We start from the raw sequence: 57,671 nt of genomic DNA on the forward strand, positions 1-57,671 counted from the left end.
GCGTTACGACAAGCTGGCAAGTAGCTTTAAAGCGATGGTCACACTGGCTTGCATCGAAAGATGCTTGCGGGCTGACTTTTCAGACAAACCCTAAGTAATTGCCCACGATCTCTATCGAGCGCAACTCAGTGTCAGAGCCGAGTTTGTAGTAGGGTTAGGGCTAGAGAAATGGCGACAGCGGCGACAACGCACATAGAACGTGGCTAGGCGCACGGCGACAGAAGTGGCGACAGTCGCCACTTTTTGCGGATTTCGACCGTGATGCTTGACCGTCTTTTCGCGTGGGTATAAAAATTGGCGCACTGTTCGCTGTCGTTGGCAGCACCAGCCCAGGTAGCCCGGACCTTTAAGGCTACACCATTAGCTTGGTGGTTCTCCCAAAGTGCGATTAGCATCCGGCGGCTCGCACGGTCACTCCCCAGGAGTGATGGTTGCTTACTCGACTTATCTGCCCACTGCGGCCGACGATGGACCTTCCTCGCTGCACTGCAGCAACTTCACCTCTTGGCACACTTCATTGCGCCAGACTGCGCCCGTCTCTTTCTCCCGGAAAGAGACGGGCGCTCGTACCACTGCTGCAAGCCACGTCGTACAAGGCATTGCCGCAACTCTCCGCGTGACAATTGGCCTGACAAATCCGATTTATCGCTATCCGCAACGACACAGCCATAGCGATCGTGTAGTAGTCATCAACCTGCGCCCGCGTTTGGGCTTCGAACGCAACCATCGACCCGTTACGTGGTGTCGCGCGGTCGCCATTTAGAGGGCTATAGATGCAGAATGGACTTGCCCCTACAATACCGGACACCAACTCCCCGTTAAATTGATGCTGCTGCCAAGCGCCTAAACTCTCTCGGCGACCGATAATGGACTTGCCCCTACAATACCGGACACCAACTCCCCGTTAAATTGATGCTGCTGCCAAGCGCCTAAACTCTCTCGGCGACCGATATTTCAAAGCGCTGTGCGGATGCTGCTCGTTGTAATGCTCGAAGGCAATCGTCAGATTACGCAGCGCCGTTACTCGATCAGGTTTGGGCATGTGCGCCACGTAATCACGCTTGATCGTCTTCACGAAGCTCTCCGCCATGCCGTTGCTTTGCGGGCTGCGCACCGGTGTAGTCACCGGTTGCAAGCCGATCTGGCGGGCAAACTGACGCGTCTGCTCGGCGATATAGGCCGAGCCGTTATCACTCAGCCATTGCACCGGCGTGCTCGGTAGTTGATCGCCAAACCGCTTCTCCACGCTTTCCAGCATCAAGTCTCGGATATCATCACCGCTGTAGCCCGTCGGGCTGGCGACCCAGCCGATGGCTTCACGGTCACAGCAGTCCAGGGCAAAAGTTACGCTCAACTTCGCACCGTCATCACAGCGGAACTCGAAGCCGTCCACCCAGCCGATGGCTTCACGGTCACAGCAGTCCAGGGCAAAAGTTACGCTCAACTTCGCACCGTCATCACAGCGGAACTCGAAGCCGTCCGAACACCAGCGGGTATCGCTGGTAGTAACAGCGATGCGGCCTTCATGCCGGCGCTGGACGCCAGGCTGCTTGATGCGTCGCTCCAGTAACAGATCGTGATCGCGCATGACGCGGTAAACCCGCTTCACATTGACTGGGGCCAGCGAGTGGATTTCACGTTCGCGGCGCAGCAAACCCCAAACCCGACGGTAGCCATAACTCGGCAATTCGCTGACTTGCTGCTTGATCTCGTCAACCAACTCCGTATCGTTCACGAGCCGACGTCGCCGTACTTTGGGCGATACCGATTGCTTGATTCGTACCGTTAATTGCGAGCGCGACACACCGAGACATTCACTGACCAGTTTCACTGGTCGTCCCCCGGCAACAAGGGTGAGTGCGCAATCCATTTTCGCGAGCGAGCGATCTCCACGGCCTCTTTGAGAACTTCGGCCTCCATCGTCTTCTTGCCCAGCATCCGCTGCAATTCGCGGATCTGCTTGAGCGCATCGCTCAGCTCCGACGCTGGCACCACGGCCTCGCCAGCACTGACTGCCGACAAGCTGCCGTCCTGGTAGAGCTTGCGCCACAGGAACAGCTGGTTGGCATTGATGCCGTTGCGTCGGGCCACTACGGACACGCTTTGTCCAGGTTCAAGGCTCTCTCGAACCATGGCCAGCTTCTGGTCGGTGCTCCAGCGGCGTCGGCGTTCCTGGCCGAGCAGCTCACCACCCTTGTCGTTGCTGTTAGTCATAAACATACCCGTTTGCCTATCCCTTATCTTAAGGGGGTAACGGCGTCCTGTCTTTCATGGGGCTCTTTCAGCGATAGGATCAAACCAATGAGCCTCTCTGCGCCGCAAGCTTCGCTCACCTAGTAACATCGCTAACCCGCTCCGCAAAGGAAGAAACGGATGAAGACAGTTGCTCAATGGTGCGATTGGGACGGGAATGGCCTGGATCATTGCTCGTTTTTTGAGAGTGGTGATTATTCAATCCTTGAAGGCGTTGTCATTGGTACTCGCGAAGGAGATTACGGTGCGCACTACTTTGTCCGTACTGACGCTCTTTTCCGCACACGTGAGGTGCGGGTCGAGTATGTCGGCGGCCCACGTATGCACGTAAGCGCTGATGGCGAGGGGCGCTGGCACGATCTGCTTCGCGACGAGCCAATACCATCGTTAGCGGATTGTTTGGATGTCGATATCGGCGTGACACCTGCAACGAACACGCTGCCTATCAAGCGCCTCAAATTACGGGAGCAGGCTAGTGAAGATATCGTCGTAGCGTATGTTCCTCTACTTGCCCAAATTACAGGTGATTTCTTACCTAGGTTTTGTACGAAAAGTCGGCTGGGGTAGAATTGCCGCCATGATTGGCTNGCAATTACCTGACGCTGCAGATCGGCAAGAACCCGATCCTGGTGGTGCGTGGTGCGGACGGCGCAGTCAACGCGTTCCACAACGTATGCCGCCATCGCGGCTCGCGCCTGTGCACTGCCGAGAAAGGAAAAGTCGCCAAACTGGTTTGCCACTATCACCAGTGGACCTACGAGCTGGATGGCCGCCTGCTGTATGCGGGCACTGAAATGGGCGACGACTTCGACATGAAGCAGTTCGGCCTCAAGCCGGTGCACGTCAAGACCGCAGGCGGTTACATTTTCATCAGCCTGGCGGAGAACCCGCCTGCCATCGACGAGTTCCTGTCGACGCTGCGGCACTACATGGAACCCTATGATATGGAGAACACCAAGGTGGCGGTGCAAACCACCTTGATGGAAAAGGCCAACTGGAAGCTGGTGCTGGAGAACAACCGCGAGTGCTATCACTGCGGTGGCTCGCACCCTGAGCTGCTCAAAACCCTGCTGGAATGGGACGATGTCACAGACCCGCGCGCCGATCAGGCCTTCAAGGATCACGTGGCCGCATCTGCTGCTGCGTGGGACGCCGAGAAAATCCCCTACGCCCACGCCAGTTTCGGCCTGCGTAACCGTATCGTGCGCATGCCGCTGCTCAAAGGCACGGTGTCGATGACCCTGGACGGCAAGGTCGGCTGCAAAAAGCTGATGGGCCGCATCCAGAACCCGGACCTGGGCTCGATGCGTATTCTGCATTTGCCGCACTCCTGGAACCACTGCATGGGCGATCACATCATCGTATTCACGGTGTGGCCGATAAGTGCACAGGAAACCATGGTCACCACCAAGTGGATTGTCCACAAGGATGCAGTCGAAGGCGTTGACTATGACGTGGAACGCATGCGCCAGGTCTGGGATGCCACCAATGATCAGGACCGCCGTCTTGCCGAAGAAAACCAGCGCGGCATTAACTCTACCGCCTATCAACCCGGGCCTTATTCGAAAACTTATGAGTTCGGCGTGGTCAACTTCGTCGACTGGTACAGCTCGCGTATGCTGGAAAACCTCGGGGCAGAGCCAGCACCCTATCTGAAGGGCGTGGCGGTGAATCACGAGTAGAGGGCACACCTGCCCTTGGCAATACTGAGTACGGCTCACTCTTCAGCGAGGTGAGCCTGCTCAAACGATCGTCGACTGACGAATTTCCCGTTTCCCCCGCACAACAACTCCTCCGCCGATACCGTCATTTCTGACAGTTACCTGAAAACCCCTCTCGTGATCAACTCTCGTGGAAGTCAATCCAACGGAAGGAGACACGGACTATGCTCAACCCAAAAATCATTGATCAATATAAAAACAAAACAACCGATGCCGCCTCGACCATGCCGGATATAAGGGGCAAAAATATTCTCATGGGGTTCTGGCATAACTGGCCTTCCGAACCCGATCAAGGTTACCAGCAAGGCCTCTTCAAAGAGATGGCGCTGACCGACATACCCGAAGCGTATAACGTTGTGGCAGTGGCCTTTATGAAAGGTGCCGGCATTCCCACCTTCAAACCTTATAACCTGAGTGATGATGCGTTTCGCGCTCAGGTGGCAGCACTGAATGCACAAGGCCGTGCAGTGCTGATTTCTCTTGGCGGGGCTGACGCGCATATTGAGTTGCATGCCGGTCAGGAAGATGCACTGGCCTATGAAATTATTCGTCTGGTTGAAACCTATGGCTTTGACGGCCTGGATATCGACCTCGAACAAGCTGCTATTACCTTTGCCGATAACCAGACCGTATTACCCGCTGCGTTGAGGATGGTGCGCGAGTATTACGAGACAGAAGGGAAGCACTTCATCATCAGCATGGCCCCGGAATTTCCTTACCTTAGAGTCAGCAAAAAACTTCCTTTATTGAAAGAAATCACTACGTACTTTCCGTTTCTAAAAGACGTCGTGACGTTCCTGGAATCGTTGAGAAGCGGCGGCGCTTACCTGGCCTACATCAACGCTCTGGAAGACATCTATGACTTTATTGCGCCACAGTACTACAACCAGGGCGGCGATGGCTTATGGGTCGATGAAGCCAATAATGGCAGCGGCCTGTGGGTCACTCAAAACAACGATGCTCACAAGAAAGATTTTCTCTACTACCTGACTGATAGCCTGATCCACGGTACACGTGGCTTCACAACAATTCCCGCCGATAGACTGGCCATTGGCTTACCCACCAATAACGACGCAGCCGCTACCGGTTATGTGGTAAACCCGCAGGATGCTATAGATGCATTGGACGACTTGAGAAAAGCCGGCAATCCGATTCGCGGGCTGATGACCTGGTCAGTCAACTGGGATGCCGGCAAGAACAAAAGCGGCGAGGAGTACAACTGGGAGTTCGTGAACCGCTACGGTTATCTCACCGGAGGCGAAACACCTGTACCGGAAAAACCATCAGTACCTGCTGATCTCAGATCAACCGAAAAAACTGCAACGTCGGTGAAACTGAACTGGTCGCTCTCGGAAGGCCCGCAACCGGTCTTGCAATATGAATTGCGTCGTAACGGTGCGGACTCCTTTCTTGTAGACAACCCTGTTTATAACAATACCGGCCTTCAGCCCGGTACTGCTTACAGTTACCAGGTGCGTGCAATTGATGTCATAGGCAACACATCCGAATTCTCGGCCGCGCTCACCGTGCGTACACAGAGTGAAGGCGGAGGCGATGCAAAACCGACGACACCTGTATTGAGCCTCGCAGACGTCACCCAGAGCAGTGTGTCGCTAACGTGGACACCGTCTACCAGCGATAGCCAAATCGTCAGGTATCAAATTGGCCGCAATGGTTGGCCTTTTCAAACGATCGCAAGCGTAACGACCGCGTATACCGATAGCGACGTCACTGCCGATACTCAGTATGAATACTACGTCGTTGCACAAGATACCGAACTTCAGTGGTCAGAGGTCAGTAATGTATTAAAGGTCAAGACTGCTGGCGAAACACCTGCTCCCGGTAACCCGTCACTGCCTCTCGACTTCAAATCCACCGAACAGACCACAACGTCGGTAACGCTCGACTGGAGCAAGGCGAAAGTTGCTCACGTCCAATATGACCTCTTCAGGGATAATGAACCGCCCCGGGTTTCTCGGAGACTCCAACCTTTGAGAGGATGGAGCGANCAGAACGCCGTACCTAAGTCAGTCGTGCATTGGGTGAATAGAGCGCGTTCAGGATTGTGGTTGAGGGCAAGCAGCGTGATGCCTATCGCTGGATAGGTGACTTCGCTGGACGCTCATACTGCGGCCACTCAGCCTGCAAGAAGTCTAGAACCGTTGTATACCACCTCGAGCTGCCGGCCCTGTAGGGTCAGTGAGGTCGCCGCATAACACCGGGCCAAGCTTTCACTTCATAGGCGGTGATAGGTGCCGGGTGTCGCCTCCAAAGCTCGAACTGTGGTGAGCCATCCCAAGCCAAACCATGGCCTCTATGAATAGAAATATACCGCTTTGAAGCGAGTCTCTGGTTTGCGTAGCTGAGGGGCATAATGGGCTTGTGCTTATTTGCGATGCAGGGCAATAACGTATTCGCAAGTTACCGGCGTGGCGTTTTCGAACGTGCAAGCCTCTTCAGGTAGGCCCAGCTGTAGGCAGTCGCCCTGTTCCAATATGTAGAGGGTAGCGCCTTTGGTAAACGTTAATGTGCCTTGCGTGATCCATACCTGCTGATGAAGAAATACGTAGGCGGTGGCAGGGTAGCTGACACGAACTCCCGGCGGCAGTTTCACGCTGATCAGCTCCAGTGGCCACCCCTCCCGCGGAGATATTTGCTGGCGTGTGTAACCCGTTTCCGGGTCCACCCAGCGCGGTTGCTCCGCGGCTCTTGAGAGAAGTCCCGAGCGCCCCTCGGCGCGATGCAGAAGGGTGGAGAGGGGCAAGCCGAAGGCTCCCGACAGCCGACCTAGAATCGTCGAGGTAGGGCTGACCTGGGCATTTTCAATTTTGCTAATCATTGCCTTTGATACACCGGAGAGCTGGGCTAGCTCGCTGATGGACCATTCGCGCGCGGTGCGCTCGGCTTTGAGGGTCAACGCGATATCAATGGGTTGATTGTTCGCTATAAGAAAATTCCAGATGGAGAAGATTTGACTCTAAGCTTAGCGTTCGATGTGCGTTTGATTGGTGCGAAAAAATAAATAGTGCTTTTCTTTGGTGCGTAAAATTCATTTTCGGTAATAGATCATTGATATTGATCGTAAAATTATATTTGTCATTTTTTGTTTCAAAATAAATCTATTGCTCTTGGGGTCTTTGATTAGAAGTATTAATTTGCGCGCGCGTGTCGGTTGTTTGCTATATGAAACATGCGGTGGCATTCTGTCACTGTCTTCCAAGCTACCTTATCGTATTTGGGGGTATCTATGCCGGCTCAGCAAATGGAACAAGGCTATCTGACGGGTGAGCAAATCATCCATTCGATTAAGGAAATGATCACGGCTTCGGGGATCAATACCAACGCATTCTATAAAACGTTTCGCCAGGCCCCGCTGCCTAAGGCAACGTTGAAAAAAGTATTCCAGCAGTACTTTTATTATATCCGTACTTTCCCGCAGATCCTGGCAGGTACTTCACACCGCACCGACAGCGAAGTGATTCGAATGAAGTTGGCGCGCACGGTAGTGTCTGAGCTTGGTGATGGAGTGGGCGAAGCACACTTCATTATGTTTGAGCGTGTACTTGCCGGCGTCGGCATCACGTTGGATGACTGGAAGAAGGTTGAGTACATTCCCGAGGCCAGCGAGCTGGTCGATGGCCTGCGTCGAATTTTCCTCGAGGGTTCGACAGAGCATGCCATTGGTGCTCATTACGTTATCGAAGAGTTTGGCTTTCCGATGATCGCCAGCCTTTACGAAGGCTTCCGCCTCTACAGCGGGTGGAAACACGAAGACTTCACCTACTTCTATCTGCACATGCTGGTTGAAACCGATCATGTGCAATGGATCAGTGATGCGGTCATGGAGGCCGCCCGGGACACTGACAACGGCAACGATATCCTGGAGGGCGCTGCCGAATGCTGAACTTGTTGACCCGATTCTGGCAAGGACTCAACCGAGTAGCCACTCACGCTTGAACGATCAAGACAAGGGGGCGGGAAGCCATGGATGATTGGACATTGATTGGTCGAGTGGCGCCCTTCCGGGATGCCAGTGCATATGCAGCATCCTCAGGGGCCTTGAACCTGTCGCAAGGACTTCCCGAACCCCTGTTTGACAATGCCATGAATGCGGCGTTGGCCCGCCAGGTACGGGCGGGCTGGCAGTACGCCGACCCTCGCGGCGAAATGATCTTGCGCGAAAGCATTGCGGGCCACAATGCCGGCTATGCGCCCGACACCGAGGTTCTGGTGACCAGCGGCTGTACCGAGGCCTTGTACTTGGCCCTATGCGCAGCTTCCACGCAATACGGCAGCAAGGTCGCTTTTTTTGAACCCTTCTATCCCTATTACCCAGGAATGGCCACATTGTTGGGGTTGGAGTTTGTTGCAGTGCCGTTGTCGGTGGGGCATTCAATCGGTCCCGAATGGGCAATGCTCGAACAGCAATTGCGTGCCGGTGTTCGCATCTTGCTGCTCAACACCCCCCACAACCCGACCGGATGGTGCATGTCCGCCGATGATTGGCAGCATCTGGTGGCGTTGGCAAAAAACCATGACTTCATGGTGATTGTCGACGAAGCCTACCGTCACTATCAGTACGACGCCGACGCACCGACGCAGTACCCCCATCAACAGATTCCCATGATGGTGGCAGGCAGCGCTTCGAAGTTGTTGTCCATGACCGGAGTCCGGATCGGCTGGTTGTGCGCGCAGGCAACCTTCATGGCGCGAGCCTATGCCCATCACCTGTACCTGAGCTATTGCTAACCCACCCCCATACAGGCAGCCGTCGCGGTTTTGCTCGATGAGTTGACCATCGGGCGACTCGAAAGCCTGCGCGAGCACTACAAGCACAAACGCGATCGCCTGGCAGGTGCGCTGATGGCCGCCGGGCTGGATATCCAGTTACCGGCGGGCGGCCATTACCTCATGGCCGACTATTCACGGCGGGCGCCTTCATTGTCCCCGGTTGAATTCAGTCAACACCTGGCCGTTCGTTGCGGGGTCATGCCATTGCCCGCGACGCCCTTCTATCTGGGGCAGTGCCCCACCTATGTCAGATTTTCTTTCTCGGTAGCCAAACCCATTGTTGATCAAGCTTGTGCCCGCCTGGAGGATTTTTGAAATGGAGCAGCATGTGTTCGACGTCATTGTCGTAGGCGGCGGTCCCGCAGGGCTGAGCGAGTGTGTCCGGTTGATCGATCTGGGCCTGAAAGTCGCGGTCATCAGCGATGTATTCGGGGGATGCATGGGCATGATGGGGGACCATCCATTGCAGTCGTACTGCAATGAACTGGAGATCGAAGGGGCCCCCTATCCCTTGCATCGGTTCATGCGCAAGTTGTGCGTCAGCCCCACTGGCGAGGAATACGCCGCCTATATCCGGAGCAACTTCGAAGCCTTGCCATTGACCAGGATCCAGCAACGGGTGGTCACCGTAAGCAAGGCGCAGGGGCTGTTCGAGGTAAACCTGGCCGCGGGTTCCCAGGGGCATCCCTTGCGTGCGCGGCAGATTATCCTCGCGACTGGGATTCGCCCGAAGGCGCCGCCCTTCGAAATGCCCAATGCGCATTGGCTCAATTGCTTTGACGTCTACCAGATGGTTGCGCGGGGTCAGGTCCAGCGCTTCCTGCAGCAGGACGTCGTCATCTTCGGCAGCGGTAACAGTGCGTTCCAGATCGCACTTCTGCTTGCCCCGTTCGCCCGCAATGTGTCGATCCTGATCAAATCCTATCTGGGGCTGTATCCCCAGGAGACCGATGATCGGTTTGCCCTCAGGTCCCTGAGCCAGCGCACGCTGGAGATGATAGCCAAGACGTCGTCCAGTTCCTTTCTAGGGCCGCTCAACAGCGCCAACAGTACGGGCCGGGCCAATATCTGGCTGCATGCCTACAACAGCATTCGCCAGGAAGGCGACAAGGTCGTCCTGGATCTTCCGGCGTCACTCAACGGCAATTCGCTGCTCCAGGCTTCCTGCCGCAAGGCTCAAGAGGCCGGCCGGCTGGTCGAAGCCCAGGCATCCGAGGGGTATGAGCTGCACTTGGATATATCGGCGAAGGATCAATGCCTGGTTTCGGCCATCGGCGTCACCGCACAACTGCCCGCCACCGACTGGCCGCAACTGCTCAACCCACAGACCGGATTCACCTGCCACCAGGATGGGAAAAGCCCTGTCGCAGGCCTGTATTTCGAGGGGGCAGCCTCAGGTTATGCGTCGATCAACACGATGGTGCCCGCAGCAGCGGAAATGAGTGCCACGCCATCGCTGCAAGAAGGGCTGCGGTCGTGGGCGTGAGGATGTTCCAGCCGCTGCGCATGGACCTTGGCGATGTGCTCGAGCAATCGACAGCGGAGCTCAAGCAAGCCATCGCCCGGGCCAAGGTGCTGGTCATCGCCAACCAGGACGTTAGTGTTGCCCCTTATGTGCAGTTGATGCGCAGGCTGGGTTCGCCTGTGCACCATGTGTTGGCCAATTACTGCCTCGAGGATTATCGGGAAGTGCTGACCGTGACCAATCTCCATCGCAACGGCCAGGCCTTGGGCGTGCATGAAGGAGGCGGGTATTGGCACACCGACATGTCGTACAAATCGGCGAATACGGTGTTCACGTCACTGCTGTCCGTGCAGGTGCCGGACCAGCACGGCGAGACTCAATTCATCGATTGTGTCGCAGGCCTGCACCAGGTTCGCCAGTGGCTGGTAAGTCCGGGTTGCCCGCAGCACCTGAAGGGCCTCGACCTGGAAAACCTGCGGATTCACCACCGTTTCGGTAATCGCGACGCACTGCGCAATGCCGACGCCGCGGTGCAGCAGCTCAATTCCCAGGAGACTGGCGCTCTGGAAGACACCGTGGTCCACCCCCTGGTGCTCAAACACCCGCTCTCCTGTACGACATCGCTTTATGCGCCGGCCGCCACGGCCATGCAAATAGAAGGGGTAACGCCTGCACTGTCCCATCGCATTCTCGACAGTCTGGTCGATTTTCTCGTTCAGCAGGCGCCGCGCTATCGGCATGCCTACCGCCCAGGCGACATCGTGATCTGGGACAACCTCTCAACGCTGCATAAAGGTCCGCCAATCCCCAAAAGTGAAGGGGGGGCCGATGCGCGCCTTCTCTATCGCATGAACGTCGACTTCCAGTGAGGCATTACCATGATCAAGACTATCGTTTTCCTGACGCCCCATTACCTGAACTTCGCCTCCGAGAAGGCCTTGCAGACGCTGGGACGAGACTGTCGCACCGTACTGATCGCCTATCATGCTGATGTCCTGCCCCCCGTGCTCGAGCGCAACGTCTCGCAGGTAGTGCGCGTCGATGCCGACCTGCAGCGCAACATTCGCCCGTTGCTCGATCATGACCAATGTCGAGATGTCATCAGCGATGAGTTGCGCGCCGTGCAGGGCAACACGTCGTCATTGCGTATTTTCTGCCAGGAAGAATGCCACGTTGAGCTGGCGGCCCAGTTACGCGAGGAGTTCGGATTAGAGGGCGATACACAGGCGATCGTGGCGAATTTTCGCGACAAGGTGCTGATGAAGCACGCCGTCAGCCAGAAGGGGATACGCATTCCCGAATTCGTACCACTGGATCACGTACGCCTATCGGCCGAGCCACAGGCTTACTACGCCGAGCTGACGGCGCGATTGGGCCTGCCCCTGGTCCTGAAACCGGTGGACGCGGCAGGCAGTTTCGAGGTGTCGATCATTCGCAACGAGGCCGAATTCAACAAGGCCCGCGAGCAAGTATTGGCGTCACCGTATCATTTCGATTATGAGGTGGACGAGTTCATCGACGGCGACATGTTCCAGTGTGATTCGTTTGTGGTTGACGGCCAAATCCGCTACTGCGGCGTCCTGGAACTGGGTTGCACCAACTTCGACTTTGTCCAGGGCAAGCCCTTGAGCGTGATTCCCGTGGCCGACCCTGCGCTCAGGGCGACCCTGGAAGCCTTCAACCGGGACGTGATCGCAGCCCTGAACTTTCGCAACGGCTCGACGCACCACGAGGTTTTTGTAGACCGCAAACGCGGTTATCCGGTGTTCCTGGAAATTGCCGCACGCGTACCTGGTGGCATCGGCGTGCCGTATCACGAGAAAAACAGCGACATCAACCTGATCGACGCCAATCTCTACCTCGTGGCCGGTGCCGCGGCGCTCGATGACATCAAGCCCAACGAGAAGAACAACGTGGTGTCCGCCTTGTTGCCCTTGCGCAAAGGCCGGATCAGCCAACTCAACGAACCACCCATTTCCAGTGCCTACGACATCGATTGGCGGGTCGCCCCGGGCATGGTTGTGGACTCCCGATCCCTGGCCGATACCGCAGGCATCCTGACGTTGTACAACGCGGATCCACTGGTACTGCGCGCCGACTTCGAAGCCTTGCAGCAGTACGTGCCAACCCAGGTGGAAGTGCTGGAGCCGGGAACCGCATGATCAATCCAGTGGGCGGCAGGCAACAGGTTTTTCTCAAGGAGCAGGCATGAAGACAGGAATACTCGGTGCCGTCAGCATGGCGGTCTACTGCATCTCGACGGCGCTCTCGGCCGTCTGGGTCATGGTGGCGTTCACCCGTATCAGTGGGGCGGCGCTGACATTCATTACCTTCCTGATGGCCTGGGCGGTATTTTTCCTGGTGCATACCTTGCGTGGTCATGACCCGTTTCGCCTGCTGCGCGAGGAGTGGCGCGGCGTGCTGCTGCTCAATGTGCTGACGCTGTTCAGTTGGTGGCTGATGTTCATGGCCCTGCAGCGCATCGAGGCGTCGGTGGAATCGGCCATCTATCAGGGCTGGATGCCGCTGGTGGTGGTGGTCTGCGAAATGCTGGTGGCGCGGTCCTCGGTCAGTCGTTCCCGGTGGCTGGGCGCGCTGCTGATCCTGTTATCACTGATGGCCCTGGTTCTTATGCGTCTCGCGCTGGGGGTCACGGCCCAGGTCAGTCTTGTCAATTTGCATGAGGGCATTGCCCTGGCCTCTGTCGCCGGGATCACTGGCGGGATCTACGTGTTCTGCTCGGCTCGACTGAACCGCGACAGCAAGTACAGCGCCATGGATATTCTGTGCGTCAGGTTCTTCCTGCTCTTGATTGTCACGGGATGGGTCGGCCGGGAAAACCTGCACCAGTTGCTCACGCTTGATACCGCCATGCTCGGCCAATTGATCAAGCTGGCATTCGTCAGCGTGCTGATTCCGGTGTTCACCCTGCAGTTTGCCATTCAACATTTGGGGGGCGGGCGGGTGTCCATTCTCACACCGTGCGTGCCGGTCATTGCCTTGGCGGCCGAGTTCGTGCTCTCCACCTGGCACAGCCCCTGGGTGCCGGTCCTGGTTACGGTGGTGTGCGTGGCGGTGTTGTTGTCCAACGTCTGGTTTTCGCGAGACAGGCAGGTTGTTCGCTCGGGCCCCATGCCTGTCGCCCTTCAAAAATAGACTTCGGTTTACTGGAGCATCCCATGACTCTTTCCTTGGCCTTCGCACAGGGGGCGGCAGACGCTTGCTCGAATGACGGCCGCAGCGTGCTCGCACGCACGTTGGAAATCGCACGAACCCTGATTGGTTTCCCTTCGGTCAGCGATCGTTCCAATCTGGACCTTATCGAATGGGTGAGCGGGTACCTGCACGGCGTCGGGGTGCAGGCCCAGATTCTACCGGACGTCACCGGGCGCAAGGCGAACCTGTTTGCCAGTCTCGGACCGCGGCGCCCCGGGGGCATCATCCTGTCCGGACATACCGACGTGGTGCCCGTCGCGGGCCAGGCCTGGGCGCAGGACCCGTTCAGCGCCCACCTGGACCACGGACGGCTGTACGGTCGCGGCAGTTCGGATATGAAAGGGTTTATCGCTGTCGTACTGGCGATGGCTCCCGAGCTGATGGCGTCTGCACGGCAAAGCTTTCACCTGGCCTTGTCCTATGACGAGGAGGTGGGCGCGATGGGTGCGAAACATCTGGCGCCCTTCATCTCGCAGGCACAGCTGGAGCCCGCCGGTTGCATTGTCGGCGAGCCGACTTCAATGGAGCTGGTGATCGGCCACAAAGGGCGTCATGAACTCAATTGCTGTGTCCATGGCAAAGTTGCGCACTCATCGTTGCCGAGTGAGGGCGTCAACGCCATCGATTATGCCGCGAGGGTACAGATGCAGCTTCAGCAAGTGGCCAGACGGCTTGCACAGGGGCCGTTGGACAGCGGGTTTGATGTCCCGTACACCACCGTCCAGGTCTGCCGGGTCAACGGTGGTGTCGCTGGCAATGTCATTCCTGGTCAATGCAGCTTCGACTTCGAGATTCGCTACCTGCCCGGCTGCGATGCCGAGCAACTGCTGGTACAGATCCAGGACGACGCCAAGCAGGCCATGCACGGTGAGATGAATGATCGCGCTGCGACGGCGTCCATCGAGTTTTCCCACACGTTGCATAACCCGGGGTTGGATGAGAAGGGCAACCAAGCCTTCGCGCAATGGGTCCGTGAGGCCAGTGCAATGGCCCATGACCGACAACGAGTGGCATACAGCACTGAAGCCGGGTTGTTCCAGGCCGCAGGAATTCCAACGATCGTCTGCGGCCCAGGGAGTATCAAGCAAGCGCACAAGGCGAACGAGTATGTGGAGCTGGCTCAGCTTGAAGCCTGTGAACAGTTCCTGCGCCGCCTGGCGTGTTGCGAGCCATTGCCCCCGATGCCCGCCGGGGGAGAGCAATGAGCGCCACAGCCCTGGATAGCCAGGGGCGCGAACGCAGGAAACTGGTTCTGGCGGTGAGCGTGGGCGCCGCATTGGAATGGTTCTACTTTACCCTGTTTGCAATCTTTGCCTTGCAGATCGCCGTCGCGTTCTTTCCGGCGTCCGACCCATTGATGTCGTTGCTCGCTTCCTACCTGGCGCTCGCCGTTGGCTTCGTGGCCCGCCCGTTGGGCGCGCTGCTGATGGGGCGCTATGCCGATCGCCGGGGGCGCAAGGCCGCGCTGACCCTGTCCATCATGTTGATGGGCGCCGGGACCCTGATCATGGCCGTATGCCCGACCTATGAGGCCATCGGATGGTGGGCGCCGTTGAGCATTGTCGTCGCGCGCATATTGCAGGGGGTGGCAGCCGGGGGGGGGAGATCGGCGGCGCGCTGGCCTATCTTGTCGAAACGGCACCTGCGAACCGCCGCGGTCTATTTGCGTCCAGCCAACAAGTGGCGCAAGCCGTATCATTCCTGCTATGCGGTGTAAGTGCGAGTCTGTTGTCGAGCGTGCTGACGCCCGCTCAGTTGGATGAGTGGGGTTGGCGCGTGCCCTACGTCTTCGGACTGCTGGTCGTGGTGGCAGGTTTGAAAATTCGTCGCAGCCTTGAGGAAAGCGAGCCGCTGCGCCGCTTTCTCGATAATCAAGACAAGCATGCGATGGCACGGAAGGGGCCGAGCCTTCGCCCTTATCTGCCCAATCTCGTGATGGGGGTGTTGATCGTCGTTCTCTGGACGGTCGCGACACAATTGATCAATTTCATGCCGACCTATGCATCGATGGTGCTTGAACTTCCGCGCAACAAGGCCTACCTGGGGTTGGTTTTGGTCGGCCTCATCACGCTGCTGTGCCCCTTGACGGCACTACTGTCGGACCGCATCGGGCGCTACACCGTCATGCTCATTGGTGCTGTGGGGATCGCGCTCTGTGCCTACCCGGGGTTCGTATGGTTGAACAACAACCCCAGTCTCCAGGCGCTGATCAGCTTCCAATGTGGGCTGGCAGTGCTGATGGTGCTTTACACCGGGCCGGCTTCGGCGGCATTGGCAGAGCTGTTTCCGGTGCAAGTCAGGGCGTTGGGCGTCTCGCTGGCTTATGCCTTATCGGTGACTATTTTCGGCAGTTCCACTCCGACGCTGACTACCCTGATTTACCGCCACAGCGGGGATCCCTTAGCGGCCGCTCATTGGTTATTTACAGCGGCATGCCTGAGTGCGACACCGCTGGCCTGGATGTGCCTATCGAAAAGTCGGGCGAGTTCCAGCATGAGGATAGCCATCCAGAGAAAGTATGAGTGAACAAAAATTGTCTTGCCGGTCCCGATCCACGCCTACTCGGTGATAAAAATCAGAAAGCAGGATTCGTAGTGAATAGTTCTGCGTTGCTGCTTGTGTGAGCTTGGATCGGATCAGTGAGAGATCATTGTCCAATTACGCGTGGGATCCAGCGAGTCTCGGTGCTGGGCCTACCCCCTTGAAAGAAGGGGGGCTTGAGCTCACATCCAACTCACCGTTGGGGCAGTGACCTCTCAATCAACCAGCTTTGATGCCTGAATCTGTAATTGACGTTTGAGTTTTGCTTTTCCCGCCAACCCCTCCGATCCAGCGATCTTTGATCGCGTCGGCCGGAGGGCTCACTGTCCGCTGAAAGGCTTTATAGCTTCCAAAAGCTCCAGAGCTTGCTGGGTGAGCGGGATGACATGCGTGCGGCGCTTTTTCATTCGCTCTGGAGGGATTGTCCATATCTTCTTTTTGAGATCGATATCTGCCCAGCGAGCCGTGGCAGCCTCTGCTGGACGAGTCATAGTGTGGAGCTGCCACTCTATCAAGCATCGAGTGGTCTTTTTAATGCTGGCGTTGGCGACTGTCAGCATTAGTTCTTTCAGCTCACCCGGTGCAAGCGCCGCCATGTTTTGCTTCTTCGGTTTTTTGAAGACGGAGCGGATTCCACTGAGCGGATTTGAAAAAATCAGGCCAGCATTCACCCCATAAGTCATGATTTCGTTTAGACGCTGGCTAAGTCGCTTGACGGTCTCTAGGCTGCCCTTTGCCTCAAGGGGTCTAGCAATCCGATTACCATAGATGCAGTGATCGCCGAGATCGGTGTATTAGCCAGTTCGGGCAGAACGTGCAGCGCAAGAGATCGCCATATATCTTCGGCATAGGCAGTGGTGACTGAGTCTTTTTTAGATCGAACCATGCGGTGGCCACATTTTTGAATGTGTGCTCCGTAGTCGCCTTTACTGTCTGGACCGTAATGCCCTGATATTGCTGGATTTCAGGCACAAAAAAAGACCTCCGAGGACGTCTTTAGATGTAAATTTGGTGGAGCCGGGGGGATTTGACCCCCCGTCCGCCAGTACTCCGCTGTCGGTACTACATGCGTAGCCGTGTCTATTAAGTTAACCCTCAGCGACCCGACGGGCAGGGTGCTTTGGGCGAGCTGTGTAAGTTTTAGCCGATTCGTCCACAGCGTACTGCACGGCGATTCTGTTCTATATGACAATCATTTTGGGTTTACAGACATCCCCTGATGATTGCTGGAGCCGAAGCTACCAGAAGTGCGGCTAGGCTGCTTACGCAGCTAGTTGAGCACCGTAGTTTTCGTCATTGGCAACTATAGAAAGTTGCAACAGTGGATTTACGAGTTCTGTTACCAACTCGGCATGCACCTAAAGTTTCATCACCGGCGTCGAATCCAAATCGGCCCCGAGACTGCTTTCGCAGTCGCTGGGGCGCAGTGTACGCCGATTGGCGTGTCACGTCGACCCGTTTGCTGCAATCGATCAGGCTAACCGGGTGGCGGGCCTGATCGAAGGGGTTACTTGGTGCCTTCGCTGCCCGAGCCGGTATTTTTCAGCGAGGTGATCACCTTGGTGGTGATTTCGACGCATTTTTTCTCGTCGTTCTGAGCTTGAGCCGCTTTGGCGTTTTTCTCAGTGGTTTCTAGCATTGTCTTGTTTTCCGGGCTCAGGTTGGTGCCGGAAGAAACCTGAGCATTTTCGATCGTTTTGATGTTTGCAGCGCACAAATCATCGGCGGCAAAAACCGGCGAAGCCAACAGGGCGGCGCTGAGGAACAATCCAGTGAGGGCGGTACGCATCATGTGTCTCTCCTTATAACCTGTGGACTCGGTATGGCCGGTCGTTGAGGCCGTCGCCCGAGGGTTTGAAAGCCCGTTCATGTTCAGGGCCTAAAGGATTGACTGTGCTGTAACGCAGGCGTTCTATTTTATTTTCAGACAGATGCGAAAAAGCCACATTGGGCGGTTAAGGCACCAAAGTGGGGCGATCTTCGCGTTGGGGTTGTGATTGTGCGGGGTGGATGAGAGGCGGATGGATTGAAGGTGCGCGGCGCCAAATGCCCGTTCAAGGCATTCGGCACAGGCAAGGAGTTAGTCGTCCTTGCCCTTGGAACGCACGGCACGCTGCAGCTCACGGTCCGAGTCGCGTTCACGCTCGGTGTGGCGCTTGTCGTATTCCTTTTTACCTTTACCCAGCGCGATTTCGCACTTGATCAAGTGCTCCTTCCAGTAAACGGAAAGGGCCACGCAGGCATAGCCTTTCTGTTGAACCGAGCTGGTGAGCTTTTCGAGCTCGCGCTTGTTCAGCAGCAGTTTTCGGGTGCGTGTCGGGTCAGCGATGACGTGCGTGCTGGCAGTCTTGAGAGGCGTGATGTGGCAACCCATCAGCCAGGCCTCGCCATCCTTGAGCAGCACGTAACTGTCGACCAGCTGTACCTTGGTGGCACGCAGGCTTTTTACTTCCCAGCCAGCCAGGACCAGACCGGCCTCGAACTTGTGTTCGATGAAGTAATCGTGACGCGCCTTTTTATTTTGCGCGATGGTCCCTGTAGGGTTTTTCTTGAGCTTAGCCATAGGGGGCGCATTATAGGGAGTTGCATCAATGTCGGCTATGGGAAAGCGCGTGCTTGAGCACAAAGGTTGAATCCCGGACAATGCGCGATCTTTTTTGGCTGGGCGTTTCGATAATGTCGACGGACAAGGTTTCAGTCCACGGTAGCTGGGCAAGCCGCTGGGTGTTCATCCTGGCTGCCACAGGTTCTGCCGTGGGGCTGGGCAGCATATGGAAATTTCCGTACATGGTCGGTGCCCATGGCGGCGGTGCATTTGTACTGGTGTTTCTGGCGTGCATCGCGCTGATCGGCATTCCGGTGATGATCGCCGAGACGCTGATTGGCCGTCGTTCCCGACTCAGTCCTGCGAATGCGCTCAAGACGCTGGCGCTGGAAGCGGGGCATTCGGCGCGATGGTCATGGGGCGCTTTTGCCGGAATGATCACGGCTTTGCTGATTCTCTCCTTTTATAGTGTGGTGGGCGGCTGGTCGCTGGATTACATCATCGACATGGGGCGCGGCGATTTTCAGGGTGTTTCGCCGGATCAGGTCGGTGCCTATTTCGGCGCGGTGATTGCAGACCCTTGGCGTCTGATTTTGTGGCACACCATTTTCATGCTGCTGTCGGCGGTGGTGATCGGCAAGGGTGTCGAGGCCGGTCTGGAGAAGAGCCTGCGCATCATGATGCCGATGCTGTTCCTGCTGATGCTGGCACTGTTGGGCTATAGCCTGACCACAGGGCATTTCATGGAAGGCGTGCATTTCATGTTCGACTTCAATCCCGACAAGGTCTTGGACGGCTTGCTGCCCGCGATGGGGCATGCGTTCTTTTCCCTGAGCGTCGGTGTCGGCTCGATCATGGTCTACGGCGCTTACATGACCAAGGGCGCGTCTATCCGCACCACGGTCGTCGGCATCGCGTTGCTCGACACCTTTGTTTCGCTGCTGGCGGGCCTTGCGCTGTTTCCTATCGTTTTTGCTGCAGGCCTGAACCCGAGTGAGGGGCCGGGCCTGATGTTTGTAACGTTGCCATACGCGTTCGGCAACGTGGCATTCGGGCAGTTGATGGGCGTCGTGTTCTTCGTGCTGGTGGCTGTAGCGGCCTGGAGCTCGGCGATTTCGCTGCTTGAACCCATGGTTGCCTATCTGGTTGAGCGCACCCGTATTCGCTGCGCCTGGGTGACGTTCTGGCTGGCATTTACCTGCTGGTTTGTAGGGCTGGGAACGGTGTTCTCGTTCAATATCTGGCAAAAAGCCAAGTTTTTCGTGAACGATGGAGGTGTATTCCACCTCTACCAGTGGGGCGCATCGACTGGCCTGGACTTCTTTGGAGTCATTGATTTCTTCACTTCGCGGATCATGTTGCCGCTGGGTGGGTTGTGTTTTGTGGTATTCGCTGGTTGGGTGATGAGCCGTGAGACGGTGCGTGACGAGTTGTCGATTCGCAGTCCGTTGCTCTTCAGCCTGACGTTTTTTTTGATGCGCTACGTGGCGCCGCTCGGCATTCTTGTGGTGTTTGCCGCTCAGCTCTGGAAATGACGCTCACATGACTACGCATATACAACGCTCTGCTTTACTGCCGTACCCGGCCGGGTTCCTTTATGACCTGGTCAATGATGTGGCTCGTTATCCCGAGTTTCTGCCGTGGTGCTCTTCCGCTACCGTACTGGATTCCAGCGAAGCGCAGATGCGCGCCAGCCTGGAAATTGCCAAGGGCGGTCTGAGCCAGAAGTTCATGACGCGCAACACGCTTACCCCAGGCGAGTCGATCGTGATGGACCTGGTTGAGGGGCCATTCGAGCAGTTTCATGGCGTCTGGACATTCAAGCCGCTGGGCGAGAAGGCCTGCAAGATCAGCCTGGATCTGTCCTTCGATTATGCCGGCTCTATCGTTCGCGCCACCCTCGGGCCGCTGTTCAATCAGGCGGCCAATACGCTGGTGGATGCGTTCTGTCAGCGAGCGAAAGAGCTGCATGGCTGAAGCAGTGATTCAGATTGAGGTCGTGTACGCCTCTGTGCAGCGTCAGGTGTTAATGACGCTGGATGTTCCGGCAGGCTCTTCGGTGCGTCAGGCACTGGCTCTCAGTGGCATGGACAGGGAGTTTCCCGAGCTTGATCTGGCGCAGTGTGCCGTTGGCATCTTCGGCAAAGTGGTGGCTGATCCTTCCACGCGGGTGCTGGAGGCGGGTGAGCGAATCGAGATCTATCGTCCGCTGTTGGCCGATCCCATGGAGATCAGGCGTCTGCGTGCCGCCAGGGCACGGGAGAAACGGACGCTTCCCGGCTGAACGCTGACTGAACGAAAGGCACAAAAAAGCCCGGCATGCCGGGCTTTTTGTTGAGCGCTGAGGACTAACGAGAGTTGGTGTCCAGAGGCTCTTGGGTCGGGACAGGTACGGTCTCGACGCTGTCCACGTCTTTCTGGATCTTGTCCAGCAACGAACCTGGCTTGGCCGGCTCTTCAGGCTTCTGCACCGGCTGATTCTCTGCCGGGACAGTGGTATCGCTGCCTTTGCCGAGAATGGCTTCATCGCGGCTGACACCGGGCATGAAGTCGCCAGACAGGCTCACAAGCTGGTCATTGCCGTTGAATATAAGGCTGACACGCTCCTGCTGGCGTTCACCGCCACCTGGCTGCAGGCTGTACAGGTAATCCCACCGATCGGAGTGGAAAGTGTCGGTCAACAGGGGGTTGCCCATGATAAACCGTACTTGCCGTCGGGTCATTCCGGGGCGTAACTGGTCTATCATGTCCTGCGTGACGACATTACCCTGCTGGATGTCGATTTTGTAAACCCCGGGGAATGAACAACCGGCGAGTGCGAGCAGTCCCACGAAGGTGAAACTGGTTAGCAAGAGCTTGGTGTTTTGCATCGGTGGGCGACTTCCACTATCTTGGCTGGGACAACGTAAACCCCGATCATACCTGCATTAAGAGAAGCTGCGAAGCAGCGTCTGCGAGAAAGCTGACCATGGTTGAAAATAGCGAACTACGTAAAGCAGGACTAAAGGTAACCCTACCAAGGGTTAAAATACTCCAAATGCTCGATTCTGCCGAGCAGCGCCACATGAGTGCCGAGGATGTCTACAAGGCGCTTATGGAGGCAAGCGAGGACGTCGGCCTGGCCACGGTTTACCGTGTTCTGACCCAGTTTGAAGCCGCTGGACTAGTGGTGCGCCACAATTTCGACGGCGGTCATGCTGTGTTTGAGCTGGCTGATGGCGGCCATCACGACCACATGGTCAATGTGGAGTCAGGCGAGGTTATCGAGTTCTTCGACGAAGAAATCGAGAAGCTTCAAAAGGCTATTGTCGAAAGACACGGCTTTGACCTGGTGGACCACAATCTGGTGCTCTACGTCCGCAACAAGAAGGCGTAAGCCAGACGGCGTAAAAACCAGCACCAAAGGCGACCCCGGGTCGCCTTTGTGCTTTCTGCGGTTCAGCTTTTAGCGGTAACGACCATCTTTTTGGCGTGCGCCAGAGATTCCTTGGTCAGGTCAATGCCCCCCAGCATTCGGGCCACTTCTTCTATGCGCTCGGTCTTGCTGAGTTTGGAAACCGCCGTACGCGTGGCGTCGTTGTCGCGGACCTTGTGCACAAACAGATGCTGATGGCCCTGCGCGGCAACCTGCGGCAGGTGGGTGACGGTCATGACTTGCCCGCGCTCGCCCAGACGACGCAGCAGTTGCCCCACGATCTCGGCGGTCGGCCCGCCAATGCCCACATCGACTTCGTCGAATACCAGCGTCGGCACCCGCGAGGTTTGTGCAGTAATGACCTGAATCGCAAGGCTGATGCGCGACAGCTCGCCACCCGACGCGACTTTCGCCAGCGCTTTCAGTGGTTGGCCGGGGTTGGCGCTGACCAGTAGCTCTACCTGCTCAAGACCGTGAGGCGACGGTTCTACGCTGGCATTGGCTTTAAGGTCGATCTGGAAACGACCGCCGGGCATGCCCAGTCGATGAATTTCCTGCTCTACGGCGCTGGCCAGTGTCGTTGCCGAATTGCGGCGCAGGTCGCTCAGTTCGCGGGCCTTTTCCTGATAGTGCCGGGCAAATGCCTGCACTTCGTGCTCCAGGCGCTCGATGGATTCGTCGTTGGCATTCAGTGTTTCTATTTCATCCAGCAGCTTTTGTTGCAGCGTGGCCACTTCACCTGGCTGAATGCGGTGCTTGCGCGCCAGTGTATAGATGGCATCAAGACGCTCTTCAAGCTGTTGCAGTCTGGCCGGGTCGGCATCGAAGTGATCCAGAAAACGGTTCAGTTCGCCTACCGCTTCTTCTACCTGTATCTGCGCGCTGGACAGCAAGCCGGTGGCCTCGCTCAGGGCGGACGGCGAATGGTCGACGCTGCCGAGTCGATGCAGGCTGGCAGTCAGGGCATTGAGCACGTTGCCGGAATCGCTTTCGCTGCACTGCTCGACCACTTGTCGGCAAATGCTCAGCAGGCTTTCGGCGTTGGTCAGGTCTTTGTGTTCCTGCTCGAGCTGTTCAAGCTCGTTTTCGCCCTGGCTCAGGCTTTCCAGCTCTTCGAGCTGATAGCTGAGCAGTTGATGGCGTGCGCGCTGCTCGTCCCCTGAATTGGAAAGGCGCTCCAGCTCTTGTCGCGTCTGCCGCCAGCGCTGTGCGGCGAGATGGACCTGACGGGCCAGCTCGGTAGCGCCAGCGTATTCGTCCAGCAGGCGTCGGTGGGTGTCGGTCTTGAGCAGCGACTGGTGCTCATGCTGGCTGTGGATATCAATGAGCAGTTCACCCAGTGCCTTCAAATCTCCCTGAGGGCAGGGCGAGCCATTGATGTACGAGCGTGACCGACCTTCGGCGGTAATGACCCGGCGCAGGATGCAGGGGCCGTCGTTGTCCAGGTCGCGCTCTTTGAGCCAGGTCTGTGCCTCGGGAATGTCGCCCAGGTCGAATGTGGCCAGGATATCGGCCTTGTCGGCACCCGGCCGGACCACGCCGCTGTCGGCACGGTCGCCCAGCGTAAGGCCCAGGGCGTCGAGCATGATCGACTTGCCAGCGCCGGTTTCGCCGGTGATGACGCTCATTCCTCGATCCAGTTCAAGGTCAAGGTGTTCGACAATGGCGTAATTATGTACGGAAAGGTGCACCAGCATTGAGCGGCTCCCGGGCTGTTTGTTTGGTTATTTATACAGTGTTTTATTTGTTGCTGACAATGCCTTCGCTTAGCTCGATTTGATCGGTTTGCAGTGGTTTTTAGTCGCTCTTGTGTCGACCTGCAATTTTTCACTCGTCCGGAATCCGCATTATTTGTCAGGGAATGCGTATCTCGATCACATGAAACCCTTGAAGCCGGAAATTCCGATCCCATATAGGTGGACAGAAGCGCGAATCGGGATCGCGGACGTTTTTAGAGGAGAACATGTATGGCTGACGAACAGAATCTGGATGCGCAGGCTCAGGATCAGGCTGCCGAGGCGGGCGCGGGTGAAGAACTGACAACCCGTGTGCAGGTGCTCGAAGAGCAACTGGCTGCTGCGCAGGACCAATCCCTTCGCGTGGCTGCGGATCTGCAGAATGTCCGCCGCCGTGCCGAGCAGGATGTTGAAAAGGCGCACAAGTTTGCGCTGGAAAAATTTGCCGGTGATCTGTTGCCAATCATCGACAGTCTGGAGCGAGGCCTTGATCTGTCCAATCCGGACGATGAAAGCATTCGCCCGATGCGTGAAGGCATCGAGCTGACCTTGAAGATGTTTCAGGACACCCTCAAGCGTTATCAGCTGGAAGCCATTGATCCACATGGTCAACCGTTCAGTGCCGACCAGCACCAGGCGATGGCCATGCAGGAAAGTGCCGACGTCGAGCCTAATACTGTGCTCAAGGTATTCCAGAAGGGTTATCAGCTTAATGGTCGCCTGTTGCGCCCGGCCATGGTCGTGGTCAGCAAGGCACCGTCGCCTGCAACGCCGTCAATCAACGAGCAGGCTTGAAATCAGCTGTAAGGCCCCCATTTAAAGGTCAAGCGTTTAAGAGCTACCGCACGGTGTAAACGCACTGGCGGCAACCAAATCCAAGTTTTGCAAGTTTCGGGAGAGTCAAGATGGGCAGAATTATCGGTATCGACCTGGGGACTACCAACTCCTGCGTCTCCATTCTGGAAAACGGTAACGTCAAGGTTATCGAGAACGCAGAAGGTACTCGTACTACACCTTCGATCATTGCTTATGCCAATGACGGTGAGATCCTGGTTGGTCAGTCCGCCAAGCGTCAGGCCGTTACCAATCCGCACAACACGCTGTATGCGGTAAAGCGTCTGATTGGTCGTAAGTTCGAAGAGGATGTCGTTCAGAAAGACATCCAGATGGTCCCTTACAAGATCGTCAAGGCTGACAACGGTGATGCCTGGGTTGAAGTGAATGGCCAGAAAATGGCGCCTCCTCAGATTTCCGCTGAAATCCTGAAGAAAATGAAAAAGACCGCCGAAGACTACCTCGGTGAAGCGGTTACCGAAGCGGTCATCACCGTTCCGGCCTACTTCAACGACAGTCAGCGTCAGGCAACCAAGGACGCCGGCCGTATTGCCGGTCTGGACGTCAAGCGCATCATCAACGAACCAACCGCGGCCGCTCTGGCTTACGGTATGGACAAGGCCAAGGGCGATCACACTGTCATCGTTTATGACCTGGGTGGCGGTACGTTCGACGTCTCGGTCATCGAGATTGCCGAAGTTGATGGCGAGCACCAGTTCGAAGTGTTGGCCACCAACGGCGACACGTTCCTGGGCGGTGAAGACTTTGACATTCGTCTGATCGACTACTTCGTCGACGAATTCAAGAAAGAAAGCGGCATGAACCTCAAGGGTGACCCGCTGGCCATGCAGCGTCTGAAAGAAGCTGCCGAGAAAGCCAAGATCGAGCTTTCTTCCAGCACGCAGACCGAAGTCAACCTGCCGTACATCACTGCAGATGCAACCGGTCCAAAGCACCTGGTCGTGAAAATTTCGCGCTCCAAGCTGGAATCGCTGGTTGAGGACTTGGTTCAGCGCACCATCGCTCCTTGCGAAATGGCGCTTAAAGATGCTGGCATCGACAGAAGCAAGATCAACGACGTGATTCTGGTCGGTGGTCAGACCCGTATGCCGCTGGTGCAGAAGCTGGTAACCGAGTTCTTCGGTAAAGAAGCACGTAAAGACGTCAACCCTGACGAAGCCGTTGCAATGGGTGCTGCTATCCAGGGCGCTGTATTGGCCGGTGATGTCAAAGACGTTCTGCTGCTCGACGTCAGCCCGCTGACTCTGGGTATCGAAACCATGGGCGGCGTGATGACTGCGCTGATCGAGAAAAACACCACGATTCCTACCAAGAAATCCCAGGTGTTCTCGACTGCCGATGACAACCAGAACGCGGTAACCATCCACGTACTGCAGGGCGAGCGCAAGCAAGCCGGTCAGAACAAGTCCTTGGGCAAGTTCGACCTGGCCGAGATTCCACCTGCTCCACGTGGCGTGCCACAGATCGAAGTAACCTTCGACATCGACGCAAACGGCATCCTGCATGTTGGTGCGAAAGACAAGGCGACCGGCAAGCAGCAGTCCATCGTCATCAAGGCCAACTCCGGTCTGTCCGAGGAAGAAATTCAGCAAATGGTCCGCGATGCTGAAGTCAACTCCGAAGAAGATCGCAAGTTCGAAGAGCTGGCCTCTGCCCGTAACCAGGGTGATGCGCTGGTCCACTCGACTCGCAAAATGATCGCTGATGCGGGTGACAAGGTCACTGCTGAAGAGAAAACGGCTGTCGAGGCTGCACTGGTTGCTCTGGAAGCTGCTATCAAGGGCGACGACAAGGCTGCTATCGAAGCCAAGGTTGAAGAGCTGTCGAAGGTTTCCGCGCCAATCGCTCAGAAGATGTACGCCGAGCAGGCCGAAAACCCTGAAGCAGCGGCCAAGCCAGCTGAAGAAAATGCCAAGGCTGATGACGTTGTCGATGCCGAGTTCGAAGAAGTGAAAGACCACAAGTAAGCGCAGGCTCACTTGAACGCCGGTTGACCTCTTTCGAGCGCTGACTGGTAGGATGTCGCCGCGCGGGAGCTTGCTCCCGCGTTGGCGTGTCTGGAACAAGCAAAATTTCGGCGTGCGGATTTGCTCCGCAAGCCATGTGGCAAGATCGCTACGCTCCTGCGTGGCGAATCATTCTGCCGCTTTCTCGGCCAGATCCATCTGGTTGTTGAACGAAGACCAGGATCGTTGAATTGACGTGAGTTGGGTCCAGGGCCTGTATGGGGCTCAACGAGTTTGGCAGGGTTCAGGAGGGTCTTGCCGAACGTCCTCAAGAGTGCGGAAGAACTATGGCAAAGCGTGATTATTACGAAGTGTTGGGAGTGGAGCGAGGCTCCAGCGAGGCGGACCTGAAAAAGGCTTATCGCCATCTGGCGATGAAGCATCACCCCGACCGTAACCCTGATGACAAAGCCTCGGAAGAGCTGTTCAAAGAGGCCAACGAGGCCTACGAAGTGCTGTCCGATGCCAGCAAGCGCGCTGCGTACGACCAGTATGGCCATGCCGGTGTCGACCCGAGCATGGGTGGTGGCGGCGGTTTTGGTGGTGGTGCCGGTGGTGCCAATTTCTCCGACATCTTCGGTGATGTGTTCAGTGATTTCTTTGGCGGCGGCCGTGGCGGTGGCGGCGGTGGTCGTGGCGGTGCCCAGCGCGGCAGCGATCTGCGCTATACGCTGGAGCTGAATCTGGAAGAAGCGGTTCGCGGTACTAACGTGAATATCCGCGTTCCGACACTGGTCAACTGCAAGCCGTGCGATGGCAGCGGTGCCAAGAAAGGCTCGTCGCCCGTTACCTGCCCTACCTGCGGTGGTATCGGTCAGGTTCGCATGCAGCAGGGTTTCTTCTCTGTGCAGCAAACCTGCCCACGCTGCCATGGCCACGGCAAGATTATTTCCGACCCGTGCGATTCGTGCCACGGTGAAGGTCGTGTCGAAGAGTCCAAGACGCTTTCGGTCAAGGTGCCGCCAGGTGTCGATACCGGTGACCGCATTCGTCTGTCTGGCGAAGGCGAAGCGGGTACTCAGGGTGGGCCGACCGGCGACCTGTATGTCGTGATCAATGTGCGCGAACACGCGATCTTCCAGCGTGACGGCAAGCACCTGTTCTGCGAAGTGCCGATCAGCTTTACCGATGCCGCGCTGGGTGGCGAGCTTGAAGTACCGACCCTTGATGGTCGCGTCAAACTGAAAATCCCCGAAGGTACCCAGACCGGCAAGCAGTTCCGCTTGCGTGGCAAGGGTGTCGCTCCGGTACGTGGCGGCGGTGCTGGTGACTTGATGTGCCGTGTAGCGGTCGAAACTCCGGTCAACCTGAGCAAGCGTCAGCGCGAGCTGCTTGAAGAGTTCCGCACTTCGCTTGAAAACGACGAGTCCCACTCTCCCAAGGCCAGTGGCTGGTTCGAGGGTGTGAAGCGTTTCTTCGGCGATCTGTAAGGCTTATCAACGGGAGCAGGGCATGCGACGTATTGCTGTAGTGGGCGCCGCCGGGCGCATGGGCAAGACTTTGATCGAGGCGGTTCAGCAGGCACCGGGTGCCGGGTTGACCGCCGCTATCGATCGTCCTGACAGCACGCTGGTGGGTGCGGATGCAGGCGAGCTGGCTGCGCTGGGGCGTATCGGTGTGCCGTTGTCGGGCGACCTGGCAAAAGTGGCGGATGAGTTCGACGTGTTGATCGACTTCACCCACCCTTCGGTAACGCTGAAAAATCTAGCGTTCTGCCGTAAGGCCGGCAAGGCCATGATTATCGGCACGACTGGCTTCAGTGCCGAAGAGAAGCAGCGTCTGGTCGAAGCGGGTAAAGACATCCCGATTGTGTTCGCTGCCAACTTCAGCGTTGGTGTAAACCTTTGCTTGAAGTTGCTGGACACCGCCGCGCGTGTTCTGGGTGATGAGGTCGATATCGAAATCACCGAGGCGCACCACCGGCACAAGGTCGATGCGCCGTCCGGCACCGCCTTGCGCATGGGTGAAGTGGTTGCCAGTGCGCTGGGTCGCGACCTGGAAAAAGTCGCTGTCTACGGCCGTGAAGGCCAGACCGGCGCGCGTGATCGTCAGACCATCGGGTTTGCGACCATTCGTGCCGGTGACGTTGTCGGCGACCATACCGTGCTGTTCGCAGCAGACGGCGAGCGGGTCGAGATCACCCACAAGGCATCCAGTCGCATGACCTTTGCCAAGGGTGCCGTGCGGGCTGCAATGTGGCTCGACGGCAAGGCGCCAGGGCTTTACGACATGCAGGATGTACTGGGTCTGCATTGATTTCATACAGTGCCATTCGTGGCCCTGTCGCATTTTCCCGCATTTCAGGCTCATTGGTGGTAGACCAAAAAGGGCCTTTTCTGTAAGCTACAGCTTTAGTGTGTCCACTAAAAGCGCGCAGATGATTCCATAAGAAAGCGGGGTGACGTAACTACGTCATTCCGCTTTTTTGCAGCCTGCGATCGCCCTTTCAGGTTTTATTTACGGGAGGTCTTCTTGACTAAGCCAGCCATACTCGCCCTTGCTGATGGCAGCATTTTTCGCGGCGAAGCCATTGGAGTCGACGGTCAGACCGTTGGTGAGGTGGTGTTCAACACCGCAATGACAGGCTATCAGGAAATTCTTACCGATCCTTCCTACGCCCAGCAAATCGTTACCCTGACTTACCCGCACATCGGCAATACCGGTACCACGCCTGAAGACGCAGAGTCCGATCGTGTCTGGTCCGCTGGCCTGGTCATCCGTGACCTGCCGCTGGTCGCCAGCAACTGGCGTAACAAGCTGTCCCTCGGTGATTACCTGAAAGCCAATAATGTCGTTGCCATCGCCGGCATCGATACGCGTCGCCTGACCCGCATCCTGCGTGAGAAAGGCGCCCAGAACGGCTGCATCATGGCTGGCGACAACATTTCCGAAGAAGCAGCCATCGCTGCTGCTCGCGGGTTCCCCGGCCTCAAGGGCATGGACCTGGCAAAGGAAGTCAGTACCAAGGACACCTACGAGTGGCGTTCCAGCGTCTGGAACCTGAAGACCGACAGCCACCCTGAAATCGCCGCTTCCGAGCTGCCCTATCATGTGGTCGCTTACGACTACGGCGTCAAGGTCAACATTCTGCGCATGCTGGTCGAGCGCGGTTGCCGGGTGACTGTGGTGCCTGCGCAAACGCCTGCCAGCGATGTGCTTGCCTACAAACCCGACGGTGTTTTCCTGTCCAACGGCCCTGGCGACCCCGAGCCGTGCGACTACGCCATCAAGGCGATCAGGGAAGTGCTGCAAACCGAAGTGCCGGTATTCGGTATCTGCCTGGGTCACCAGCTTCTGGCCTTGGCTGCCGGTGCCAAGACCGTGAAAATGGGCCATGGCCACCACGGTGCAAACCACCCTGTTCAGGATCTGGACACCGGTGTGGTCATGATCACCAGCCAGAACCACGGTTTTGCTGTTGATGAGGCCACGCTGCCGGGCAATGTTCGCGCCATTCACAAGTCGTTGTTCGACGGCACCCTTCAGGGTATCGAGCTGACCGACAAGAGCGCATTCAGCTTCCAGGGTCACCCTGAGGCGAGCCCGGGCCCGAATGACGTCGCGCCTCTGTTTGATCGCTTTATCGAAGCCATGGCCAAGCGACGCTGACCGGTTGCCTTGAGACTGTAATACGCAGGTGCCCTGGGCGGCCCCGGATCAAGTGTCCGGTTGCTGCCGCCCAGGCCACCTCAAAGAAATGTTCAAGACGGCTTGCCGACTGACCTGCGGATTTGAGTGACAACCCATGCCAAAACGTACAGATATTAAAAGCATCCTGATTCTCGGCGCCGGCCCTATCGTGATCGGCCAGGCCTGTGAATTCGACTACTCCGGCGCCCAGGCCTGCAAGGCACTGCGCGAAGAGGGTTACCGCGTCATCCTGGTGAACTCCAACCCGGCCACCATCATGACCGACCCGGCCATGGCCGACGCGACCTACATCGAGCCGATCAAGTGGCAGACCGTTGCCAAGATCATCGAAAAAGAGCGTCCTGACGCACTGCTGCCGACCATGGGCGGCCAGACAGCTCTGAACTGCGCACTGGATCTGGAGCGCGAAGGCGTTCTGGAGAAGTTCGGCGTGGAGATGATCGGTGCCAACGCCGATACCATCGACAAGGCTGAAGACCGCTCGCGTTTCGACAAGGCCATGAAGTCTATCGGCCTGGCGTGCCCGCGTTCCGGTATCGCGCACAGCATGGAAGAAGCCAACGCGGTTCTCGAAAAGCTCGGCTTCCCGTGCATCATTCGTCCATCGTTCACCATGGGCGGCACGGGCGGCGGTATCGCGTACAACCGTGAAGAGTTCGAAGAAATCTGCGCTCGCGGTCTGGACCTGTCGCCGACCAAAGAGCTGCTGATCGACGAATCGCTGATCGGCTGGAAAGAGTACGAAATGGAAGTTGTCCGCGACAAAAAGGACAACTGCATCATCGTCTGCTCGATTGAAAACTTCGACCCGATGGGCGTGCACACCGGCGACTCCATCACCGTTGCTCCGGCACAGACCCTGACCGACAAGGAATACCAGATCCTGCGTAACGCCTCGCTGGCAGTGCTGCGCGAGATCGGCGTTGAAACCGGTGGTTCCAACGTTCAGTTCGGCATCTGCCCGGACACCGGCCGTATGGTCGTGATCGAGATGAACCCGCGCGTATCGCGTTCCTCGGCGCTGGCCTCCAAGGCGACCGGCTTCCCGATTGCACGCGTTGCCGCCAAGCTGGCAGTGGGCTACACCCTTGACGAGTTGTCGAACGAAATCACCGGCGGCAAGACCCCGGCTTCGTTCGAACCGTCGATCGACTACGTCGTCACCAAGCTGCCGCGCTTTGCCTTCGAGAAGTTCGCCAAGGCGGATGCGCGTCTGACCACTCAGATGAAGTCGGTCGGTGAAGTCATGGCCATCGGCCGCACTTTCCAGGAGTCCCTGCAGAAAGCCTTGCGCGGCCTGGAAGTCGGCGTTTGCGGTCTCGATCCGAAGCTGGATCTGAGCCACCCTGAAAGCATGAGCACGCTCAAGCGCGAGCTGACTGTGCCGGGTGCAGAGCGTATCTGGTACGTCGCCGACGCCTTCCGCGCAGGCATGACGGTTGAAGAAATCTTCGCCATGAACATGATTGACTCTTGGTTCCTGGTGCAGATCGAAGATCTGGTCAAGGACGAAGAGAAGGTCAAGACGCTGGGCCTGTCGGCAATCGATCGTGACTTGATGTTCCGCCTCAAGCGCAAGGGCTTCTCCGATGCGCGCCTGGCCAAGCTGGTCGGCGTCACCGAAAAGAACCTGCGTACGCATCGTCACAAGCTGGACGTGTTCCCGGTCTACAAGCGCGTCGACACCTGCGCTGCCGAGTTCGCAACCGACACCGCGTACCTGTACTCGACGTACGAAGAAGAGTGCGAAGCCAACCCTTCGACGCGCGACAAGATCATGATCCTCGGCGGTGGCCCTAACCGTATCGGCCAGGGTATCGAGTTCGACTACTGCTGTGTACACGCCGCCCTGGCGCTGCGTGAAGACGGGTACGAGACCATCATGGTCAACTGCAACCCGGAAACCGTTTCCACCGATTACGACACCTCTGACCGCCTGTACTTCGAGCCTGTCACCCTGGAAGACGTGCTGGAAATCGTGCGGGTCGAGAAGCCGAAAGGTGTGATCGTCCAGTACGGTGGCCAGACGCCGCTGAAACTGGCACGTGCCCTTGAAGCAGCCGGTGTGCCGATTATCGGCACCAGCCCTGACGCCATTGACCGTGCCGAAGACCGTGAGCGCTTCCAGCAGATGGTCGAGCGCCTCAACCTGCGTCAGCCGCCAAACGCTACTGTGCGTAGCGAAGACGAAGCCATTCGTGCTGCGGCGAAGATCGGTTATCCGCTGGTGGTGCGCCCGTCCTATGTACTGGGCGGCCGCGCGATGGAAATCGTTTATCAGGAAGACGAACTCAAGCGTTACCTGCGCGAAGCAGTTCAGGTGTCCAACGACAGCCCGGTGCTGCTGGACCATTTCCTGAACTGTGCCATCGAGATGGACGTCGATGCGGTCTGCGACGGGACTGACGTGGTGATCGGCGCGATCATGCAGCACATCGAGCAGGCGGGCGTTCACTCCGGTGACTCCGCATGCTCGCTGCCGCCGTACTCGCTGCCTGCACACATCCAGGACGAGATGCGCGAACAGGTCAAGAAAATGGCTCTGGAGCTGGGCGTTGTCGGCCTGATGAACGTGCAGCTGGCGCTTCAGGGCGAAGACATCTACGTCATTGAAGTCAACCCGCGCGCATCGCGTACCGTGCCGTTCGTTTCCAAGTGCATCGGTGTTTCCCTGGCGATGGTCGCTGCCCGCGTGATGGCAGGTAAAACCCTGAAAGAGCTGAACTTCACCAAGGAAATTATCCCGAACTTCTACAGCGTGAAGGAGGCAGTGTTCCCGTTTGCCAAATTCCCTGGCGTTGACCCGATCCTCGGCCCGGAAATGAAATCGACCGGCGAAGTGATGGGCGTGGGCGATACCTTCGGTGAAGCGTTCGCCAAGGCTCAGATGGGCGCGAGCGAAGTGCTGCCGACTGGCGGTACTGCTTTCATCAGTGTGCGTGACGATGACAAGCCTCTGGTTGAAGCAGTCGCCCGTGACCTGATCAATCTGGGTTTCGAAATCGTTGCTACCGCAGGTACTGCCAAGCTGATCGAAGCGGCAGGCCTGAAAGTACGTCGTGTGAACAAGGTGACCGAAGGGCGTCCACACGTGGTCGATATGATCAAGAATGACGAAGTCACCCTGATCATCAACACCACCGAAGGTCGTCAGTCGATCGCAGATTCCTACTCCATCCGTCGCAACGCCTTGCAGCACAAGATCTACTGCACCACTACCATTGCAGCAGGCGAAGCGATCTGTGAAGCGCTCAAATTCGGTCCCGAGAAGACCGTACGTCGCTTGCAGGATCTCCATGCAGGATTGAAGGCATGATCAAATACCCAATGACCGTTCAGGGCGCTCGCGCCCTGGAAGAAGAGCTGACTCACCTGACCAAGGTGATCCGTCCCAAGTTGAGCCAGGACATCGGTACTGCGCGCGAACTGGGCGACCTCAAGGAAAACGCTGAATACCACGCTGCCCGCGAGCAGCAAGGTATGGTCGAGGCGCGTATTCGTGATATTGAAGGCCGCATGCAGAACGCTGTGGTGATCGACGTTACGACTATTCCGCACACTGGCAAGGTGATTTTCGGCACGACAGTCGAAATCGCCAACGTCGAAACCGACGAAAGCGTTGTCTACCAGATCGTTGGTGAGGACGAGGCGGATATCAAGAAGGGCAAGATTTCAGTGGGTTCGCCCATTGCTCGCGCCTTGATTGCCAAGGAAGAGGGCGATGTCGTCGTCGTGAAAACGCCTAGCGGCGTTATCGAATACGAAATCATCGAAGTGCGTCACATCTGATGCCTGTCGCCCGCTTTGGCGGGCGCAGTCAGCAGCAAAAAAGAGTCAGGGCACGCCTTTTGGCGGCCCTGACTTCTGTTTTTATCCGTGCGCGCGGTGGACGTTGGAGAGCTGCTTGTTTACCTTTGGGTTCTTGCGGTAGATCAGCGCCATTTTGCCGATGACCTGTACAAGATCCGCCGAACCGGCCTTGCACAGTTCTGCAACGGCGCCCAGGCGGCTCTCGCGATCAAGGATGTTGAGCTTGATCTTGATCAGCTCGTGATCGCTCAATGCGCGTTCAAGCTCTGCAAGTACACCTTCAGTCAAACCATTGTCAGCCACGATCAACACCGGTTTCAGATGGTGGCCAATGGATTTGTATTGTTTCTTCTGCTCTGGAGCGAGCGGCATAATCTGACCTCTGCGTCTGATCTTTTAAAAGCGGCGGCCAGTTTACCCGAGCGAGTCCGGGACCGCCCAGTTAATCACGACTCGTTTATTTTTGAGGTGCCCCGTGGCCCGTTCCAAGACAAGCCATAACTGGCTCAAAGAACACTTCGACGACAAGTACGTCAAAATGGCGCAGAAGGACGGCTACCGTTCGCGTGCCAGCTACAAGCTGCTTGAGATTCAGGAAAAGGACAAGCTCATCCGTCCGGGCATGACCGTTATCGACCTCGGTGCTGCGCCGGGAGGCTGGTCGCAGGTGACCAGTCGTCTGATCGGCGGTCAAGGTCGTCTGATTGCTTCCGACATTCTTGAAATGGACAGCATCCCGGATGTGACCTTCATTCTGGGGGATTTTACCGAGGACAAGATTCTCGAGCAGATCCTTGAGGCAGTCGGTAATACGCAGGTAGACCTTGTGATTTCCGATATGGCCCCCAATATGAGTGGATTGAGCGCTGTAGATATGCCGCGTGCGATGTTTCTCTGTGAATTGGCGCTCGATCTGGCCGGTCGGGTACTACGTCCCGGTGGCGATTTTCTGATCAAGGTCTTCCAGGGTGAAGGCTTCGATATCTACCACAAGGATATTCGCAAGCTGTTTGACAAGGTGCAGATGCGCAAACCTTCGTCATCCCGCGACAGGTCACGCGAGCAATACCTGCTGGCTCGCGGCTTTCGTGGAATCGACGGGGCAGCCAGCATCGAGCGTTTTTGAAGGGGCACGATAGCTTTTTTCAAATGGCGTTACCGATGCAGCATGACTGAACATTGTGTTGTCAAAGTTTCACAAAGGGTTACAGACGGTGTCTGCCGTATCTGTAGGTTCTGTAGTAAGTTAGGCCGGTGAATATCATGCGAGGCACGCTTGCTGCGTGGAGCTTGCTTCAGAGGGTAGCTAATTGAACGATATGGCAAAGAATTTGATCCTGTGGTTGATCATCGCGGCTGTCCTGGTGACGGTGATGAACAACTTCTCCAGCCCTAACGAGCCGCAGAACCTCAACTATTCCGAGTTCATCCAGCAGGTCAAGGATGGCAAGGTCGAGAAGGTCTCTGTCGACGGCTACGTCATTACGGGCAAGCGCAGTGATGGCGACACCTTCAAGACCATCCGCCCGAACATCCCGGACAACGGTCTGATCGGTGATCTGGTCAGCAACAACGTCGTGATTGAAGGCAAGCAGCCTGAGCAGCAGAGCATCTGGACTCAGTTACTGGTGGCCAGCTTCCCTATCCTGGTGATCATTGCGGTGTTCATGTTCTTCATGCGCCAGATGCAGGGCGGGGCGGGCGGCAAGGGCGGCCCGATGAGCTTTGGCAAAAGCAAGGCGCGTCTGTTGTCCGAAGATCAGGTCAAGACCACCCTGGCCGATGTTGCCGGTTGTGACGAAGCCAAGGAAGAAGTCGGCGAGCTTGTCGAGTTTCTTCGTGATCCTGGCAAGTTCCAGCGTCTGGGCGGCCGCATCCCGCGTGGTGTGCTGATGGTCGGTCCTCCGGGGACCGGTAAGACGCTGATCGCCAAGGCCATTGCCGGCGAGGCGAAAGTGCCGTTCTTCACCATTTCCGGTTCTGATTTCGTCGAGATGTTCGTGGGCGTCGGTGCAAGCCGCGTCCGTGATATGTTCGAACAGGCCAAAAAACATGCTCCTTGCATCATCTTCATCGACGAAATCGATGCGGTCGGTCGCCATCGTGGCGCTGGCATGGGTGGTGGTCACGACGAGCGTGAGCAAACTCTCAACCAGTTGCTGGTCGAGATGGACGGTTTTGAAATGAATGACGGTATCATCGTCATTGCCGCTACCAACCGTCCTGACGTGCTCGATCCGGCGCTGCTGCGTCCGGGCCGTTTCGACCGTCAGGTGGTTGTAGGTCTGCCGGACATTCGTGGCCGCGAGCAGATCCTCAAGGTTCACATGCGCAAGGTTCCAATGGGCGAAGACGTCAATGCAGGCGTTATCGCTCGCGGTACACCGGGCTTCTCCGGTGCCGATCTGGCTAATCTGGTCAACGAAGCGTCGCTGTTCGCTGCTCGCTCCGGCAAGCGCGTCGTAGAGATGAAAGAGTTCGAACTGGCCAAGGACAAGATCATGATGGGCGCCGAGCGCAAATCGATGGTCATGTCCGAAAAGGAAAAGCGCAACACGGCCTACCACGAAGCGGGTCACGCTATCGTAGGGCGTCTGGTGCCTGAGCATGATCCGGTCTACAAGGTCTCGATCATTCCTCGCGGTCGCGCCCTGGGTGTAACCATGTTTCTTCCTGAAGAAGACCGTTACAGCCTGTCCAAGCGCGCGCTGATCAGCCAGATCTGCTCGCTTTACGGTGGTCGTATCGCGGAAGAAATGACCCTGGGCTTCGATGGCGTCACGACCGGTGCATCCAATGACATCATGCGTGCCAGTCAGATTGCCCGGAACATGGTCACCAAATGGGGCTTGTCTGAAAAGCTCGGCCCGCTGATGTATTCGGAAGACGAAGATGCAGGTTACCTGGGGCGCGGCAGCAGCCAGAACTCCAGCGTTTCCGGCGATACTGCCAAGCTCATCGACTCCGAAGTGCGCAGCATCATCGATCACTGCTACGGCACTGCCAAGCAGTTGCTCACGGACAATCGTGACAAGCTTGAAGCGATGGCCGATGCGCTGATGAAGTATGAAACCATTGATGCCGATCAGATCGACGACATCATGACCGGTCGCGTGCCTCGTGAACCGCGTGACTGGGGCGGTGGTTCGGGTACCAACGGTACTCCGATCACACCTGACCCTCGTCCGGAAACTCCGATTGGCGGCCCTGCTGCCGAGCACTAAGGTCTGACATGACATCTGCGCTGTACCCAACCCGGTTGCCTTGCGGCAACCGGGTTCTTGATTTGGCCCATACACACGTGATGGGTATCCTCAACGCAACCCCGGACTCCTTTTCCGATGGCGGCCGCTACAGCCAGCTTGATGCTGCCTTGCGTCATGCCGAAGCAATGGTGCAGGCCGGTGCCACACTGATCGACGTCGGCGGCGAGTCGACGCGCCCGGGTGCGCGTCCGGTGTCTGCGTCAGAAGAGGTCGAGCGTGTGGCGCCGGTGGTTGAGGTCATCGCGCGCGAGCTGGATGTGATCATCTCTGTGGACACCTCCACGCCTGAGGTCATGCTGGCGACGGCTGGCCTGGGTGCCGGGCTTATCAATGACGTCCGCTCGCTTCAGCGGCCAGGCGCGCTTGAGGCGGCTGCAAGCACTGGTTTGCCGGTGTGTCTAATGCACATGCTGGGTGAGCCCGGAACCATGCAGGATGATCCGCATTACGACGACCTTGTGGGCGAAGTGGGCGCTTTCCTGCTCGAGCGCATGAATCAGTGTGCTACGGCGGGGATCGATCAGCAAAAGATCATTCTTGATCCGGGCTTTGGCTTTGCCAAGACACTGGAGCACAATCTGAGCCTGTTCAAGCACATCGAAGCGCTGCATGCGCTCGGTCAACCTTTGCTGGTGGGCGTTTCGCGCAAGAGTATGATCGGTGCTGTGCTGGGGCGACCCGTAGATCAGCGTCTATCCGGCGGGCTGGCCCTGGCTGCTTTGGCTATGACCAAGGGGGCCCGAATTCTACGTGTGCACGATGTCGCCGAAACGGCTGACGTGGTGCGCATGATCGCAGCTGTCCAGGCAGCAGAATAACAACAGTGGGGCATCCATGACTACCAGAAAATATTTCGGAACCGACGGCATTCGTGGTCGTGTAGGGCAATTTCCGATTACGCCCGAGTTCATGCTGAAACTGGGTTGGGCTGCAGGCATGGCCTTTCGCAGGATGGGCGCCTGCCGGATTCTCGTCGGCAAGGACACGCGCATCTCTGGCTACATGTTCGAATCCGCCCTTGAAGCCGGGCTCTCTGCGGCCGGTGCTGACGTGCTACTGCTGGGGCCTATGCCGACACCTGCGATTGCCTACCTGACGCGTACGTTTCATGCCGAAGCAGGCATCGTGATCAGTGCCTCGCACAATCCGCACTACGACAACGGCATCAAATTCTTCTCCGGTCAGGGCACCAAACTGCCTGACGAGATCGAAATGATGATCGAAGAGCTGCTCGATGCGCCGATGACCGTGGCGGAGTCCGAGAATCTTGGCAAGGTTTCGCGAATTAACGATGCGGCAGGGCGTTATATCGAATTCTGCAAAAGCAGCGTGCCGACCAGCACCGATTTCGCCGGACTCAAGGTGGTCATCGACTGCGCGCATGGTGCGACCTACAAGGTAGCGCCCAACGTCTTTCGTGAGCTCGGAGCGCAGGTTGTCGTACTTTCTGCGCAGCCTGACGGGCTCAATATCAACAAGAATTGCGGCTCCACTCACATGGAAGCCTTGCAGGCGGCAGTGGTCGCAGAGCATGCCGACATGGGCATCGGCTTCGACGGTGACGGCGATCGCGTGTTGATGGTTGACCATACCGGGACCATCGTCGATGGCGACGAGCTGCTTTACATCATTGCCCGTGATCTGCATGAACGTGGACGCTTGCAGGGTGGTGTCGTCGGCACGTTGATGAGTAATCTCGGGCTTGAACTGGCCCTGGCCGAACAGAACATCCCGTTTGTTCGCGCCAACGTCGGTGACCGTTATGTGATCGCCGAGTTGCTTGAGCGCAACTGGCAGATCGGCGGTGAAAACTCTGGCCACATCGTGTGCTTCCAGCACGCCACCACCGGTGATGCCATCATTGCTTCGTTGCAGGTAATACTGGCCCTGCGTCGCAGCGGCATCAGTCTCGCCGAAGCGCGCTTGAAGCTGCGCAAATGCCCGCAGATCCTGATCAATGTGCGCTTTGCAGGTTCAGGTGTAGATCCCGTTTCGCACCCGTCGGTCCAGCAAGCCTGTGCGCGTGTTACCGAGCAGATGGCCGGACGGGGCAGGGTACTGCTGCGCAAGTCGGGCACAGAGCCTTTGGTGCGCGTGATGGTCGAAGGTGAGGATGAAACCCAGGTCAGATCGTACGCCGAAGAGCTCGCAAAACTGGTTGCTGAAGTTTGCGCCTGATTTCGGCTTGCCAGTGTCGGAAGTGTTGGGTAACATCTGCGCCCACTTTGACCCACGAGGTGTAGCATGCGTCGCCCAATGGTAGCTGGTAACTGGAAAATGCACGGTACCCGCGCCAGCGTCGCTGAGCTGATCGAGGGTTTGGGCAAGCAGGTGTTGCCAGGCAGCGTCGATATCGCCGTAATGCCTGCAAGTCTGTTTACCAATCAGGTGATCGAAGGGCTTCAGGCAACGTCGATCATTGTCGGTGCGCAGGATGCAGCCATTCAGGCTGAGCAGGGCGCGCTGACCGGTGAGATCGCGTCGAGTCAGCTGGCTGATGCAGGTTGCAAACTGGTACTTGTCGGGCACTCCGAACGTCGTCAGCTGATTGGCGAGCAGGATGATGTGCTTAACAAGAAGTTTGCGGCGATCCAGGCAAGCGGGCTGACACCTGTGCTTTGCATAGGCGAAACGCTTGAAGAGCGCAAGGCAGGGCAGACGCTTGAAGTTGTCGGGCGTCAGCTTGACAGTGTCATCGCCGAGTTTGGCGTCAGCGCACTGATCAATGCCGTAATTGCCTACGAGCCGGTCTGGGCCATTGGCACCGGATTGACTGCTTCGCCTCAAGAGGCGCAGGAAGTGCACGCAGCAATCCGTGCGCAGCTGGCAAAAGAGAATGCCGAAGTCGCACAAGGCGTGCGACTTCTCTATGGCGGCAGCGTGAAGGCGGCCAATGCGGTCGAGCTCTTCAGCATGCCGGATATCGATGGGGGGCTCATTGGTGGAGCTTCCCTGAATGCAGATGAGTTCGGTGCGATCTGTCGCGCCGCGGGAAACTGAAAAAATGCTGGAAACAGTCGTAATCGTTTTTCACCTGTTGGGCGCTCTGGGCGTTGTTGCTCTGGTATTGCTGCAACAGGGTAAAGGTGCTGACGCCGGTGCGTCGTTCGGAGCAGGTGCATCAAATACTGTCTTCGGAGGTCAAGGAACCTCTACCTTTCTCAGTAAGTTTACTGCTATACTTGCAGCATGTTTTTTCATAACCAGCTTGGGGTTAGGTTACTTTGCTAAAGAGAAAGCTCAACAGCTGACTCAAGTAGGTTTGCCAGATCCCGCAGCACTGGAAGTGAAGCAAAAGCCGTCAGCAGATGATGTACCGGTTCTCGAAGGGCAAAAGCCAGCCGTTGTTCCAGCTGACGTACCTCAAGCCCCAGAGAAGAAGTAAAAAAGAATTCGGCGATGTTTCGTGAGGTCGCCAAAGAGTTGTAATGCCGAGGTGGTGGAATTGGTAGACACGCAACCTTGAGGTGGTTGTGCCCAATGGGTGTAGGGGTTCGAGTCCCCTTCTCGGTACCAATTAACAAGGGAGCCCGCATTAGCGGGCTTTCTTGTAGGTGGATGTTGGATTGACCCAGCAATGGATCGGTCGTATACTTCCGCCCCAGCTTTGTCGCGGGGTGGAGCAGTTTGGTAGCTCGTCGGGCTCATAACCCGAAGGTCGTTGGTTCAAATCCAGCCCCCGCAACCAGTTTTAGCGGAGCCCCTTTTAAGGGGCTTTTTGTTAGCTGGACAGTACATGACGTCGATGTTCAACGGCGTTTTCAGGGATGGGCTTTTGCCCATTTTTTTATTTCTAAAGCATGCACGAGGGGGTTCAGGTGTCGAGCAAGCTAGAACAGTTGCAGGACTTGTTGGCTCCGGTGGTCGTGGCCCTTGGCTATCAATGCTGGGGGATCGATTTCAGTTCCCAGGGCAAGCATTCGGTGCTGCGCATTTATATTGACAAGGAAGGTGGTGTGCTGGTCGACGACTGCGCAATCGTAAGTCGCCAGATCAGCGGTGTATTGGACGTAGAAGATCCGATCAGCACTGAATACACCCTTGAAGTATCGTCTCCTGGCATGGAGCGCCCGCTGTTCACTATTGAGCAGTTTGCTTCGTACGCCGGGGAACAAGTGAAAATAAAGCTGCGTTCACCTTTCGAAGGGCGACGCAACTTTCAAGGCCTTCTCCGCGGGGTGGAGGAGCAGGATGTCGTGGTGCAGGTTGAAGACCATGAATTCCTGTTGCCGATCGACATGATCGACAAGGCCAACATTATTCCCACGTTTGACTGAGACGTGCCGGTTACTGCGGATCCCGCGGATCCAATGGCTTGCGAAAGGCGAGGCGTACGATGAGCAAAGAAGTACTGCTGGTTGTTGAGTCGGTGTCCAATGAAAAGGGCGTTCCGGCAAGTGTAATTTTTGAAGCGCTGGAGCTGGCTCTTGCCACCGCTACCAAGAAACGTTTTGAAGATGAAGTAGAACTGCGTGTAGAGATCAATCGCCAGACAGGCAACTACGAGACTTTCCGTCGCTGGACAGTTGTCGAAGACGAAGATCTGGACGATCCTGCGTACGAATTGGCCGTAGACCAGGCTCAAGTCAAGAAGCCAGGTGCCGTTGCGGGCGACCTGATCGAAGAGAAAATCGATTCCATCGAATTCGGTCGTATCGCCGCACAGACCGCCAAGCAAGTCATTGTGCAGAAAGTTCGTGAAGCCGAGCGCGCTCAGGTAGTCGATGCCTACCGTGAGCGTCTGGGTGAAATCATTTCTGGTACTGTTAAAAAGGTTACACGTGACAATGTCATCGTTGACCTGGGTAACAATGCCGAAGCCTTGCTGGCTCGTGAAGACATCATTTCCCGGGAAACTTTCCGGGTCGGTGTTCGCGTCCGTGCTTTGCTGAAGGAAATTCGTACCGAAAACCGTGGTCCTCAGCTGATCCTGTCGCGTACTGCGCCAGAAATGCTGATCGAGCTTTTCCGCATTGAAGTGCCGGAAATTGCCGAAGGTCTCATCGAGGTGATGGCTGCCTCCCGTGACCCGGGTTCTCGTGCGAAAATCGCTGTTCGCTCCAAGGATAAACGAATCGATCCGCAAGGTGCCTGTATCGGCATGCGCGGTTCGCGAGTTCAGGCTGTTTCCGGCGAGCTGGGTGGCGAGCGTGTGGATATCGTTCTTTGGGACGATAACCCGGCGCAGTTCGTGATCAATGCAATGTCTCCTGCAGAAGTAGCGGCGATCATCGTAGATGAAGACGCGCATGCAATGGACATCGCAGTGGGAGCGGACAACCTGGCCCAGGCTATTGGTCGTGGCGGTCAGAACGTGCGTCTGGCAAGTCAGCTGACTGGCTGGACCCTGAACGTAATGACCGAATCGGACATCCAGGCCAAGCAGCAAGCTGAAACCGGTGACATCCTGCGCAATTTCATCGAAGAACTCGAAGTCGATGAAGAATTGGCACAGGTGCTGGTTGATGAAGGCTTCACCAGCCTGGAAGAGATTGCCTACGTACCGTTGGAAGAAATGCTCAACATCGACGGCTTTGACGAAGAAATCGTCAACGAGCTTCGCGCTCGTGCCAAGGATCGTTTGTTGACTAAAGCCATCGCTACAGAGGAAAAGCTGGCAGACGCCCATCCGGCCGAAGACCTGCTCTCGCTTGAGGGTATGGACAAGGATTTGGCGATGGAACTGGCGGTGCGCGGCGTAATTACCCGCGAAGACCTGGCCGAGCAGTCTATAGATGACCTGCTCGACATCGACGGCATTGACGATGATCGTGCCGGCAAGTTGATCATGGCCGCCCGAGCCCACTGGTTCGAGTAATTGGGCGCGGCCTGAGGAGAGAAGTGCATGACGCAAGTCACGGTGAAAGAACTGGCCAAAGTGGTCGACACACCGGTAGAGCGCCTGTTACAGCAGATGCGTGAGGCAGGTCTGCCGCACACCGCCGCCGAGCAAGTTGTGACCGATAACGAAAAACAAGCCTTGTTGACGCACCTGAAAAGCGGTCACAAGGCCAAGGTGGAAGAGCCTCGCAAGATTACCTTGCAGCGCAAGACCACCAGCACCCTGCGCGTTGCTGGCAGCAAAAGCATCAGCGTTGAAGTGCGCAAAAAGAAAGTCTTTGTGCAGCGTAGCCCGGAAGAGATCGAAGCCGAGCGCAAGCGCGAGATGGACGAACGCCGTGCGGTAGAAAATGCCGCTCGTCAAAAGGCTGAAGAAGAAGCTAAGCGTCGCGCTGAAGAAGATGCGCGCAATCAGCCTGCCGCCGGCCAGCCTGCTTCGGCACCCGCGCAACCTGTTGCTGCAGCTGAGCCTGTGCGTGAAGCGCCAGCACCAGCAGCGGCTGCTCCGGCACCTGCCAGCGCAGCGCCGTCTGCTGACGCTCGCAAGCGTGACGAACAGCGTCGCCCTGACAAGCCTCGTGCTGACGACCGCAATGCCCGCGGCGGCGACGGGGAGCGTAAAAACGCTCCGCATCGCGCTTCGGTCAAGGAGAAGGCTCCGGCCCCTCGCGTTGCTCCTCGTACTACCGACGAAGAAAGCGACAGCTTCCGTCGCGGTGGTCGCGGCAAGTCCAAGCTGAAGAAGCGCAATGCACATGGTTTCCAGAGCCCTACCGGCCCTGTGATCCGTGACGTTGCCATCGGCGAGACCATCACTGTCGGCGAATTGTCGGCACAGATGTCGGTCAAGGCTGCTGAAGTCATCAAGTTCATGTTCAAGATGGGCACTCCGGTGACCATCAACCAGGTACTGGATCAGGAAACTGCCCAGTTGATCGCCGAAGAGCTGGGCCACAAGGTCACGCTGGTCAGCGACAACGCCCTGGAAGATTCCCTGGCCGAATCGCTGAAGTTCGAAGGTGAGTCGTTCTCCCGTGCACCGGTCGTGACCGTAATGGGCCACGTCGACCACGGTAAGACCTCGCTGCTCGACTACATCCGTCGTGCCAAGGTTGCAGCTGGCGAAGCTGGCGGCATCACCCAGCACATCGGTGCCTACCACGTTGAAACCGAACGCGGCATGGTCACGTTCCTCGACACCCCTGGTCACGCCGCGTTTACCGCCATGCGTGCTCGTGGTGCCAAGGCAACGGATATAGTGATTCTGGTGGTTGCAGCTGACGACGGCGTTATGCCGCAGACCATCGAAGCTGTTCAGCATGCTGTTGCGGCTGGCGTTCCGCTGGTTGTTGCGGTGAACAAGATCGACAAGCCTGGTGCTGACCTCGATCGTATCCGCAGCGAGCTGTCGGTCCATGGCGTGACGTCCGAAGAGTGGGGCGGTGATACGCCTTTCGTTTCGGTATCCGCGAAAATGGGTACTGGCGTCGACGAGCTGTTGGAAGCTGTTCTGCTGCAAGCCGAAGTTCTGGAACTCAAGGCAACTCCTTCGGCCCCGGGTCGTGGCGTTGTTGTCGAGTCCCGTCTGGACAAGGGCCGTGGTCCGGTCGCTACTGTTCTGGTTCAGGACGGTACGCTGCGTCAGGGCGACATGGTTCTGGTCGGTTCGAACTTCGGCCGCATCCGCGCCATGCTTGACGAGAACGGCAAGCCGGTCAAAGAAGCAGGTCCTTCGATCCCGGTCGAAATCCTGGGTCTTGACGGTACTCCGGATGCTGGCGACGAGATGTCGGTGCTGGCTGACGAGAAGAAAGCCCGCGAAGTCGCTCTGTTCCGCCAAGGCAAGTTCCGCGAGGTCAAACTGGCTCGCGCTCATGCCGGCAAGCTGGAGAACATCTTCGAGAACATGGGTCAGGAAGAGAAGAAGACGCTTAACATCGTCCTCAAATCCGACGTCCGCGGTTCTCTGGAAGCATTGCAGGGCGCCCTGGGCGGCCTGGGTAACGACGAAGTGCAAGTGCGCGTAGTCGGTGGCGGTGTCGGTGGTATCACCGAGAGCGACGCCAACCTGGCACTGGCCTCCAACGCTGTACTGTTTGGCTTCAACGTGCGTGCCGATGCTGGCGCGCGCAAGATTGTCGAGCAGGAAGGTCTGGATATGCGTTACTACAACGTGATCTACGACATCATCGAAGACGTCAAGAAAGCCCTCACCGGTATGCTTGGCAGCGACGTTCGGGAGAATATCCTGGGTATCGCCGAAGTCCGCGATGTGTTCCGTTCGCCGAAATTCGGCGCGATCGCAGGCTGTATGGTTCTGGAAGGCACTGTCTACCGTAACCGTCCGATTCGTGTTCTGCGCGAAGACATCGTTATCTTTGAAGGCGAGCTGGAATCCCTGCGCCGCTTCAAGGACGACGCTGCCGAAGTACGTGCAGGCATGGAATGCGGTATCGGCGTCAAGAGCTACAACGACGTCAAGGTCGGTGACAAGATCGAAGTCTTCGAGAAGGTCCAAGTGGCTCGCAGCCTCTAAATCGCGAGCTTCAGGAGTCATGGTGGGAGCTTCGCATGCAAATGCCCTGCTTCCCCCATGGGCTCTAAACGCAACGCCCGGTCTGGCAATTGTCAGGCCGGGCGTTTGCCGCTTTCAGACTGTCAGGGTTTGGTCCCGGATCAGTAACAGGTAACAAGCATGGCAAAAGAATACAGCCGTACCCAACGTATTGGCGATCAGATGCAGCGCGAACTGGCGCAACTGATCCGTCGCGAAATCAAGGACCCACGCGTGGGTCTGGTCACTATCACCGCCGTAGACGTCAGCCGTGACGTGGGTCATGCGAAGATTTTCATGACCGTCATGGGCCAGGACAGCGCGGAAGAGATCGCACAGACCATCAAGGTGCTCAACTCTGCCGCAGGCTTCCTGCGCATGCAGCTGGCACGCGAAATGAAGCTGCGCAGCGTGCCTCAACTGCATTTCCACTACGACGAAAGCGTCGTGCGTGGTGCGCATCTCTCGGCACTGATCGAGCGTGCGGTAGCGCAAGACGGTCAGCATCAGGAAGGCTCGGCATCGCCAGATGCAAAGCCTGAAAGTACCGAGGAATAAAGGGTGGCTCAGGTCAAGCGTATACGCCGCAATGTCAGCGGGATCATCCTGCTCGACAAGCCACTGGGTTTCACATCCAACGCCGCTTTGCAAAAGGTTCGCTGGCTGCTCAATGCCGAGAAAGCCGGGCATACGGGCAGTCTTGATCCTCTGGCAACGGGTGTTTTGCCGTTGTGCTTTGGCGAAGCGACCAAGTTTTCCCAGTACCTGCTCGATTCGGACAAGTCCTACGAGACTCTGGCGCAGTTGGGCAAGACCACCACGACCGCCGACTCTGAGGGCGAGGTTTTGCTCACGCGTCCGGTGACCGTTGGTCGCGACGATATTGAAGCAGTGTTGCCGCATTTTCGTGGGCAAATCAGCCAGATACCTCCCATGTACTCGGCCCTCAAGCGTGATGGCCAGCCACTTTACAAGCTGGCACGTGCAGGGGAAGTAGTGGAGCGCGAGCCCCGTTCTGTTACTATTGCGCGCCTGGAATTACTTGCTTGCGAAGGCGACACAGCACGTCTGTCCGTCGATTGCAGTAAAGGCACCTATATCCGTACGCTGGTCGAGGATATTGGTGAAAAGCTCGGTTGTGGTGCTTACGTCGCAGAGCTGCGCCGTACCCAGGCGGGGCCTTTCACGCTGGCTCAGACGGTTACGCTGGAAGAGCTGGAGCAAGTGCATGCCGACGGCGGCAATGAGGCGGTTGACCGCTTCCTGATGCCATCGGACAGCGGTCTGCTGGACTGGCCGCTGCTGAAGTTTTCGGAGCACAGTTCGTTTTACTGGTTGCACGGGCAGCCAGTGCGCGCGCCGGACGCACCGAAATTCCGTATGGTTCGCGTGCAGGATCACGAAGGTCGCTTCATCGGTATCGGTGAAGTCGCCGAAGACGGGCGTATTGCGCCGCGTCGATTGATTCGGTCAGAGTGACCGGAACCAGTCCGTCCGCAGGCTAGCCTGCGAGCGGGGTGGAACGAGGATGGCTGTCAACAGGCACGGTCATACCTCCTTTTTTAATACGAGGATCTGTCCTCGGCCTGTTGGAAACGTTTCTCCGGAAGCGCTTCCTTGAACAAAAGGATTGCCCACATGGCACTCAGCGTTGAAGAAAAAGCTCAGATCGTAACCGACTACCAGCAAGCTGTTGGTGATACTGGTTCGCCAGAAGTGCAAGTTGCACTGCTGACCGCCAACATCAACAAACTGCAAGGCCACTTCAAGGCCAACGGTAAGGACCACCACTCGCGTCGTGGTCTGATCCGTATGGTAAACCAGCGTCGCAAGCTGCTGGATTACCTGAAAGGTAAGGACGTTAGCCGTTACAGCGCCCTGATCGGTCGTCTGGGTCTGCGTCGCTAATAACGACGTTGCTAGAGGTTGGTTGTCTGTCACGATCCGTCGGGTTTTCCCGGTGGTTCTGGCAGGCTCCCAGCCTCAAGTTTTATCTGGACTGTGGAAGGGGCCGATTCCCCACGCTGCCCAAGAATTCGCAAGAAACCAGTTCCCCAAGAGCCACAAAGAAAGGTAGGAAACCGTGAACCCGGTAATCAAAAAGTTTCAGTTCGGTCAATCGACCGTAACCCTCGAGACAGGCCGTATCGCCCGTCAAGCCTCTGGCGCAGTATTGGTCACCGTTGACGACGACGTCAGCGTACTCGTGACTGTGGTCGGCGCCAAACAGGCTGACGCTGGCAAAGGCTTCTTCCCTCTGTCCGTGCACTATCAGGAAAAAACCTACGCTGCCGGCAAGATTCCTGGTGGTTTCTTCAAGCGTGAAGGCCGTCCTTCCGAGAAAGAAACCCTGACCTCGCGCCTGATCGACCGTCCGATCCGCCCGTTGTTTCCAGAAGGCTTCATGAACGAAGTGCAGGTTGTCTGCACCGTCGTCTCCACCAGCAAGAAAATCGATCCGGACATCGCTGCGATGATCGGTACTTCGGCTGCACTGGCCATCTCCGGTATTCCGTTCGACGGTCCGGTCGGTGCTGCGCGCGTTGCTTTCCACGAAAGCACCGGCTACCTGCTGAACCCGACTTACGAGCAACTGCAGGCTTCGAGCCTGGACATGGTCGTAGCCGGTACTTCCGAAGCCGTTCTGATGGTTGAATCCGAAGCCAAAGAGCTGACCGAAGACCAGATGCTGGGCGCTGTGCTGTTCGCCCATGACGAATTCCAGGTGGTGATCAACGCCATCAAGGAACTGGCTGCAGAAGCCGCCAAGCCTGTCTGGGACTGGCAGCCAAAGCCTGAAGCCACCGCACTGCTGGGCGCTATCCGTGCCGAGTTCGGCGACGCGATCTCCCAGGCTTACACCATCACTGTCAAAGCCGACCGCTATGCGCGTCTGGGCGAGCTGAAAGATCAGGTCGTTGCCAAGCTGGCTGTTGAAGAAGGCAGCCCGTCTGCCAGCGAAGTCAAAGCTGCTTTCGATGAAATCGAATACCGCACCGTTCGCGAAAACATCGTCAACGGCAAGCCGCGTATCGATGGTCGCGATACTCGTACCGTTCGCCCTCTGAATATCGAAGTCGGCGTTCTGCCGAAGACTCACGGTTCGGCACTGTTCACCCGTGGCGAAACTCAGGCGCTGGTTGTTGCAACGCTGGGTACCGCGCGCGACGCACAGCTGCTCGACACCCTTGAAGGCGAGAAAAAAGACCCCTTCATGCTGCACTACAACTTCCCTCCGTTCTCTGTGGGCGAGTGTGGTCGCATGGGCGGCGCGGGCCGTCGTGAAATCGGTCACGGCCGTCTGGCCCGTCGCAGCGTTCAGGCCATGCTGCCAGGCACCGACGTGTTCCCGTACACCATCCGTGTCGTGTCGGAAATCACCGAGTCCAACGGTTCCAGCTCCATGGCTTCGGTCTGCGGCGCTTCCCTGGCACTGATGGACGCTGGTGTTCCGATGAAGGCACCGGTTGCCGGTATCGCCATGGGTCTGGTCAAGGAAGGCGAGAAGTTCGCCATTCTGACCGACATCCTGGGTGACGAAGATCACCTGGGCGACATGGACTTCAAGGTAGCCGGTACCTCCAAAGGTGTTACCGCGCTGCAGATGGACATCAAGATCAAAGGCATCACCGAAGAAATCATGGAGATCGCCTTGGGGCAGGCCCTGGAAGCTCGCCTGAACATCCTCGGTCAGATGAACCAGATCATCGGTCAGTCGCGTAACGAACTGTCGGCCAACGCTCCGACCATGATTGCGATGAAGATCGACACCGACAAGATCCGTGACGTGATTGGCAAGGGTGGTGCAACCATCCGTGCTATCTGCGAAGAGACCAAGGCTTCGATCGACATCGAAGACGACGGCTCGATCAAGATCTTCGGCGAGTCCAAGGAAGCGGCTGAGGCAGCACGTCAGCGCGTTCTGGGCATTACCGCAGAAGCCGAGATCGGCAAGATCTACGTCGGTAAGGTTGAGCGCATCGTCGATTTCGGTGCATTCGTCAACATCCTGCCGGGCAAGGACGGTCTGGTTCACATCTCGATGCTGAGCGATGCTCGCGTAGAGAAAGTGACCGATATCCTCAAGGAAGGTCAGGAAGTCGAAGTGCTGGTACTGGACGTGGACAACCGCGGTCGTATCAAGCTGTCAATCAAAGACGTAGCGGCAGCGAAAGCGTCGGGCGTCTGATTGATCTGAGCGGCATGTGAAAAAGGACTCTTCGGAGTCCTTTTTTTATGAGCGCAATTAGAGGGTTACAAGCGGGGCATGCAAACTGCTCGGTATAAACATGCATCTTGCAAGCACAATAAGTGAGGAACGGGCAAACTGCACGACCCGGCTAAAAATGAAAAAACTCAACTATATGATTTTAAAGGATTTTTAGTATATTTGGTTTTTGGCACACCGCTTGCGATATACCTGTTAACCCTGCCACCACAAGCTGGTGCAGATTTCGAGAAAAACAGGAGTTATCGTATGAAGAAGTTCGCTATTGCCGCTGCTACCGCTACTGCCCTGACTCTGACCATGGCCAACGCTGCTTTCGCACAGACCTCGGCCCAAGCGCCAATGGTTCTGGCAGCCAACACCACTACTCAAGAAGTCAAAGAAGATACTTCTGACACTTGGATCACCACCAAAGTCAAAGCTGACCTGCTGACCGAGAAAGGCATCCCAGGTTCGGACATCAAGGTTGAGACCAACAAAGGTGTGGTTTCCCTGTCCTCCATGGTAAAAGTTACCGAAGCTCAGAAAAACACCGCCGTCGCTATCACCAAGAAAATCAAAGGTGTTAAAGACGTATCGGCTGCTGGCCTGAAAGCCGAGTAATCGAATACTGCCCATGAACAGCTTCAGTCATTGATTGATGGAAAGTTCATGCGAGGCTACAAGGATGTAGCCATTAAAGGCCCCGACTGAAGAGTCGGGGCCTTTTCTATGGCGGTGACAAACAGACGCTTGGGAGAGTCAGGTGCGACGCTTGCTTTCAATCCTCACCAGGCGACCCCCTTCGAAGCGCAGGTACTGATACATGCCGTTATCAGGTCCGTAGATCCATTCCTCGATTCTCACGGCTTCGGACCTTCGGTAATTACTATTGAAGGTCTCCTGAGTGCCCAGCACTTCCTGGCTTACAGGCTCTCCGCATTTCTGCTGCACTTCGAATGCCCGGTCCCACGTGCTGACCAGCTGGTTACCACAGCGCAGGGTTGACGTGGCATATGACGAGGTGGCAACTGACCCGGCCAGGGTGGCGAGGGTCAGGTTGATCAGCAGTTTGATTCGGGTACGTGCCAAGGCTTCATTCACTGTCGAGGTGGAGGGGGCTGATGACTTTACCATCTGGCTGGGCCTGACCCAGGCGGGCATCGACGAAGTACACACGAGCGTCTTCCAGCTTGCCCTTGTCTACCAGGTAGTCCTTGATGCTGCTGGCTCTGCCCTGGCCCAGCTCACGCAGCAATACCTCATTGCTGCTCCAGAACTTGAGCACGGCGGCACGCATCTGGTTTGCACGTTGTTCCTTGCCCAGGTTTGCCCATTCGGCAGGCGGTTGCTGTTTCAGGCGTGTGCGGTAGATACCTTCAAGCATAGGAGCTTTTTCATCCTCAGGGACCTGTATCAAACCGGCTCTGGCTGGAACCTTGTCGCCGCGTCGCTGGAGGATCTTGTAATAGGTGTACTGGTATTCCCGCTCCAGCCGCTGTTGGGCGATCAGAGGACCGTCACTGCTTGCAGCGCTAGTGCCTTCGATCTCCAGCTTCAGGTCCGGGCGCTCCTTGAGCGCCACCGAGAGCTTGTCCAGGGCGCTTTGCACCTCGGCCGACAAATCACTGGAGCCCGGCGCGAAACTCACGCTGCCGAGATCCTCGGAGCTTCCACCGGCGACCAGCCCGCCGAGCATCTTGAACGGAGCCTGCGCAGCACGCAGCACAAGATTGCGCAGGGTTTGCCAGACAATTGGCATCACGCTGAACTGCGGGTTGTTCAGATCGCCCTCGATCGGCAGCTCCAGGGAAATTCGTCCCTGCGTATCCTTGAGCAGCGCGACCGCCAGACGGATAGGCAGGTCCAGCGCATCCGGGCTGTCGACACGCTCACCCAGTTGCAACTGTTCAACCAGCATCTTGTTCTGCGCCTTGAGCTGACCTTTGGTGATCAAGTAGTGCAGATCGAGATTGAGCCTGCCCTTGCGGATTCTGAAACCGGCGAACTTGCCGGAATAAGGGGTCAGATTGGTCAGCTCGACACGCTTGAAGCTGGTGGTGATATCCAGGCTGGCCATCGGGTCGAAAGGGTTGAGGCTGCCTTTGATGGTCACAGGCGCGTAGCGATCGACCTTGCCCTGGATGTCCACGGGTGCCGGTGTCGCCTTGCGGTTGTCGATGGTGCCGATACGACCATTGAGCTGCTGCACGGCGGTGGCAAAGTTGGGGGTCAGGGTCATGTCGGCAAAGTTTGCCGAGCCATCCATGATATTCACTTCGCCGACGTAAATCGCCAGAGGGTTATCTGCCTTGGCCTTGGGCTGTGTTCTGGCTGTTTTTGGCTGCGATGCGGTCTTGTCATCAGGCTGCGGAATCAGCAGATCGTCGACATTGGTGGTCCGGTCTTCATTGATCATGAAGCGTGCGTAAGGCTGATCCATGTTGACTTTGGCAATCGAAAGGCCCGTGCCGTGCTGGTAGTCCAGCCCTTCGAGTTGCAGTTGCTGCCACTTCAGGAAGTCGCGCTGTTTGAGCGTGTCGAGTGTGTGAAGCTGATTGACCTGTGCTTTGCCGGTAACGCTGAACGCCAGCGGTTCGGTGCTTTTCAGGTTGACCGCCAGATCGCTGCCCAGCATGCCGCTGCGCATTTCCAGACGAATGAACGGGCTGATGTAGGCTTGGGCGAGGCGCAGGTCGATGTCGCGGGTAGTTACGTTAAGTTGTGCACTGACCGGGTTGAGGTTCACATCGCCGGCTGCAGTGAGGTTGCCCTGTTTGCCCAGCCCGGTATCAAGCTTAAGCGTGAAGGGGGATTTGTTAAGGCTGTCGAAATTCTGGATGTCCAGATTCAGCGGGCCAACATCCAGAGCAACAGGCTCTTGAGGTACGCGATATGCCAGATGGACCATGTAATTGCGCAGTTGCACATCTCGCAGCAGCACCTGCCATGGCGTGCTTTGCGTGGCGGGCTTGGCGCTGGCTTTGGCAGAGGCGTCGGTCGTGGGTGCCGGTTCAGCCGCCTTGTCGTCCACGGCCGGTGTTTGCGGTGCCGCTGGCTTGCCCGGCTGGCTGGCAAACAGCTTTTGCCAGTCCAGTTGCCCGTCGGCTTCGCGCGCTGCCCAGGTTTCCAGTTTCTGGCTGCGGATCTTGCCTACGGTCACCAGCTGCTTTGCCAGATCGACTGATGTTTCGCTCACGTCCAGGCGTTGCAGGCGTACCAGATGGCGACCGTCTGGCGTGTTCAACGCGAAGGGCGCGACACTGGCCGACACATTGGTCAACTTCAGCTCGGTTTCCTTGGCCAGATTGAGTGTGTATGCCGTGCTGAAATTCAGCACGCCGTCCTCAAGCGCCAGCGGCAACGCATCACGCACGTAAGGCCACCACAGCTTCATCTTGCTGTCGGTGACTTTCAGCGTCCCTTCCGAGGTGATCGGTATCAGGCTGATACGCCCGACCCAGTCGATCTGCCCGCCATCCGGACCTGCCGCGACAAGCGTCATGTCGGCATTGTCTTCGGGTAATGTGCTGAGGTTCTTGAGTTCGAAATTGAGTGTGTCGTAGAGAAATTCGATGGGCTGGCTTGGGCGCATATCCTGAAAGTGAACATAGCCATCGGCCAGTTTTATTTCGTCGATACGCAGCGGGAACGGCTTGCCGGGTGGTTCGTCCTTGGCAGGTTCGCTGGCTGGCAGCTTGAACAGTTGCGCCAGATTGAGCTTGCCTTGCTTGTCGAACAACAGCTCGGTCTTGGGTTTGATCAGCTCGATGCGTTGCAGGTGCAGGGCCCGTGTCCACAGGCTGTCGATTTGCAGGTTGGCATAAAGCTTTTCAAACGCGACCTGTTCCTTGCCCGGTGTGCCGATGTTCAGGCCCCAGAGCGTCAGCTCCAGCGTGTAGGGATTGAATTCCAGGCGTTCAAGCTTCGCCGGCACGGTGGCGTAATTGGCCAATTGCTGATTGGCGATCCGCAGAGCGACACCGGGAAGAATGAAGAACCCCAGCAAGCTGTAGAGCACGATCACAGTCAGCAAGGAGCCAAGTGTGCGTTTCAATCCTCTGGACATGGGCAGCGGCGTCTCTCTCTTTTGGAAGCCCTTGGAGTATGGCATGCCTGTTCGGTTCCCAAGGCACTGCCGTCGCCGCTCGTAGGAACTTTCCGATAGTGCTTTGCGATACCAGCCGCCGGATCAGAGTTGCAGGATCAGCGTTTTCAGGGGTGGCTGATTATCCAGAGACGGGAAGTCCTTGGCAGGAAGCATCTCCTGGCAGTCGCGTACCGGGCGTCCAGCCTTGGTGGCACAGCGTAATACCTGCTCACGCCAGTCCTGCATGCTGACCTTCGCAAGGTTGTTGCAGCAGATCAGCACGCCGCCGTCTGCCGTCGTCAACAGCGCCGGCTTGAGCAGGCTTTGATAGTCGCGCAACAGGTCAACGGTGCCGAACGCACTTTTGGCCCAGGCAGGTGGGTCAAGCAGGACCAGATCATACTGGCGCTGTTGCAGCTTCATGTAGCTGGGCAATTGTTGGCTACGCCGCGCTGCAATCGGCAGCCCCGCCAGTTGGCGGATTGCCGGAAAATAATCCGACTGGATGAACTGCATGGGTGGCAGTTGCGGGTTAAGCGCACCATTCTCTCGACCCACGGCCAGATTACCCTCGGCGAAGTCCAGATTGCACACCTCGCTCGCGCCACCGGCCGCAGCGCTGAGACCGACGCCGCAGGTATAGGCGAACAGGTTCAGCACGCTTTTGCCGGCGCTGTGCTGTTTGACCCAGCCACGCGTGTTGCGCAGGTCCAGAAACAACAACGGGTCTTGGCCCGCATGTCGGCCACGGACCCGATAGTTGAGCCCCCACTCATGCCCGATATGGTCGGCCAGCGCCGCTTCGTCAGCCTTGTAGACCGTATCCTGGCGATCCACGCGTGAGTTGCCTTGCGAGCGATCATTATAGACCAGCAGCGTTTCCAGGCCCAGTCGTGTGTTGACTTGCTCGTGCAGCGCAAGCAATGCATCGCGATCCAGGCGGGTGTGGAAGCTTTGTACCAGCAACTGCGGGCCGTAGCGGTCGATGGTCAGCCCGCTGGCGCCTTCCTGACTTCCGTGAAACAGCCGATAGCAGTCGGTGCCCTGCTGATGCAGTTCGCCCAGCAACGATTGACGATTATCGAGGGCGACGCTGAGCGCCTGATTCAAGGAAGACATGCTAAGCGCCTCGGGCTGGAATAAGGCGCGGGAGTTTAACAGCTAGCGGGCGCTGAAGGTTTTTGGCGTCAGGTGCGTTATTCCGGCCCTGTGTTGTCATACAGCGCCAACATTCCCCTGCTACGGTACTTTTTTGCCTGTCAGCGAGGGGATAACCGTGAGCCAGTTCGATCTCAAGCGTCGCCGTGTCATCCAGGCCGTGGGGGCCGGTTTGCTGTTGCCGGGGCTTGCGCCTGCGGTGATCGCTTCGGTGCAGGAGCGCCCGAAAATGGTCGATGGTGTGCAGTCCGGAGATGTGCTCGGCGACAAGGCCATGGTCTGGAGCCGCAGCGACCGGCCTTCACGGATGGTGGTCGAATGGGACACACGCAGTATGTTTACTCAGCCACGGCGCGTGGTCTCGGCGCTCGCCGATCCGCGTACCGACTTCACCGCGCGGGTCGAGTTGAGCGGGCTGCCGGTCGATCAGGCGATTTTCTACCGCGTCTCGTTCGAGGATGCTCAGAGCGGTGTCGCCAGCGAGCCCTGGTTCGGCCATCTGCGCAGCACGCCCCAACAGCGTCGTGACATCCGCTTCGTCTGGAGTGGCGACACGGTGGGGCAGGGCTTCGGTATCAACCCTGACGTTGGTGGCATGCGTATCTATGAGGCGATGCGCTTGCGCTTGCCGGACTTTTTTATCCACAGCGGTGACACCATTTACGCCGACGGGCCAGTGCCCGAGCAGATCACCACGGAAGGCGGGCGGATCTGGCGCAACCTGACCACCGAAGCGAAAAGCAAGGTGGCGGAGACCCTCGACGAGTACCGAGGCAATTACCGCTATAACTTGATGGATGAAAATCTGCGCCGCTTCAACGCAGAAGTGCCGCAGATCTGGCAATGGGATGACCACGAAGTCACCAACAACTGGTCGCCCAGCAAGCAGCTTGATGAGCGTTACAAGGTCAAGGATATCCAGCTGCTGTCCTCGCGTGCCCGCCAGGCTTATCTGGAGTACGCGCCGCTGCGCTTGCAGCAAGCCGACAATGGCGGACGCATTTATCGCAAGATTCCCTACGGTCCGATGCTCGACGTTTTTGTCCTCGATATGCGCAGCTACCGCGACGGCAATGATGCCAATCTGGCCGAAAAACCGGGTCCGACCACCGCATTTCTTGGTCGTGAGCAACTTGACTGGCTCAAGCGCGAACTCAATGCGTCGCGCGCGCAATGGAAGGTCATTGCTGCTGACATGCCCATCGGCCTTGGCGTACCGGATGGCGAGGTGAGCCCCGGTGTGGCGCGCTGGGAAGCCATCGCCAACGGCAATGACGGACCGGCGCTTGGCCGCGAGCTGGAGGTTGCCGAATTGCTGGCGTACCTGCGCGCGCAGAAGATTCGCGACTGTGTCTGGCTGACGGCCGATGTCCATTACTGCGCCGCGCATCATTACCAGCCGGATCGTGCCGTGTTTCAGGACTTCGACCCGTTCTGGGAATTCGTCGCCGGGCCGCTGAATGCGGGCAGCTTCGGTCCCAATGTACTGGACAAGACGTTCGGTCCGGAACTGGTGTTCCAGAAGGCGCCCCCTTCACAGAACACCTCGCCTTTTGCGGGTTATCAGTTCTTTGGCGAAGTGAATATCGACGGGCAGACCGGCGAGATGTCTGTTGCCCTGCGCGATCTTGATGGCGTTTCAGTGTTCGAGCGCAAATTGCAGCCGACCGTGGAGATTAGCCGCATTGTCTGACAGAGAATCGGGGTTGTTCAGGTAACCCTTTCGGAAATTCCTTGCAACATGCTTGTCGTGTGTGGCCTATCATGAGCTACCTAACGACGGGACCGGGTGTGTTGCATGCTGGCTATTTTTCTCCAAACCCTGAACATCACCGCCCCGGTGTTTGCCATGCTGTTTCTGGGCGTATTGCTCAAACGCATCGGTGCTATCAACGACGGGTTTATCGTCGCGGCTTCCGGGCTGGTGTTCAACGTCACGATGCCTGCGCTGCTGTTTCTGGGCATCATTCACGCTGATTTGCGCGCGGCTCTGCAACCCAGACTGCTCATCTTTTTCAGTGTCGCGACGCTACTGAGTTTCGCATTCGCCTGGGGCTGGGCGATCTGGCGCTGCCCGCAAGAAGAGCGTGGCGTTTACGTTCAGGGCGCGTTCCGTGGCAACAACGGGGTAATCGGCCTGGCGCTGGCGGCGAGCATGTACGGCCCTTATGGCATTTCGTTGGGGGCGATTCTGGCCGCGCTGGTCATCGTCTTCTACAACACGTTGTCGACAATTGTGCTGGCGGTTTACAGCCCGGTGATCAAGTCCGACCCCTGGAGCGTGTTCAAAAGTGTGCTGGCCAACCCGCTGATCATCAGCGTCATCATCGCATCGCCTTTCGCTTACTTCAGCATAGGCCTGCCCAGGTGGCTGGAGACGTCCGGCAGTTATCTGGCGCAAATGACCCTGCCGCTGGCGCTGATCTGCATCGGCGGCACGCTGTCGCTGGCCTCGCTGCGTAAAAGTGGCAGTCTGGCGATCAGTGCCAGCGTCATGAAAATGATCACGCTGCCGCTGCTCTGCACGCTGGCCGCCTGGCTGGTCGGTTT

General features: G+C 57.3%; 47 protein-coding genes, 2 tRNA genes, 1 other RNA gene and 5 pseudogenes (1 of these 55 running past the window's edge). 42 read left to right on the forward strand and 13 right to left on the reverse strand.

Features of this window, described 5'->3' with window-relative positions; genetic code table 11:
* Window positions 1-94: pseudogene (locus AO277_RS10895) on the forward strand (IS5/IS1182 family transposase); the annotation flags it as partial.
* An 810-nt stretch (window positions 95-904) separates the two neighbouring features.
* Here AO277_RS10895 and AO277_RS10905 read toward each other — a convergent pair.
* Window positions 905-2,214 (reverse strand): IS3 family transposase gene (locus AO277_RS10905; RefSeq protein WP_218962511.1). Its coding sequence is split into 2 segments (ribosomal slippage): window positions 905-1,869 and window positions 1,869-2,214, totalling 1,311 coding nucleotides; the frame shifts between segments, so codons are not numbered across the junction.
* A gap of 159 nt (window positions 2,215-2,373) precedes the next feature.
* On the opposite strand from AO277_RS10905, the gene AO277_RS10910 reads away from it, so the two are divergent.
* From AO277_RS10910 to AO277_RS10920, 3 genes and pseudogenes are all read left to right on the forward strand, one after another.
* Complete coding sequence (locus tag AO277_RS10910) at window positions 2,374-2,820, forward strand: putative glycolipid-binding domain-containing protein (protein ID WP_236691331.1); 447 nt, start codon at window positions 2,374-2,376, stop codon at window positions 2,818-2,820.
* A 23-nt stretch (window positions 2,821-2,843) separates the two neighbouring features.
* Window positions 2,844-3,935, forward strand: a pseudogene (gbca, locus tag AO277_RS10915) (glycine betaine monooxygenase oxygenase subunit); the annotation flags it as partial.
* A 203-nt stretch (window positions 3,936-4,138) separates the two neighbouring features.
* Window positions 4,139-6,079: a fibronectin type III domain-containing protein gene (locus AO277_RS10920; RefSeq protein ID WP_306600031.1), complete on the forward strand. Its 1,941-nt coding sequence runs from the start codon at window positions 4,139-4,141 to the stop codon at window positions 6,077-6,079.
* Between the two features lie 44 nt (window positions 6,080-6,123).
* Here the strand turns inward: AO277_RS10920 and AO277_RS29070 are convergent.
* Window positions 6,124-6,337: pseudogene (locus AO277_RS29070) on the reverse strand (LysR family transcriptional regulator); the annotation flags it as partial.
* Window positions 6,338-6,360: 23 nt separating this feature from the next.
* Window positions 6,361-6,891, reverse strand: a complete 531-nt coding sequence (locus AO277_RS10935; protein WP_232923174.1) for an XRE family transcriptional regulator — start codon at window positions 6,889-6,891, stop codon at window positions 6,361-6,363.
* A 345-nt stretch (window positions 6,892-7,236) separates the two neighbouring features.
* Between AO277_RS10935 and AO277_RS10940 the strand changes: the two genes are divergently transcribed.
* The 9 genes and pseudogenes from AO277_RS10940 to AO277_RS10975 all read left to right on the forward strand — a co-directional run bounded on the left by AO277_RS10940 (window position 7,237) and on the right by AO277_RS10975 (window position 15,972).
* A complete protein-coding gene (locus AO277_RS10940) occupies window positions 7,237-7,878 on the forward strand; it encodes an iron-containing redox enzyme family protein (RefSeq protein WP_236691216.1) in 642 nt (213 codons plus the stop codon).
* Window positions 7,879-7,958: 80 nt separating this feature from the next.
* Window positions 7,959-9,080, forward strand: a pseudogene (locus AO277_RS10945) (pyridoxal phosphate-dependent aminotransferase).
* A 1-nt stretch (window position 9,081) separates the two neighbouring features.
* The gene (locus tag AO277_RS10950) at window positions 9,082-10,251 is read left to right on the forward strand and encodes an NAD(P)/FAD-dependent oxidoreductase (RefSeq protein WP_044318162.1); all 1,170 of its coding nucleotides are present in this window, start codon (window positions 9,082-9,084) and stop codon (window positions 10,249-10,251) included.
* A 2-nt stretch (window positions 10,252-10,253) separates the two neighbouring features.
* Window positions 10,254-11,099: a TauD/TfdA dioxygenase family protein gene (locus AO277_RS10955; RefSeq protein ID WP_236691217.1), complete on the forward strand. Its 846-nt coding sequence runs from the start codon at window positions 10,254-10,256 to the stop codon at window positions 11,097-11,099.
* A gap of 9 nt (window positions 11,100-11,108) precedes the next feature.
* Complete coding sequence (locus AO277_RS10960; protein WP_044318164.1) at window positions 11,109-12,392, forward strand: ATP-grasp domain-containing protein; 1,284 nt, start codon at window positions 11,109-11,111, stop codon at window positions 12,390-12,392.
* A 46-nt stretch (window positions 12,393-12,438) separates the two neighbouring features.
* Window positions 12,439-13,386 carry an EamA family transporter gene (locus tag AO277_RS10965; protein ID WP_005733019.1) on the forward strand — a complete coding sequence of 316 codons (948 nt, stop codon included), beginning with the start codon at window positions 12,439-12,441 and terminating at the stop codon, window positions 13,384-13,386.
* Window positions 13,387-13,409: 23 nt separating this feature from the next.
* A complete protein-coding gene (argE, locus tag AO277_RS10970; protein ID WP_180273439.1) occupies window positions 13,410-14,651 on the forward strand; it encodes an acetylornithine deacetylase in 1,242 nt (413 codons plus the stop codon).
* On the forward strand, window positions 14,648-15,163 hold the full coding sequence (locus AO277_RS29075; protein WP_257214213.1) for an MFS transporter: 516 nt from the start codon (window positions 14,648-14,650) through the stop codon (window positions 15,161-15,163). The genes argE and AO277_RS29075 overlap by 4 nt, the downstream gene beginning before the upstream one ends.
* Window positions 15,064-15,972 carry an MFS transporter gene (locus AO277_RS10975; protein WP_257214215.1) on the forward strand — a complete coding sequence of 303 codons (909 nt, stop codon included), beginning with the start codon at window positions 15,064-15,066 and terminating at the stop codon, window positions 15,970-15,972. The genes AO277_RS29075 and AO277_RS10975 overlap by 100 nt, the downstream gene beginning before the upstream one ends.
* Before the next feature lie 341 nt (window positions 15,973-16,313).
* On the opposite strand, the pseudogene AO277_RS10980 reads toward AO277_RS10975, so the two are convergent.
* The 4 genes and pseudogenes from AO277_RS10980 to smpB all read right to left on the reverse strand — a co-directional run.
* Window positions 16,314-16,914, reverse strand: a pseudogene (locus AO277_RS10980) (tyrosine-type recombinase/integrase); the annotation flags it as partial.
* Window positions 16,915-16,996: 82 nt separating this feature from the next.
* Window positions 16,997-17,384, reverse strand: a transfer-messenger RNA (tmRNA) gene (gene ssrA, locus AO277_RS10985).
* Between the two features lie 110 nt (window positions 17,385-17,494).
* Window positions 17,495-17,779, reverse strand: a complete 285-nt coding sequence (locus tag AO277_RS10990) for a PA2433 domain-containing protein (protein ID WP_002555147.1) — start codon at window positions 17,777-17,779, stop codon at window positions 17,495-17,497.
* A 288-nt stretch (window positions 17,780-18,067) separates the two neighbouring features.
* Window positions 18,068-18,550: an SsrA-binding protein SmpB gene (smpB, locus tag AO277_RS10995; protein WP_002555146.1), complete on the reverse strand. Its 483-nt coding sequence runs from the start codon at window positions 18,548-18,550 to the stop codon at window positions 18,068-18,070.
* Between the two features lie 113 nt (window positions 18,551-18,663).
* Between smpB and AO277_RS11000 the strand changes: the two genes are divergently transcribed.
* The 3 genes from AO277_RS11000 to AO277_RS11010 are packed head-to-tail and all read left to right on the forward strand — an operon-like array spanning window position 18,664 to window position 20,816.
* Window positions 18,664-20,067 carry a sodium-dependent transporter gene (locus AO277_RS11000; protein ID WP_044318179.1) on the forward strand — a complete coding sequence of 468 codons (1,404 nt, stop codon included), beginning with the start codon at window positions 18,664-18,666 and terminating at the stop codon, window positions 20,065-20,067.
* Window positions 20,068-20,074: 7 nt separating this feature from the next.
* Complete coding sequence (locus AO277_RS11005) at window positions 20,075-20,509, forward strand: type II toxin-antitoxin system RatA family toxin (protein ID WP_044318165.1); 435 nt, start codon at window positions 20,075-20,077, stop codon at window positions 20,507-20,509.
* Window positions 20,502-20,816 carry an RnfH family protein gene (locus AO277_RS11010; protein ID WP_002555144.1) on the forward strand — a complete coding sequence of 105 codons (315 nt, stop codon included), beginning with the start codon at window positions 20,502-20,504 and terminating at the stop codon, window positions 20,814-20,816. Before AO277_RS11005 ends, AO277_RS11010 begins: the two co-directional genes overlap by 8 nt.
* Before the next feature lie 64 nt (window positions 20,817-20,880).
* On the opposite strand, the gene AO277_RS11015 is transcribed toward AO277_RS11010, so the two are convergent.
* Window positions 20,881-21,402 carry an outer membrane protein assembly factor BamE gene (locus AO277_RS11015; protein WP_002555143.1) on the reverse strand — a complete coding sequence of 174 codons (522 nt, stop codon included), beginning with the start codon at window positions 21,400-21,402 and terminating at the stop codon, window positions 20,881-20,883.
* A gap of 98 nt (window positions 21,403-21,500) precedes the next feature.
* Between AO277_RS11015 and fur the strand changes: the two genes are divergently transcribed.
* A complete protein-coding gene (gene fur / locus AO277_RS11020) occupies window positions 21,501-21,908 on the forward strand; it encodes a ferric iron uptake transcriptional regulator (RefSeq protein ID WP_002555142.1) in 408 nt (135 codons plus the stop codon).
* Between the two features lie 62 nt (window positions 21,909-21,970).
* On the opposite strand, the gene recN is transcribed toward fur, so the two are convergent.
* A complete protein-coding gene (recN, locus tag AO277_RS11025; protein ID WP_044318166.1) occupies window positions 21,971-23,644 on the reverse strand; it encodes a DNA repair protein RecN in 1,674 nt (557 codons plus the stop codon).
* Between the two features lie 270 nt (window positions 23,645-23,914).
* Here recN and grpE point away from each other — a divergent pair, with 270 nt between their 5' ends.
* The 7 genes from grpE (at window position 23,915) to greA (ending at window position 33,984) form a co-directional block, all read left to right on the forward strand.
* Complete coding sequence (gene grpE / locus AO277_RS11030) at window positions 23,915-24,478, forward strand: nucleotide exchange factor GrpE (protein WP_002555140.1); 564 nt, start codon at window positions 23,915-23,917, stop codon at window positions 24,476-24,478.
* A gap of 110 nt (window positions 24,479-24,588) precedes the next feature.
* Window positions 24,589-26,505 carry a molecular chaperone DnaK gene (gene dnaK / locus AO277_RS11035; RefSeq protein ID WP_005733029.1) on the forward strand — a complete coding sequence of 639 codons (1,917 nt, stop codon included), beginning with the start codon at window positions 24,589-24,591 and terminating at the stop codon, window positions 26,503-26,505.
* Between the two features lie 326 nt (window positions 26,506-26,831).
* Complete coding sequence (gene dnaJ, locus AO277_RS11040) at window positions 26,832-27,974, forward strand: molecular chaperone DnaJ (RefSeq protein ID WP_044318167.1); 1,143 nt, start codon at window positions 26,832-26,834, stop codon at window positions 27,972-27,974.
* Between the two features lie 22 nt (window positions 27,975-27,996).
* The gene (gene dapB / locus AO277_RS11045) at window positions 27,997-28,800 is read left to right on the forward strand and encodes a 4-hydroxy-tetrahydrodipicolinate reductase (protein ID WP_002555137.1); all 804 of its coding nucleotides are present in this window, start codon (window positions 27,997-27,999) and stop codon (window positions 28,798-28,800) included.
* Window positions 28,801-29,016: 216 nt separating this feature from the next.
* The gene (gene carA, locus AO277_RS11050; RefSeq protein WP_044318168.1) at window positions 29,017-30,153 is read left to right on the forward strand and encodes a glutamine-hydrolyzing carbamoyl-phosphate synthase small subunit; all 1,137 of its coding nucleotides are present in this window, start codon (window positions 29,017-29,019) and stop codon (window positions 30,151-30,153) included.
* Between the two features lie 136 nt (window positions 30,154-30,289).
* Window positions 30,290-33,511: a carbamoyl-phosphate synthase large subunit gene (gene carB, locus AO277_RS11055; RefSeq protein WP_002555135.1), complete on the forward strand. Its 3,222-nt coding sequence runs from the start codon at window positions 30,290-30,292 to the stop codon at window positions 33,509-33,511.
* Window positions 33,508-33,984: a transcription elongation factor GreA gene (gene greA, locus AO277_RS11060; RefSeq protein ID WP_002555134.1), complete on the forward strand. Its 477-nt coding sequence runs from the start codon at window positions 33,508-33,510 to the stop codon at window positions 33,982-33,984. The genes carB and greA overlap by 4 nt, the downstream gene beginning before the upstream one ends.
* A gap of 81 nt (window positions 33,985-34,065) precedes the next feature.
* Here greA and AO277_RS11065 read toward each other — a convergent pair whose 3' ends face one another.
* Window positions 34,066-34,377 carry a YhbY family RNA-binding protein gene (locus AO277_RS11065; protein WP_044318169.1) on the reverse strand — a complete coding sequence of 104 codons (312 nt, stop codon included), beginning with the start codon at window positions 34,375-34,377 and terminating at the stop codon, window positions 34,066-34,068.
* A 103-nt stretch (window positions 34,378-34,480) separates the two neighbouring features.
* On the opposite strand from AO277_RS11065, the gene rlmE reads away from it, so the two are divergent.
* The 16 genes from rlmE (at window position 34,481) to AO277_RS11150 (ending at window position 50,497) form a co-directional block, all read left to right on the forward strand.
* A complete protein-coding gene (gene rlmE / locus AO277_RS11070) occupies window positions 34,481-35,131 on the forward strand; it encodes a 23S rRNA (uridine(2552)-2'-O)-methyltransferase RlmE (protein WP_044318170.1) in 651 nt (216 codons plus the stop codon).
* A gap of 193 nt (window positions 35,132-35,324) precedes the next feature.
* Window positions 35,325-37,229: an ATP-dependent zinc metalloprotease FtsH gene (ftsH, locus tag AO277_RS11075; RefSeq protein WP_004667397.1), complete on the forward strand. Its 1,905-nt coding sequence runs from the start codon at window positions 35,325-35,327 to the stop codon at window positions 37,227-37,229.
* 8 nt (window positions 37,230-37,237) lie between these two features.
* Window positions 37,238-38,089, forward strand: a complete 852-nt coding sequence (gene folP / locus AO277_RS11080; RefSeq protein WP_044318171.1) for a dihydropteroate synthase — start codon at window positions 37,238-37,240, stop codon at window positions 38,087-38,089.
* A gap of 16 nt (window positions 38,090-38,105) precedes the next feature.
* Window positions 38,106-39,449, forward strand: coding sequence for a phosphoglucosamine mutase (gene glmM / locus AO277_RS11085; RefSeq protein ID WP_002555129.1), 1,344 nt, complete (start codon window positions 38,106-38,108; stop codon window positions 39,447-39,449).
* A 66-nt stretch (window positions 39,450-39,515) separates the two neighbouring features.
* Window positions 39,516-40,271: a triose-phosphate isomerase gene (gene tpiA / locus AO277_RS11090; protein WP_002555128.1), complete on the forward strand. Its 756-nt coding sequence runs from the start codon at window positions 39,516-39,518 to the stop codon at window positions 40,269-40,271.
* Between the two features lie 4 nt (window positions 40,272-40,275).
* Window positions 40,276-40,656: a preprotein translocase subunit SecG gene (gene secG, locus AO277_RS11095; RefSeq protein ID WP_044318172.1), complete on the forward strand. Its 381-nt coding sequence runs from the start codon at window positions 40,276-40,278 to the stop codon at window positions 40,654-40,656.
* 45 nt (window positions 40,657-40,701) lie between these two features.
* Window positions 40,702-40,787, forward strand: a tRNA-Leu gene (locus AO277_RS11100).
* A 95-nt stretch (window positions 40,788-40,882) separates the two neighbouring features.
* Window positions 40,883-40,959, forward strand: a tRNA-Met gene (locus AO277_RS11105).
* A 130-nt stretch (window positions 40,960-41,089) separates the two neighbouring features.
* Window positions 41,090-41,548 (forward strand): ribosome maturation factor RimP, encoded by a 459-nt coding sequence (rimP, locus tag AO277_RS11110; RefSeq protein ID WP_002555126.1) that lies wholly within the window; start codon window positions 41,090-41,092, stop codon window positions 41,546-41,548.
* Between the two features lie 59 nt (window positions 41,549-41,607).
* Window positions 41,608-43,089, forward strand: a complete 1,482-nt coding sequence (gene nusA, locus AO277_RS11115; RefSeq protein WP_002555125.1) for a transcription termination factor NusA — start codon at window positions 41,608-41,610, stop codon at window positions 43,087-43,089.
* 27 nt (window positions 43,090-43,116) lie between these two features.
* Window positions 43,117-45,648 carry a translation initiation factor IF-2 gene (infB, locus tag AO277_RS11120; RefSeq protein WP_005733039.1) on the forward strand — a complete coding sequence of 844 codons (2,532 nt, stop codon included), beginning with the start codon at window positions 43,117-43,119 and terminating at the stop codon, window positions 45,646-45,648.
* Between the two features lie 159 nt (window positions 45,649-45,807).
* Window positions 45,808-46,224, forward strand: a complete 417-nt coding sequence (rbfA, locus tag AO277_RS11125; RefSeq protein ID WP_002555123.1) for a 30S ribosome-binding factor RbfA — start codon at window positions 45,808-45,810, stop codon at window positions 46,222-46,224.
* Window positions 46,225-46,227: 3 nt separating this feature from the next.
* On the forward strand, window positions 46,228-47,145 hold the full coding sequence (gene truB / locus AO277_RS11130) for a tRNA pseudouridine(55) synthase TruB (RefSeq protein WP_044318173.1): 918 nt from the start codon (window positions 46,228-46,230) through the stop codon (window positions 47,143-47,145).
* Window positions 47,146-47,304: 159 nt separating this feature from the next.
* Window positions 47,305-47,574 (forward strand): 30S ribosomal protein S15, encoded by a 270-nt coding sequence (gene rpsO / locus AO277_RS11135; protein ID WP_002555121.1) that lies wholly within the window; start codon window positions 47,305-47,307, stop codon window positions 47,572-47,574.
* Window positions 47,575-47,749: 175 nt separating this feature from the next.
* Window positions 47,750-49,855, forward strand: a complete 2,106-nt coding sequence (pnp, locus tag AO277_RS11145; RefSeq protein ID WP_044318174.1) for a polyribonucleotide nucleotidyltransferase — start codon at window positions 47,750-47,752, stop codon at window positions 49,853-49,855.
* A gap of 288 nt (window positions 49,856-50,143) precedes the next feature.
* Window positions 50,144-50,497: a BON domain-containing protein gene (locus tag AO277_RS11150; protein WP_002555119.1), complete on the forward strand. Its 354-nt coding sequence runs from the start codon at window positions 50,144-50,146 to the stop codon at window positions 50,495-50,497.
* Window positions 50,498-50,635: 138 nt separating this feature from the next.
* On the opposite strand, the gene AO277_RS11155 is transcribed toward AO277_RS11150, so the two are convergent.
* The 3 genes from AO277_RS11155 to AO277_RS11165 form a co-directional block, all read right to left on the reverse strand.
* Window positions 50,636-51,010: a DUF2845 domain-containing protein gene (locus AO277_RS11155; protein ID WP_180273440.1), complete on the reverse strand. Its 375-nt coding sequence runs from the start codon at window positions 51,008-51,010 to the stop codon at window positions 50,636-50,638.
* Window positions 50,970-53,942 (reverse strand): DUF748 domain-containing protein, encoded by a 2,973-nt coding sequence (locus AO277_RS11160; RefSeq protein ID WP_044318176.1) that lies wholly within the window; start codon window positions 53,940-53,942, stop codon window positions 50,970-50,972. Before AO277_RS11160 ends, AO277_RS11155 begins: the two co-directional genes overlap by 41 nt.
* Before the next feature lie 123 nt (window positions 53,943-54,065).
* The gene (locus AO277_RS11165) at window positions 54,066-55,082 is read right to left on the reverse strand and encodes a class I SAM-dependent rRNA methyltransferase (RefSeq protein WP_005733044.1); all 1,017 of its coding nucleotides are present in this window, start codon (window positions 55,080-55,082) and stop codon (window positions 54,066-54,068) included.
* A gap of 157 nt (window positions 55,083-55,239) precedes the next feature.
* Between AO277_RS11165 and AO277_RS11170 the strand changes: the two genes are divergently transcribed.
* Together AO277_RS11170 and AO277_RS11175 are read left to right on the forward strand one after the other, a co-directional pair.
* Window positions 55,240-56,814: an alkaline phosphatase D family protein gene (locus AO277_RS11170; RefSeq protein WP_044318177.1), complete on the forward strand. Its 1,575-nt coding sequence runs from the start codon at window positions 55,240-55,242 to the stop codon at window positions 56,812-56,814.
* Between the two features lie 105 nt (window positions 56,815-56,919).
* Window positions 56,920-57,671: part of an AEC family transporter coding region (locus AO277_RS11175; RefSeq protein WP_257214214.1), annotated on the forward strand (this coding region is incomplete at its 3' end). 194 nt of the annotated region lie beyond the right edge of the window; the window shows 752 of its 946 annotated nt.

It is taken from the genome of Pseudomonas amygdali (assembly GCF_002699855.1).
GTDB classification, from domain to species: domain Bacteria; phylum Pseudomonadota; class Gammaproteobacteria; order Pseudomonadales; family Pseudomonadaceae; genus Aquipseudomonas; species Aquipseudomonas amygdali.

Coding starts and splice junctions, on each gene's coding strand:
- dnaK (WP_005733029.1), top strand. CDS start 24,589: ATGGGCAGAATTATCGGTATCGACCTGGGGACTACCAACTCCTGCGTC.
- recN (WP_044318166.1), bottom strand. CDS start 23,644: ATGCTGGTGCACCTTTCCGTACATAATTACGCCATTGTCGAACACCTT.
- secG (WP_044318172.1), top strand. CDS start 40,276: ATGCTGGAAACAGTCGTAATCGTTTTTCACCTGTTGGGCGCTCTGGGC.
- rpsO (WP_002555121.1), top strand. CDS start 47,305: ATGGCACTCAGCGTTGAAGAAAAAGCTCAGATCGTAACCGACTACCAG.
- grpE (WP_002555140.1), top strand. CDS start 23,915: ATGGCTGACGAACAGAATCTGGATGCGCAGGCTCAGGATCAGGCTGCC.
- infB (WP_005733039.1), top strand. CDS start 43,117: ATGACGCAAGTCACGGTGAAAGAACTGGCCAAAGTGGTCGACACACCG.
- AO277_RS11015 (WP_002555143.1), bottom strand. CDS start 21,402: ATGCAAAACACCAAGCTCTTGCTAACCAGTTTCACCTTCGTGGGACTG.
- AO277_RS11150 (WP_002555119.1), top strand. CDS start 50,144: ATGAAGAAGTTCGCTATTGCCGCTGCTACCGCTACTGCCCTGACTCTG.
- AO277_RS29075 (WP_257214213.1), top strand. CDS start 14,648: ATGAGCGCCACAGCCCTGGATAGCCAGGGGCGCGAACGCAGGAAACTG.
- AO277_RS10950 (WP_044318162.1), top strand. CDS start 9,082: ATGGAGCAGCATGTGTTCGACGTCATTGTCGTAGGCGGCGGTCCCGCA.
- AO277_RS10955 (WP_236691217.1), top strand. CDS start 10,254: ATGTTCCAGCCGCTGCGCATGGACCTTGGCGATGTGCTCGAGCAATCG.
- rbfA (WP_002555123.1), top strand. CDS start 45,808: ATGGCAAAAGAATACAGCCGTACCCAACGTATTGGCGATCAGATGCAG.
- carB (WP_002555135.1), top strand. CDS start 30,290: ATGCCAAAACGTACAGATATTAAAAGCATCCTGATTCTCGGCGCCGGC.
- ftsH (WP_004667397.1), top strand. CDS start 35,325: ATGGCAAAGAATTTGATCCTGTGGTTGATCATCGCGGCTGTCCTGGTG.
- greA (WP_002555134.1), top strand. CDS start 33,508: ATGATCAAATACCCAATGACCGTTCAGGGCGCTCGCGCCCTGGAAGAA.
- AO277_RS11155 (WP_180273440.1), bottom strand. CDS start 51,010: ATGGTAAAGTCATCAGCCCCCTCCACCTCGACAGTGAATGAAGCCTTG.
- AO277_RS10960 (WP_044318164.1), top strand. CDS start 11,109: ATGATCAAGACTATCGTTTTCCTGACGCCCCATTACCTGAACTTCGCC.
- dapB (WP_002555137.1), top strand. CDS start 27,997: ATGCGACGTATTGCTGTAGTGGGCGCCGCCGGGCGCATGGGCAAGACT.
- AO277_RS10940 (WP_236691216.1), top strand. CDS start 7,237: ATGGAACAAGGCTATCTGACGGGTGAGCAAATCATCCATTCGATTAAG.
- fur (WP_002555142.1), top strand. CDS start 21,501: ATGGTTGAAAATAGCGAACTACGTAAAGCAGGACTAAAGGTAACCCTA.
- AO277_RS10990 (WP_002555147.1), bottom strand. CDS start 17,779: ATGATGCGTACCGCCCTCACTGGATTGTTCCTCAGCGCCGCCCTGTTG.
- nusA (WP_002555125.1), top strand. CDS start 41,608: ATGAGCAAAGAAGTACTGCTGGTTGTTGAGTCGGTGTCCAATGAAAAG.
- argE (WP_180273439.1), top strand. CDS start 13,410: ATGACTCTTTCCTTGGCCTTCGCACAGGGGGCGGCAGACGCTTGCTCG.
- AO277_RS11005 (WP_044318165.1), top strand. CDS start 20,075: ATGACTACGCATATACAACGCTCTGCTTTACTGCCGTACCCGGCCGGG.
- AO277_RS11010 (WP_002555144.1), top strand. CDS start 20,502: ATGGCTGAAGCAGTGATTCAGATTGAGGTCGTGTACGCCTCTGTGCAG.
- tpiA (WP_002555128.1), top strand. CDS start 39,516: ATGCGTCGCCCAATGGTAGCTGGTAACTGGAAAATGCACGGTACCCGC.
- AO277_RS10910 (WP_236691331.1), top strand. CDS start 2,374: ATGAAGACAGTTGCTCAATGGTGCGATTGGGACGGGAATGGCCTGGAT.
- smpB (WP_002555146.1), bottom strand. CDS start 18,550: ATGGCTAAGCTCAAGAAAAACCCTACAGGGACCATCGCGCAAAATAAA.
- AO277_RS11000 (WP_044318179.1), top strand. CDS start 18,664: ATGTCGACGGACAAGGTTTCAGTCCACGGTAGCTGGGCAAGCCGCTGG.
- AO277_RS11160 (WP_044318176.1), bottom strand. CDS start 53,942: ATGTCCAGAGGATTGAAACGCACACTTGGCTCCTTGCTGACTGTGATC.
- AO277_RS10965 (WP_005733019.1), top strand. CDS start 12,439: ATGAAGACAGGAATACTCGGTGCCGTCAGCATGGCGGTCTACTGCATC.
- AO277_RS11165 (WP_005733044.1), bottom strand. CDS start 55,082: ATGTCTTCCTTGAATCAGGCGCTCAGCGTCGCCCTCGATAATCGTCAA.
- dnaJ (WP_044318167.1), top strand. CDS start 26,832: ATGGCAAAGCGTGATTATTACGAAGTGTTGGGAGTGGAGCGAGGCTCC.
- AO277_RS11065 (WP_044318169.1), bottom strand. CDS start 34,377: ATGCCGCTCGCTCCAGAGCAGAAGAAACAATACAAATCCATTGGCCAC.
- glmM (WP_002555129.1), top strand. CDS start 38,106: ATGACTACCAGAAAATATTTCGGAACCGACGGCATTCGTGGTCGTGTA.
- folP (WP_044318171.1), top strand. CDS start 37,238: ATGACATCTGCGCTGTACCCAACCCGGTTGCCTTGCGGCAACCGGGTT.